Source organism: Streptomyces sp. NPDC005303 (assembly GCF_040607335.1).
Classification (GTDB): domain Bacteria; phylum Actinomycetota; class Actinomycetes; order Streptomycetales; family Streptomycetaceae; genus Streptomyces.
The window spans coordinates 114,087-171,407 of sequence record NZ_JBEXGM010000013.1 but is presented as its reverse complement, the minus strand read 5'-3'; the positions used below and the strand labels follow the sequence as shown (position 1 = coordinate 171,407).

General features: G+C 70.9%; 47 protein-coding genes and 1 pseudogene (2 of these 48 running past the window's edge). 25 read left to right on the top strand and 23 right to left on the bottom strand.

What is annotated here, in order from left to right; all coding sequences use genetic code 11:
- Both ABZT93_RS20535 and map read right to left on the bottom strand, forming a co-directional pair.
- Positions 1–2,244, bottom strand: the 5' portion of a protein-coding gene (locus ABZT93_RS20535; protein WP_356106290.1) for an ATP-dependent Clp protease ATP-binding subunit. Its footprint begins 285 nt before the window's first position; 2,244 of the gene's 2,529 nt are visible here — the first part of the coding sequence; it begins with the start codon at positions 2,242–2,244; its stop codon lies beyond the left edge, outside the window.
- Between the two features lie 174 nt (positions 2,245–2,418).
- The gene (map, locus tag ABZT93_RS20530; protein ID WP_356106288.1) at positions 2,419–3,186 is read right to left on the bottom strand and encodes a type I methionyl aminopeptidase; all 768 of its coding nucleotides are present in this window, start codon (positions 3,184–3,186) and stop codon (positions 2,419–2,421) included.
- A gap of 33 nt (positions 3,187–3,219) precedes the next feature.
- Here map and ABZT93_RS20525 point away from each other — a divergent pair, with 33 nt between their 5' ends.
- The 9 genes from ABZT93_RS20525 to ABZT93_RS20485 all read left to right on the top strand — a co-directional run bounded on the left by ABZT93_RS20525 (position 3,220) and on the right by ABZT93_RS20485 (position 14,906).
- Positions 3,220–3,471, top strand: a complete 252-nt coding sequence (locus tag ABZT93_RS20525; protein ID WP_356106286.1) for a helix-turn-helix transcriptional regulator — start codon at positions 3,220–3,222, stop codon at positions 3,469–3,471.
- Between the two features lie 133 nt (positions 3,472–3,604).
- The gene (locus tag ABZT93_RS20520; RefSeq protein ID WP_356106284.1) at positions 3,605–5,848 is read left to right on the top strand and encodes a hypothetical protein; all 2,244 of its coding nucleotides are present in this window, start codon (positions 3,605–3,607) and stop codon (positions 5,846–5,848) included.
- A gap of 181 nt (positions 5,849–6,029) precedes the next feature.
- Complete coding sequence (locus ABZT93_RS20515) at positions 6,030–6,872, top strand: nitrilase-related carbon-nitrogen hydrolase (RefSeq protein WP_059209607.1); 843 nt, start codon at positions 6,030–6,032, stop codon at positions 6,870–6,872.
- Positions 6,869–8,158 carry an aspartate aminotransferase family protein gene (locus ABZT93_RS20510; protein ID WP_356106282.1) on the top strand — a complete coding sequence of 430 codons (1,290 nt, stop codon included), beginning with the start codon at positions 6,869–6,871 and terminating at the stop codon, positions 8,156–8,158. Before ABZT93_RS20515 ends, ABZT93_RS20510 begins: the two co-directional genes overlap by 4 nt.
- Positions 8,159–8,181: 23 nt before the next feature.
- Positions 8,182–9,738, top strand: a complete 1,557-nt coding sequence (locus ABZT93_RS20505; protein ID WP_356106280.1) for a PucR family transcriptional regulator — start codon at positions 8,182–8,184, stop codon at positions 9,736–9,738.
- A gap of 155 nt (positions 9,739–9,893) precedes the next feature.
- The gene (locus tag ABZT93_RS20500) at positions 9,894–10,736 is read left to right on the top strand and encodes a nitrilase-related carbon-nitrogen hydrolase (protein WP_028808905.1); all 843 of its coding nucleotides are present in this window, start codon (positions 9,894–9,896) and stop codon (positions 10,734–10,736) included.
- 31 nt (positions 10,737–10,767) lie between these two features.
- Complete coding sequence (hydA, locus tag ABZT93_RS20495) at positions 10,768–12,162, top strand: dihydropyrimidinase (protein WP_356106278.1); 1,395 nt, start codon at positions 10,768–10,770, stop codon at positions 12,160–12,162.
- 11 nt (positions 12,163–12,173) lie between these two features.
- On the top strand, positions 12,174–13,193 hold the full coding sequence (locus ABZT93_RS20490) for a TIGR03842 family LLM class F420-dependent oxidoreductase (protein WP_356106276.1): 1,020 nt from the start codon (positions 12,174–12,176) through the stop codon (positions 13,191–13,193).
- A 162-nt stretch (positions 13,194–13,355) separates the two neighbouring features.
- Positions 13,356–14,906 carry an NCS1 family nucleobase:cation symporter-1 gene (locus ABZT93_RS20485; protein ID WP_356106275.1) on the top strand — a complete coding sequence of 517 codons (1,551 nt, stop codon included), beginning with the start codon at positions 13,356–13,358 and terminating at the stop codon, positions 14,904–14,906.
- 61 nt (positions 14,907–14,967) lie between these two features.
- On the opposite strand, the gene ABZT93_RS20480 is transcribed toward ABZT93_RS20485, so the two are convergent.
- Positions 14,968–15,633 carry a hypothetical protein gene (locus ABZT93_RS20480; protein WP_356106273.1) on the bottom strand — a complete coding sequence of 222 codons (666 nt, stop codon included), beginning with the start codon at positions 15,631–15,633 and terminating at the stop codon, positions 14,968–14,970.
- A gap of 150 nt (positions 15,634–15,783) precedes the next feature.
- Positions 15,784–16,788, bottom strand: a complete 1,005-nt coding sequence (locus tag ABZT93_RS20475) for a carboxymuconolactone decarboxylase family protein (protein ID WP_356106271.1) — start codon at positions 16,786–16,788, stop codon at positions 15,784–15,786.
- 167 nt (positions 16,789–16,955) lie between these two features.
- Between ABZT93_RS20475 and ABZT93_RS20470 the strand changes: the two genes are divergently transcribed.
- The 3 genes from ABZT93_RS20470 to ABZT93_RS20460 all read left to right on the top strand — a co-directional run bounded on the left by ABZT93_RS20470 (position 16,956) and on the right by ABZT93_RS20460 (position 19,829).
- Complete coding sequence (locus tag ABZT93_RS20470; protein WP_356106270.1) at positions 16,956–18,074, top strand: sensor histidine kinase; 1,119 nt, start codon at positions 16,956–16,958, stop codon at positions 18,072–18,074.
- A gap of 230 nt (positions 18,075–18,304) precedes the next feature.
- Positions 18,305–18,967 (top strand): response regulator transcription factor, encoded by a 663-nt coding sequence (locus ABZT93_RS20465; protein ID WP_356106267.1) that lies wholly within the window; start codon positions 18,305–18,307, stop codon positions 18,965–18,967.
- A gap of 43 nt (positions 18,968–19,010) precedes the next feature.
- On the top strand, positions 19,011–19,829 hold the full coding sequence (locus tag ABZT93_RS20460; protein WP_356106265.1) for a class I SAM-dependent methyltransferase: 819 nt from the start codon (positions 19,011–19,013) through the stop codon (positions 19,827–19,829).
- Positions 19,830–19,859: 30 nt separating this feature from the next.
- Here the strand turns inward: ABZT93_RS20460 and ABZT93_RS20455 are convergent, their stop codons facing one another.
- Positions 19,860–20,855 carry a phospholipase D-like domain-containing protein gene (locus ABZT93_RS20455; protein ID WP_356106264.1) on the bottom strand — a complete coding sequence of 332 codons (996 nt, stop codon included), beginning with the start codon at positions 20,853–20,855 and terminating at the stop codon, positions 19,860–19,862.
- Between the two features lie 294 nt (positions 20,856–21,149).
- On the opposite strand from ABZT93_RS20455, the gene ABZT93_RS20450 reads away from it, so the two are divergent.
- The 6 genes from ABZT93_RS20450 (at position 21,150) to ABZT93_RS20425 (ending at position 30,975) form a co-directional block, all read left to right on the top strand.
- Positions 21,150–22,979: a gamma-glutamyltransferase gene (locus ABZT93_RS20450; RefSeq protein WP_356106262.1), complete on the top strand. Its 1,830-nt coding sequence runs from the start codon at positions 21,150–21,152 to the stop codon at positions 22,977–22,979.
- 127 nt (positions 22,980–23,106) lie between these two features.
- Positions 23,107–23,952 (top strand): inositol monophosphatase family protein, encoded by an 846-nt coding sequence (locus tag ABZT93_RS20445; RefSeq protein ID WP_356106260.1) that lies wholly within the window; start codon positions 23,107–23,109, stop codon positions 23,950–23,952.
- Between the two features lie 197 nt (positions 23,953–24,149).
- Complete coding sequence (locus ABZT93_RS20440) at positions 24,150–25,562, top strand: NAD(P)/FAD-dependent oxidoreductase (protein ID WP_356106258.1); 1,413 nt, start codon at positions 24,150–24,152, stop codon at positions 25,560–25,562.
- 53 nt (positions 25,563–25,615) lie between these two features.
- Entirely contained in the window at positions 25,616–26,125 is a 510-nt protein-coding gene (locus tag ABZT93_RS20435; RefSeq protein ID WP_356106256.1) for an O-acetyl-ADP-ribose deacetylase, read from the top strand.
- A gap of 213 nt (positions 26,126–26,338) precedes the next feature.
- Positions 26,339–26,902 carry a hypothetical protein gene (locus ABZT93_RS20430; protein WP_356106254.1) on the top strand — a complete coding sequence of 188 codons (564 nt, stop codon included), beginning with the start codon at positions 26,339–26,341 and terminating at the stop codon, positions 26,900–26,902.
- Positions 26,903–27,117: 215 nt separating this feature from the next.
- Positions 27,118–30,975: a glycoside hydrolase family 2 TIM barrel-domain containing protein gene (locus tag ABZT93_RS20425; RefSeq protein WP_356106252.1), complete on the top strand. Its 3,858-nt coding sequence runs from the start codon at positions 27,118–27,120 to the stop codon at positions 30,973–30,975.
- Positions 30,976–31,066: 91 nt separating this feature from the next.
- Here ABZT93_RS20425 and ABZT93_RS20420 read toward each other — a convergent pair whose 3' ends face one another.
- Both ABZT93_RS20420 and ABZT93_RS20415 read right to left on the bottom strand, forming a co-directional pair.
- Entirely contained in the window at positions 31,067–32,200 is a 1,134-nt protein-coding gene (locus ABZT93_RS20420; protein WP_356106334.1) for an MFS transporter, read from the bottom strand.
- A 16-nt stretch (positions 32,201–32,216) separates the two neighbouring features.
- Positions 32,217–32,579, bottom strand: a complete 363-nt coding sequence (locus ABZT93_RS20415) for a metalloregulator ArsR/SmtB family transcription factor (protein ID WP_356106250.1) — start codon at positions 32,577–32,579, stop codon at positions 32,217–32,219.
- 35 nt (positions 32,580–32,614) lie between these two features.
- On the opposite strand from ABZT93_RS20415, the gene ABZT93_RS20410 reads away from it, so the two are divergent.
- The 3 genes from ABZT93_RS20410 (at position 32,615) to ABZT93_RS20400 (ending at position 36,635) form a co-directional block, all read left to right on the top strand.
- Positions 32,615–34,612, top strand: coding sequence for a heavy metal translocating P-type ATPase (locus ABZT93_RS20410; RefSeq protein WP_356106248.1), 1,998 nt, complete (start codon positions 32,615–32,617; stop codon positions 34,610–34,612).
- A 61-nt stretch (positions 34,613–34,673) separates the two neighbouring features.
- Positions 34,674–36,143 carry an AlkA N-terminal domain-containing protein gene (locus ABZT93_RS20405; RefSeq protein ID WP_356106333.1) on the top strand — a complete coding sequence of 490 codons (1,470 nt, stop codon included), beginning with the start codon at positions 34,674–34,676 and terminating at the stop codon, positions 36,141–36,143.
- Between the two features lie 9 nt (positions 36,144–36,152).
- Positions 36,153–36,635: a methylated-DNA--[protein]-cysteine S-methyltransferase gene (locus ABZT93_RS20400; protein ID WP_356106246.1), complete on the top strand. Its 483-nt coding sequence runs from the start codon at positions 36,153–36,155 to the stop codon at positions 36,633–36,635.
- An 8-nt stretch (positions 36,636–36,643) separates the two neighbouring features.
- Here ABZT93_RS20400 and ABZT93_RS20395 read toward each other — a convergent pair whose 3' ends face one another.
- Entirely contained in the window at positions 36,644–37,141 is a 498-nt protein-coding gene (locus ABZT93_RS20395; RefSeq protein WP_356106244.1) for a GNAT family N-acetyltransferase, read from the bottom strand.
- A 116-nt stretch (positions 37,142–37,257) separates the two neighbouring features.
- Here ABZT93_RS20395 and ABZT93_RS20390 point away from each other — a divergent pair.
- The 3 genes and pseudogenes from ABZT93_RS20390 to ABZT93_RS20380 form a co-directional block, all read left to right on the top strand.
- Positions 37,258–37,545 (top strand): annotated as a pseudogene (locus tag ABZT93_RS20390) (FHA domain-containing protein); the annotation flags it as partial.
- A 3-nt stretch (positions 37,546–37,548) separates the two neighbouring features.
- Positions 37,549–38,046, top strand: coding sequence for a hypothetical protein (locus ABZT93_RS20385; RefSeq protein WP_356106337.1), 498 nt, complete (start codon positions 37,549–37,551; stop codon positions 38,044–38,046).
- Between the two features lie 20 nt (positions 38,047–38,066).
- Positions 38,067–38,453, top strand: coding sequence for a hypothetical protein (locus tag ABZT93_RS20380; protein ID WP_356106243.1), 387 nt, complete (start codon positions 38,067–38,069; stop codon positions 38,451–38,453).
- Between the two features lie 58 nt (positions 38,454–38,511).
- On the opposite strand, the gene ABZT93_RS20375 is transcribed toward ABZT93_RS20380, so the two are convergent.
- The 3 genes from ABZT93_RS20375 to ABZT93_RS20365 form a co-directional block, all read right to left on the bottom strand.
- Complete coding sequence (locus ABZT93_RS20375; RefSeq protein ID WP_356106241.1) at positions 38,512–39,249, bottom strand: Sir2 family NAD-dependent protein deacetylase; 738 nt, start codon at positions 39,247–39,249, stop codon at positions 38,512–38,514.
- A gap of 91 nt (positions 39,250–39,340) precedes the next feature.
- Complete coding sequence (locus ABZT93_RS20370; RefSeq protein WP_356106239.1) at positions 39,341–39,835, bottom strand: NUDIX hydrolase; 495 nt, start codon at positions 39,833–39,835, stop codon at positions 39,341–39,343.
- Between the two features lie 109 nt (positions 39,836–39,944).
- On the bottom strand, positions 39,945–41,018 hold the full coding sequence (locus ABZT93_RS20365; protein WP_356106237.1) for an ADP-ribosylglycohydrolase family protein: 1,074 nt from the start codon (positions 41,016–41,018) through the stop codon (positions 39,945–39,947).
- A gap of 167 nt (positions 41,019–41,185) precedes the next feature.
- On the opposite strand from ABZT93_RS20365, the gene ABZT93_RS20360 reads away from it, so the two are divergent.
- Positions 41,186–42,304 carry a glycerate kinase gene (locus ABZT93_RS20360; protein WP_356106331.1) on the top strand — a complete coding sequence of 373 codons (1,119 nt, stop codon included), beginning with the start codon at positions 41,186–41,188 and terminating at the stop codon, positions 42,302–42,304.
- Positions 42,305–42,413: 109 nt separating this feature from the next.
- On the opposite strand, the gene pssA is transcribed toward ABZT93_RS20360, so the two are convergent.
- The 12 genes from pssA to ABZT93_RS20300 all read right to left on the bottom strand — a co-directional run.
- On the bottom strand, positions 42,414–43,232 hold the full coding sequence (pssA, locus tag ABZT93_RS20355) for a CDP-diacylglycerol--serine O-phosphatidyltransferase (RefSeq protein WP_355746684.1): 819 nt from the start codon (positions 43,230–43,232) through the stop codon (positions 42,414–42,416).
- Positions 43,233–43,254: 22 nt separating this feature from the next.
- Positions 43,255–43,911 (bottom strand): phosphatidylserine decarboxylase, encoded by a 657-nt coding sequence (locus ABZT93_RS20350; RefSeq protein WP_007385822.1) that lies wholly within the window; start codon positions 43,909–43,911, stop codon positions 43,255–43,257.
- Positions 43,912–44,081: 170 nt separating this feature from the next.
- Entirely contained in the window at positions 44,082–45,296 is a 1,215-nt protein-coding gene (locus ABZT93_RS20345) for an acyl-CoA dehydrogenase family protein (RefSeq protein ID WP_356106234.1), read from the bottom strand.
- A gap of 5 nt (positions 45,297–45,301) precedes the next feature.
- On the bottom strand, positions 45,302–45,808 hold the full coding sequence (locus tag ABZT93_RS20340; RefSeq protein ID WP_007385824.1) for a MaoC family dehydratase: 507 nt from the start codon (positions 45,806–45,808) through the stop codon (positions 45,302–45,304).
- A 5-nt stretch (positions 45,809–45,813) separates the two neighbouring features.
- The gene (locus tag ABZT93_RS20335; protein WP_007385825.1) at positions 45,814–46,779 is read right to left on the bottom strand and encodes a CoA ester lyase; all 966 of its coding nucleotides are present in this window, start codon (positions 46,777–46,779) and stop codon (positions 45,814–45,816) included.
- The gene (locus ABZT93_RS20330) at positions 46,776–48,824 is read right to left on the bottom strand and encodes a protein meaA (RefSeq protein WP_356106232.1); all 2,049 of its coding nucleotides are present in this window, start codon (positions 48,822–48,824) and stop codon (positions 46,776–46,778) included. The genes ABZT93_RS20335 and ABZT93_RS20330 overlap by 4 nt, the downstream gene beginning before the upstream one ends.
- Before the next feature lie 10 nt (positions 48,825–48,834).
- The gene (ccrA, locus tag ABZT93_RS20325; RefSeq protein WP_185806113.1) at positions 48,835–50,172 is read right to left on the bottom strand and encodes a crotonyl-CoA carboxylase/reductase; all 1,338 of its coding nucleotides are present in this window, start codon (positions 50,170–50,172) and stop codon (positions 48,835–48,837) included.
- Positions 50,173–50,513: 341 nt separating this feature from the next.
- A complete protein-coding gene (locus ABZT93_RS20320; RefSeq protein ID WP_356106230.1) occupies positions 50,514–51,314 on the bottom strand; it encodes a hypothetical protein in 801 nt (266 codons plus the stop codon).
- Positions 51,311–53,380, bottom strand: coding sequence for a polysaccharide deacetylase family protein (locus ABZT93_RS20315; protein ID WP_356106228.1), 2,070 nt, complete (start codon positions 53,378–53,380; stop codon positions 51,311–51,313). The genes ABZT93_RS20320 and ABZT93_RS20315 overlap by 4 nt, the downstream gene beginning before the upstream one ends.
- 100 nt (positions 53,381–53,480) lie before the next feature.
- Positions 53,481–54,974, bottom strand: a complete 1,494-nt coding sequence (locus ABZT93_RS20310) for a glycosyltransferase (protein WP_356106226.1) — start codon at positions 54,972–54,974, stop codon at positions 53,481–53,483.
- Positions 54,971–56,248, bottom strand: a complete 1,278-nt coding sequence (locus ABZT93_RS20305) for a nucleotide sugar dehydrogenase (protein ID WP_356106224.1) — start codon at positions 56,246–56,248, stop codon at positions 54,971–54,973. The genes ABZT93_RS20310 and ABZT93_RS20305 overlap by 4 nt, the downstream gene beginning before the upstream one ends.
- A 313-nt stretch (positions 56,249–56,561) precedes the next feature.
- Positions 56,562–57,321: the 3' portion of a TetR family transcriptional regulator gene (locus ABZT93_RS20300; protein WP_356106222.1), read on the bottom strand. Its footprint extends 74 nt past the window's final position; 760 of the gene's 834 nt are visible here — the last part of the coding sequence; its start codon lies beyond the right edge, outside the window; the stop codon is at positions 56,562–56,564.

Genomic DNA, 57,321 nt, shown 5'->3' with positions numbered 1-57,321 from the left:
GGTGAGCTGGCGGAAGACGACGATCTCGTCGATGCGGTTCAGGAACTCCGGGCGGAAGTGGTCGCGCAGGGGGCGCAGGATCCGTTCCCGACGGGCCTCCTCGTCCGAGTCGCCGCCGGGCCCGAAACCGATGCCCGCGCCCCGCCGCGTGATCGCCTCGGAGCCCAGGTTGCTCGTCATCACGATCACCGTGTTGGTGAAGTCGACCGTGCGGCCCTGGGAGTCGGTGAGCCGTCCGTCGTCGAGGACCTGGAGGAGGATGTTGAAGACGTCCGGGTGGGCCTTCTCCACCTCGTCCAGGAGGAGCAGCGAGTACGGGTGCCTGCGGACCACCTCGGTCAGCTGGCCCGCCTCCTCGTGGCCGACGTATCCGGGCGGGGCGCCGACCAGTCGGCTGACCGTGTGGCGCTCCTGGTACTCGCTCATGTCCAGACGGACCATGCGCTCCTCGCTGCCGAACAGGGCCTCGGCGAGGGCGCGGGCCAGTTCGGTCTTGCCGACGCCGGTCGGGCCGAGGAAGAGGAAGCTGCCGATCGGCCGGTTCGGGCTCGCGAGGCCGGCACGGGAGCGCAGGACGGCGTCCGAGACGACCCGTACGGCCTCGTCCTGGCCGACGACCCGTTCGTGCAGGTGGTTCTCCAGTCCGAGCAGCCGGTCCTTTTCCTCCTCGGTGAGACTGCTGACCGGGATGCCGGTCAGCCGGGACACCACCTGGGCGATGGCCTCCGCGGTGACCTCCAGGTGCTGGCCCTCGTCGGCCGCGTCGTGGTCCCCTGAGACCTCGGCGATCCGCTGCTTCAACTCGGCGATACGGTCCCGCAGTTGCGTGGCCTGTTCGTACTGTTCGTCGGCGACCGCCTGATCCTTGTCCAGGGTCAGCCGCTCGACCTCGCGCTCCAGGGCCCGTACGTCCGTACCCTTGGTGCGCGCCCGCAGTCGTACGCGCGCTCCCGCCTGGTCGATGAGGTCGATCGCCTTGTCCGGCAGGCGGCGTTCGGTGAGATAGCGGTCGGAGAGGTCCACGGCGGCCACCAGGGCCTCATCCGTGTAGCGGACCTGGTGGTGGGCCTCGTAGCGGTCGCGCAGCCCGCGCAGGATCTCGATCGCGTCCGCCGGGGTGGGCTCCGGGACCAGGATCGGCTGGAAGCGGCGGGCCAGGGCCGCGTCCTTCTCGATCCGGCGGAACTCCTCCAGGGTGGTCGCGCCCACGATGTGCAGTTCACCGCGGGCCAGGGCGGGCTTGAGGATGTTGCCGGCGTCCAGAGAGCCGCCCTCGCCGCCCCCGCCCGCGCCGACGACCGTGTGCAGCTCGTCGATGAAGACGATCAGCCGGTCGGAGTTGTCGCGGATCTCGCCCACGATGTTCGTCAGGCGTTCCTCGAAGTCGCCCCGGTAGCGGGTGCCCGCGACCACCCCGGTCAGGTCGAGGGCGAAGACCCGACGCCCGATCAGCACGTCGGGCACGTCCCCGTCGACGATCCGCTGGGCCAGGCCCTCCACTATGGCGGTCTTGCCGACGCCCGCGTCACCGATGAGCACCGGGTTGTTCTTGCCGCGGCGGGACAGCACCTCGATGGTCTGCTCGATCTCCTCGTCCCGGCCGATCACCGGGTCGATACGGCCCTGGCGGGCCAGGTCGGTGAGATCGCGGCCGTATTTGTCGAGGGTGGGCGTGCCCGTGCTGCGCGGTGCCTCACCGCGCGGCTGCCCGGAATCCGGGGCCGCCTCGGGAGGCAGACCGGTGGGGGCGAAGCGGGCCGAGTTCAGGATGTGCCCGGCGGCCGAGTCGGGGTTCGCGGCCAGGGCGCTGAGGACGTGCTCAGGGCCGATGTAACCGGCGCCCCGGGCCCGGGCCAGCTCGTGCGCGTCGAGCAGGGCGCGCTTGGCGGCCGGGGTGAGGGACAACGACGTGGGAGGAGGGGCTTCCTCCGGCTGGTGCTGGACGGGGCCGGAGCGTTCGTCGATCTCCGTGGCGAGCGAGTCGGGATCGGTGCCCGCCCGGCTCAGCAGGGTCCGGGTCGGCTCGGCGGCGACCGCGGCCCGCAGCAGGTGCTGGGTGTCCAGATCCCGGCTCCCGTGCTCGGCGGCGTACTGCGCGGCGCCCCGCACCAGCTCCCTGGCCGGCTGGCTCAGCAGCTGGCCGATGTTGATCTGGCGGGGGCCGGGACGTGGCCCGCCGAAGAAACGGGCGAGGAACTCTCCGAAGGCGTCGTAGCCTTCCTGTCCGCTGAATCCGCTGGTCATGGGCGTTCCCATCCGGCATCCCCGCGCGGGCCGGGGACACCCTCGCTGATCGACGTGCCGGGGCCGGGTAACCCGGGTGTCAGCCGGTTACACCTTCGCACGGATGGGGGAGTGGGGCACATTCAGCGGTGGGCCGGGAACGCGGGTCCACCGAGTCCCTCGCCGAGAGGCGGCTCAGCGTGCCGTCAGGACGCGCGGTCCGTCGTCGGTGATGGCCACGGTGTGCTCGGTGTGCGCGGCGCGCGTGCCGTCGTTGGTCTTCAGCGTCCACCCGTCCGGAGCCGTGTGGTACTCGTCCGTGCCGCCGGCGATGAGCATCGGCTCGATCGCGAGCACCATGCCGTGCCGCAGTGCGAGTCCCCGCCCCGGGCGCCCCTCGTTCGGCACCGGCGGGTCCTCGTGCATACGGCGGCCGATGCCGTGGCCGCCGAAGTCGTCCATGATGCCGTAGCCGCCGTCCCGGCACACCGTGCCGATCGCGTGCGCGATGTCGCCGATGCGGTTGCCCACGAACGCCGCGCCGATCCCGGCCGCCAGCGCCCGCTCCGCGGTCTCGATCAGCCGTACATCGTCGGCACGCGGCCTGCCCACCGTGAAGCTGATCGCCGAGTCCCCTGCCCAGCCGTCGAGTTGGGCACCGCAGTCGATCGAGACCAGGTCACCGTCGCGCAGCCGGTAACCGGTCGGGATGCCGTGCACGATCGCGTCGTTCACGGAGGCGCAGATGACGGCGGGGAAGGGCGTGGAGGCGAAGGAGGGGCGATAGCCGAGAAAGGGCGACGACGCCCCCGCCTCCCGCAACACTGCACGTGCCACCTCGTCCAGCTCCAGCAGGGAAACACCCACGTCAGCGGCCTCTTGTACGGCGGTCAGGGCGCGCCCGACCACCTGTCCCGCCTCGTACATGGCATCGATCGATGTGTTCGTCTTCAGCTCCACCATGCCAATTACTATACCGGTATTAGAATGGGGTTCATGGTGCGCACCCCTCTCACTCCCGAAGAACACGAACGCGGCGAGCGGCTCGGCCGGCTGCTGCGCGAGGCCCGTGGCGGCCGCAGCATGGCGGAGGTCGCGGCGAGTGCCGGGATCTCCGCGGAGACCCTCCGGAAGATCGAGACGGGGCGTGCTCCCACCCCGGCGTTCTTCACGGTGGCCGCGCTCGCCCGGGCGCTCGGACTGTCCATGGACGAGCTGGCCGGACTGTGCGAGCCGGCGGGCGTGTGACGGGAGTTCGCTCGGTTGCCGGGGCGTGACATGAGGCTCCTGCTGCGCCTTTGAAAACTGGCTGTAGCCCGTTCGTAACACTGCTGGTGTTGCCTTACGGACCGGAGTGCTCCGGTCTAACGGGAGTTGAGCGATGGCAGTGGATCAACTCCCGGGTCGGATGCGGGAGTTCGTGGCCTACCTGGACGGTGTGCTGGCGCGCCTGGACCAGGGTGCCGGTTGGTGCGCGGTGTTCTGGCAGCGCGACCCGGACGGTATGCAGGCCTGCCTCGACGGCCGCGAAGTGCCGCCCTGGGACGTGGTCGAGGCGCTGCTGCAGGACCTCGCCGCGACGTACGGCCCCGAGGTGGCCCACGCCGAGGCGGAGCGCGCCCGTCCCCTGCACGCCGCTGCCCAGGCCGCACACGACGCCCGGCCCGGCGGCCGGGACGCCCTCGGCGACCGTTTCGACGTCATGCTCCGCGAACAGCGCTACGCGGCGGAACGGCAGGCGGAACTGGGCCGCCGGCTCGCCACCGCGAACACCCAGGAGGAGGCCGACGCCATCCGCCTGGACCTCGCCTGGGCCCGCGACGACCACGAACGGGCTGTCCGGCGTTGCGCCGAACTCCAGTCCCGGATGGCCGAGTTGGACCACCGCGCGATGAACGACCAGGCCCGGGCGATCCGACGGGGGCGGGTCGCGGAGGGCGGGACGTTCGGGGGCGGCGAGGGGGGTGGCGGGCGCGGGCTTGGTGGCGGCCACGGGGACGGTTTTGCCACGGGCGGTGAGAACGCAGCGGGCGGCAGGAGTTCCGGCAGCTACGGGAACGGCGGCCCTGGTGGGGGTGACGGGCAGGTAGCCGATGGCAGTGGGGGCGCCGGGTGGGAACCCGGCCGCTACGAGGGTGCCGCTGCCGGGGGCGGTGGCCTGGAGGCGACACCGCACGTACGCGGCGGCCACGAGTCCGGCGACCACTACCGAGCCGACGGTCGAAGCGTCGAGTTCCCGGACATGCCGAGGCAGCGCGACGCCACGTCGGCTCGGGACGCCGAAGCGCCCCACGCCGGACAGACAGCGCAGTGGTCCACCCCGACCGGCGCGGCCCTCTCGGGACAGGCGCCGCACCCCTCGGCAACCGCTTGGACGGACGCCCACGGACACCCGCCGCAGCGCCCCGGTGCTGAAGCAGCCGGCCTCGCTGAAGGGGGCCGTCCGGGACACGCCCCGCGGCCGACGACTCCCGCCTGGGTCGACGACCCCGCGCACGCACCGCGACGCCCGGGTCCTGGTGAAGCGGCTCATCAGGGACGCGCTCCGCAGCCCCCGGCTCCCGCCTGGGCTGACACCCCCGGATACGCCCCGCAGCGCCCCGGCCCCGGTGCAGCGGCCCCTCTTGGACGCGCCCCGCAATCAGCGACTCCCGCCGATGCCGCCACCCCCGGGCGCGCAACGCACTATCCGGGCCACGCCGCAGCGGCCCGCTCCGGACACGCCCCGCACCCCTCGGCGGCCGCCGACACAACCCACCCCGGACCTCTCCCGCAGCAGCACCGCGAGTCCGGCACCTCCCACACCCCGTATCCGCGGGCCCCGGCCCCAGTCACCCGCCCCGACATCGAGCCCCCGCAACAGCCCAGCCCCACCGCCCCAGCGCCGGAGGCGAAGCGCAAGCGTCGGCGCGGCGGTGCGCGTTTCGCCGGTGCGGCCGAGGACGGCGGCGCCCCCGTCGTCGTACCCCCGGCTGCCGTGCCCGATCTGCCCACCGCACCCGTGGCGAAGGGCCGGACCCCGCGCGGGGCTCGCTTCGCGGGGGCCGCGCAGGCGCCGGAGGCGAGTCCGCGGCCGGGGGCCGAGCCTTCCGACGTGGCGGCGCGGCGGGAGACCGCCGAGACCGTCGCGGCGCTGGCGCGGCTGCGCTCGGAGGGGCGTACCGGCGAGGCGCACGCCCTGCTCGCCGAGGTCGCCCACTGGCCCGCCGACCGTTTCCCGCTGCTCGCCGCGGAGCTGCAGCACGCCGGACTCGGAGCCGACTGGGCGAGCCTGCTGTGGGAGGCCGCCTCGCTGCCCGCCGACCGGCTGGTGGCCGCCGCGGACGCGCTGGTCGCGGCCGGGCGGAGTACGGACGGGGAGCAGGTGCTCAGGCAGGGGGTCGCTCGGCCGGCCGGTGAGATCGGCGCGGCCGTGCTGGCGCTGGTCGCCGAGGGCCGGCGCCGTGAGGTCACCGCGCTCCTCGACGCCTACGTCCGCGTTCGCACCCCCGAGGAGGCCGCCCGCAGCGCCGAGCCCGGCCCGGCGACCCTCGTACCGCTCCTCCTGGCCGCCGCGCGAGGCGTCTCGGACGAGCGGCACTGGGACCTGGTGCACGCCCTGCGGGTCGCCGGATTCTCCGCCTGACAGGTCCTCCACAACCCCGCTGACCGGGCATGTCACTCCTCCACTGGAGTGTGAAACGTGATCGACTTCGCCGGTTAACGACGATGGTCTTGGCAAGCCTCTCCAGGAGGCTTACGTTCGTCCCTCTACGGCCCCTTCTACGGGCGTAGAGGCTCTGACGTCCCCGCCGAAGGAGCAGCTCATGGCCAACGTCGTACGTGCCGCTCTGGTCCAGGCCACCTGGACCGGCGACACCGAGTCCATGGTGGCGAAACACGAGGAGCACGCCCGCGAGGCGGCCCGACAGGGCGCGAAGATCATCGGGTTCCAGGAAGTGTTCAACGCGCCTTACTTCTGCCAGGTCCAGGAACCCGAGCACTACCGCTGGGCCGAGCCGGTGCCCGACGGCCCCACCACGAGTCGTATGCAGGAACTCGCCCGCGAGACCGGCATGGTGATCGTCGTGCCGGTCTTCGAGGTCGAGCAGTCCGGCTTCTACTACAACACCGCGGTCGTGATCGACGCCGACGGCAGCGTCCTCGGCAAGTACCGCAAGCACCACATCCCGCAGGTCAAGGGCTTCTGGGAGAAGTACTACTTCAAGCCCGGCAACCTCGGCTGGCCGGTCTTCGACACCGCCGTGGGCAAGGTCGGCGTCTACATCTGCTACGACCGCCACTTCCCGGAGGGCTGGCGGCAGTTGGGCCTGAACGGCGCGCAGCTCGTCTACAACCCGTCCGCCACGCACCGGGGGCTCTCCTCCCACCTGTGGCGCCTGGAGCAGCCCGCGGCCGCCGTCGCCAACGAGTACTTCGTCGCCGCGATCAACCGGGTCGGCGTCGAGGAGTACGGCGACAACGACTTCTACGGGACGTCGTACTTCGTCGACCCGCGCGGTCAGTTCGTCGGGGACACGGCCAGCGACAAGGAGGAGGAACTGGTCGTCCGCGACCTGGACTTCGACCTCGTCGACGAAGTGCGGCAGCAGTGGGCCTTCTACCGCGACCGCCGCCCCGACGCCTACGAAGGGCTGGTGCAGCCGTGACCAAGGACCTGCTGGGACGTCACCGTGCCGTCCTGCCCGACTGGCTCGCCCTCTACTACGAGGACCCGCTGGAGATCACACACGGCGAGGGCCGGTACGTGTGGGACGCCGAGGGCAACAAGTACCTCGACTTCTTCGGCGGCATCCTCACGACGATGACCGCGCACGCCCTGCCCGAGATCACCAAGGCGGTGAGCGAACAGGCCGGGCGGATCATCCACTCCTCGACCCTGTACCTGAACCGGCCGATGGTCGAACTCGCCGAGCGGGTCGCCCAGTTGTCCGGCATCCCGGACGCCCGGGTGTTCTTCACCACCTCCGGCACCGAGGCCAACGACACCGCCCTGCTGCTCGCCACCACCTACCGTCGCAGCAACACGATCCTGGCGATGCGCAACAGCTACCACGGCCGCTCCTTCAGCGCCGTCGGCATCACCGGCAACCGCGGCTGGTCCCCCACCTCGCTGTCCCCGCTCCAGACGCTGTACGTCCACGGAGGCGTGCGCACCCGGGGCCCGTACGCCTCCCTCGGCGACGACGACTTCATCGCGGCCTGCGTCGACGACCTCAGGGACCTCCTCGGCCACACCCGCCCGCCCGCCGCCCTGATCGCCGAGCCGATCCAGGGCGTCGGTGGCTTCACCTCCCCGCCCGACGGCCTCTACGCGGCCTTCCGCGAGGTGCTCGACGAGCACGGCGTCCTGTGGATCGCCGACGAGGTGCAGACCGGCTGGGGTCGCACCGGCGACCACTTCTGGGGCTGGCAGGCGCACGACCGCAACGGCCCGCCGGACATCCTCACCTTCGCCAAGGGCATCGGCAACGGCATGTCCATCGGCGGGGTGGTGGCCCGCGCCGAGATCATGAACTGCCTGGACTCCAACAGCATTTCGACGTTCGGCGGCACCCAGATCACCATGGCGGCCGGCCTCGCGAACCTCACGTACCTCCTGGAACACGACCTCCAGGGCAACGCCCGGCGCGTCGGCGGACTGCTCATCGAGCGGCTGCGGACGGTCGCCGCGCAGATCCCTGGCGTACGGGAGGTGCGCGGGCGTGGGCTCATGCTCGGCGTCGAACTGGTGAAACCCGGCACCGACGAGGCCGACCCGCAGGCCGCGTCCGCCGTGCTGGAGGCGGCCCGTGCCGAGGGGCTGCTGCTCGGCAAGGGCGGCGGACACAACACCAGCGCCCTCAGGATCGCCCCGCCCCTGTCCCTGACCGTCGCGGAGGCCGAAGAGGGCGCCGCGATCCTCGAACACGCTCTGAGGAGCACCATCCAGTAGGCCCACAGCAAGGGAACACCGTCATGAGCACCACCTTGGAGCCCCTGGAGTCCTTGGCGCCGACCCTGTCGGTCCGTCAGGTCCTCATGCTGGAACGGGTCCTCGCCGGGGAGCCCGAGGTGGTGGCCGGTGCCAGCCAGCTCGACCGGGCCGTGCGCTGGGTGCACGTGGCCGAGGCAGCCGACGTCGGTGTGATGCTCAGCGGCGGCGAGATGGTCCTCACCACCGGTGTGCTGCTCGCCGGCGACGACGACAAGCAGGTCGAGTACATCCGGTCCCTGCACCGCGCGGAGGCCGCGGCCGTGGTCCTCGGACTCGGCCGCGCCTTCCCCGCCCCGCCGGACGTGATGCGCCGGGCCGCCGAGCGGTGCGGGCTGCCCATGGTCGTCCTGCACCGGCCCTTCCCCTTCGCCGAGTTGACGGAGGAAGTCCAAGCCCGGCTGGTACGGCGGAAGTTCGCCGCCGTCAGCATGTCAGAGGCCGTCCGCACCGCCCTCACCGGACTCATCACCGCGGGCGCCCCGCTGCAGCACCTGCTGGACGAGATCGTCCACCACAGCGGCTGTCCCGTCGTCGTCACCAACCTCGCCCACCGGGTCCTCGCCACCGCGGGCGAGCGGTCCGCCGTCGACGACGTCCTGCGCGACTGGGAGCGCATCGCCCGCCAGGCCGGCGGCAGCGAGGGCGACGGCTGGATCCGTGCCGAACTGGCCGGGCGCGGGGAACGCTGGGGCCAGATCATGCTGTGCGGCTACCGCGGCGACACCGCCACCGGACGCCTGCTCGCCGACCGCGCCGCCGAGTCCCTCGTCCTGCACCGCATGCTCGGCGGCACCTCCGCCCACACCTGGGAGGAGCAGTCCGCGCAGAGCCTGCTCACCGACCTGGTCAGCGGGGTCGTACCGGCACGGCAGCTGTTGCCCCGCGCGCGGGCGGCCGGACTGCCCGTGAACCGGCGCACCTTCGTCCCGCTCGTCGTACGGGACGGCGATCCCGCCGAACTCGACCGGGTGCTACGGCTTTTGGGGCTGCCCGGCATCGTCGCCGAACTCGCCGACGGGGCCACCGCCGTCCTGCTGAGCCTGGCCCGTGACCAGGACGCCGCCGTGCTCACGGCCAACTTCGCGGCGCGCCTGCCGGGAACGGTGGTGGCCGCCGCCGATCCCAGGAGCGCCTGGGACGATGTCCCCGCCGGTATGCGTGAGGCCCGGCATGTCGCGGACGCCATCGCCTCGGGAGTCCTCGACCTCCCGGCCGTCGTCCGCCTCAAGGACGTCCACCTGCGCGGACTGATCCGGCTGCTGCGCGACGACCCGCACGTCCAGTCCTTCGCCGAGCGCGAGCTGGACGGGCTGCTGTGCGACACGGGCTCGGGGGAGGGCCTGCTGGCTGTCCTGCGCACCTACCTCGCCACCGGCCGCAACAAGTCCCGCACCGCCCAGCTCCACCACGTCTCCCGGCCCGCCCTCTATCGCCGGCTGGAGGCGATACAGGGCCGGCTGGGCGTCGACCTGGACGATTTCGAGCAGGCGGCCTCGGTGCACATCGCGCTTCTCGCGCACGACGCGCAACAGGGCTGAAACATGCTACGACCTGGGAAAACGGCGGTGAAACATGGGCTCACGAAAGGGTGACACCGTGACACGCCGCACGCCCGCAGACGTGACACCGTGCAACTCAGAGCAGCTTTTCGGACTTCCTAGTCTTCTCGCACACCGAGTGACCGGAGGTCCCGATGAGCAGAGTGATTCGTGCCGCCCTCTTCCAGACCGCGTGGACGGGCGACAAGGAGTCGATGATCCAGGTACACGAGCAGGCGGCCCGGGACGCGGCCGCGCAGGGTGCTCAGGTCCTGTGCTTCCAGGAGCTGTTCTACGGACCGTACTTCTGCCAGGTCCAGGACAAGGCGTTCTACGAGTACGCCGAGCAGATCCCGGACGGCCCCATCGTCAAGCGATTCCAGGCGCTGGCCAAGGAGTTGGGCATCGTCCTCATCCTGCCGATGTACGAGGAGGAGCAGCCCGGCGTCCTCTACAACACCGCCGCCGTGATCGACGCGGACGGCTCGTACCTCGGCAAGTACCGCAAGCACCACATCCCCCAAGTGCCCGGATTCTGGGAGAAGTTCTACTTCCGCCCCGGCAATCTGGGGTGGCCGATCTTCGACACCAAGGTCGGGAAGATCGGTGTCTACATCTGCTACGACCGCCACTTCCCGGAGGGCTGGCGGGCGCTCGGCCTCGCGGGCGCCGAGATCGTCTTCAACCCCTCGGCCACCTCGCGCGGGCTCTCCGCCTACCTGTGGCAGCTGGAGCAGCCCGCCGCGGCCGTCGCCAACGAGTACTTCGTCGGCGCGATCAACCGGGTGGGTGTGGAGGAGCTGGGCGACAACGACTTCTACGGGACGACGTACTTCGTCGACCCGGAGGCCCAGTTCGTCGGCGAGGTCGCTTCGGACAAGGAGACCGAACTCGTCGTCCGCGACCTGGACATGGCCAAGCTGCGGGAGGTCCGCGACCGCTGGCAGTTCTACCGCGACCGCCGTCCGGACGCCTACCCCCCGCTGACCGCACCCTGACCGAACCGACCACCCTGGCAGGAGAGGGAACATGAGCAGCCGTACCGTCATCAGCGGCGGTCTCGTCATCACCGCGTCCGACGAGATCCACGCCGACGTCCTGATCGAGGACGGCCGCATCGCCGCCCTCGCCGTGCCCGGTACCCAGAACTGGACCGCGGACCGCACGATCGACGCCACCGGGAAGTACGTCATCCCCGGTGGCGTCGACGCCCACACCCACATGGAGCTGCCGTTCGGCGGCACCTTCGCCTCCGACACCTTCGAGACCGGCACCCGGGCCGCCGCCTGGGGCGGTACGACCACGATCGTCGACTTCGCGGTGCAGAGCGTCGGACACTCCCTGCGCGAGGGCCTGGACGCCTGGCACGCCAAGGCCGAGGGCAACTGCGCCATCGACTACGGCTTCCACATGATCGTCTCCGATGTGAACCAGGAGACGCTCAAGGAGATGGACCTGCTGGTGGAGGAGGGGGTCACCTCCTTCAAGCAGTTCATGGCCTACCCCGGCGTCTTCTACTCCGACGACGGCCAGATCCTGCGCGCCATGCAGCGCTCCGCCGAGAACGGCGGCCTGATCATGATGCACGCCGAGAACGGCATCGCGATCGACGTGCTGGTCGAGCAGGCGTTGGCCCGCGGCGAGACCGACCCCCGCTATCACGGCGAGGTCCGCAAGGCGCTCCTGGAGGCCGAGGCCACCCACCGTGCCATCAAGCTCGCGCAGGTCGCCGGCGCGCCCCTGTACGTCGTGCACGTCTCGGCCATGGAGGCGGTGGCGGAGCTGGCGCGGGCGCGCGACGAAGGGCTCAACGTCTTCGGCGAGACCTGCCCGCAGTATCTGTTCCTGTCCACGGACAACCTCGCGGAACCGGACTTCGAAGGCTCGAAGTACGTGTGCAGCACGCCGCTTCGTCCGAAGGAACACCAGGCCAAGCTGTGGCAGGGCCTGCGGACCAACGACCTCCAGGTCGTCTCCACCGACCACTGCCCCTTCTGCTTCGTGGGCCAGAAGGAACTCGGCCGCGGCGACTTCTCGAAGATCCCCAACGGTCTCCCCGGCGTCGAGAACCGCATGGACCTGCTCCACCAGGCCGTCGTCGACGGGCACATCTCGCGCCGCCGCTGGATCGAGATCGCCTGCGCCACCCCGGCCCGGATGTTCGGCATGTACCCGAAGAAGGGCACCATCGCCCCGGGCGCCGACGCGGACGTCGTCATCTACGACCCGCACGCCGAGCAGATCGTCTCCGCCGAGACCCACCACATGAACGTCGACTACTCGGCCTACGAGGGCAAGCGCCTCACCGGCCGGGTCGAGACGGTCCTCTCGCGCGGCGAACTCGTCATCACCGAGCGGGAGTACACCGGGCACGCCGGACACGGCACCTACACCCCGCGCTCCACCTGTCAGTACCTCAACTAGGAGTGGCGCACATGGACTTCGGACTCGTCCTGCAGACGGATCCGCCCGCTTCCAAGGTCATCAGCCTGATGAAGCGGGCCGAACGCAACGGCTTCACCTACGGGTGGACGTTCGACTCCGCCGTGCTCTGGCAGGAGCCGTTCGTGATCTACAGTCAGATCCTCTCCAACACCTCGAAGTTGAAGGTCGGCCCGATGGTCACCAACCCGGGCACCCGCACCTGGGAGGTCACCGCCTCCACCTTCGCCACCCTCAACGACATGTTCGGCAACCGCACGGTGTGCGGCATCGGCCGCGGTGACTCCGCGATGCGCGTCGCGGGCCGTACGCCCAACACGCTGGCGCGGATCAGCGAGGCCATGAAGGTCATCCGGGCGCTCGGCTCGGGCCAGGAGGCCGACCTCGGCGGCACGGTGATCAGGTTCCCGTGGATCAAGGAGGACGCCGAACTCCCCGTATGGATGGCGGCGTACGGCCCGAAGGCGCTGAAGATGACGGGCGAGGAGGCCGACGGGTTCATTCTCCAGCTGGCCGACCTGTATCTCACCGAGTACATGGTGAAGGCCGTCAAGGACGCGGCCGTCGCCGCGGGGCGCGACCCGTCCGAGGTCAAGATCTGTGTCGCCGCCCCCGCCTACGTCACCGCGGACGACTCACCCGAGGCGCTCGCCCACGCGCGTGAGCAGTGCCGGTGGTTCGGCGGGATGGTCGGCAACCACGTCGCCGACCTGGTCTCCAAGTACGGCGAGCACTCGGCCGCCGTCCCCGACGAACTGACGGACTACATCAAGGCGCGCGAGGGGTACGACTACTCGCACCACGGGCGTGCCGACAATCCGGACACCGCGTTCGTGCCCGACGAGATCGTCGACCGGTTCTGTGTCATCGGACCGGTCGAGAAGCACATCGAGAAGCTGAACGCGCTGCGCGAGCTGGGCGTCGACCAGTTCGCCGTCTACGACATGCACGACGCCCAGGAAGCCACCATCGACGCCTACGGCTCCAAGGTCATCCCCGCCCTCAACTCCTGACCCGGATCGCACACCGCTCGACCGACCCCCCACTCCTTGTCCCCCCTTCCCGCCGTCCCGGGGAGGGGTGGCGGGGCCGGGAAAGGCCTCCCCGCCCGTCCCGGTCCCGCCCGAGGCCCCCGCACGGCCTATCCCGTCCCGTTCTGATCGATTGGCCTGCCCATGACCGAAACAGTCCCCACGGGGTCGCCGATACCGCACTCCACCGGCGGTCGCGTCGAGCTCGCCCCCGAGGCCTTCCCCGCCGACAGCCCCTTCGCCAACGAGGACCTGCGTCCCGTACCGGTCTCCGAGCGCAAGTGGACGACGTACAACTTCGCGGCCCTGTGGATCTCCATGGCGCACTGCATCCCCAGCTGGACCCTGGCCTCCGGCCTGGTCGCGCTCGGCATGGACTGGAAGCAGGCCGTGTTCACCATCGCCCTGGCCAACATCATCGTGCTGCTGCCGATGCTGGCCACCGGGCACGCGGGGCCCAAGTACGGCATCCCCTTCCCGGTGCTCGCCCGCGCCTCCTTCGGACTGCGCGGCGCCAACATCCCGGCGCTGATCCGGGCGGCCGTGGCCTGCGGCTGGTTCGGCATCCAGACCTGGATCGGCGGCAGCGGCATCTTCGCACTGGGCTCCAAGCTCACCGGCGGCCACTGGGAGAACGCGGCCGAGATCGCGGGCAACCCCTGGCCCCTGTGGCTGTGCTTCCTGCTGTTCTGGGCACTCCAGATCGCGATCATCTACCGCGGCATGGACTTTTTGCGGCACTTCGAGAACTGGGCCGCGCCCTTCGTGATCGCCGGCGCGCTCGTGCTGCTGATCTGGATCGCGGTCAAGGCCGACGGCTTCGGCGCGCTGCTCGACCAGCCCTCGAAGCTGGGCTGGGGCGCCGACTTCTGGCCGGTCTTCTTCCCCTCGCTCATGGGCATGATCGGCTTCTGGGCGACTCTGTCGCTGAACATCCCCGACTTCACCCGCTTCGGTGCCAGTCAGAAGGCGCAGACCTGGGGCCAGGCGCTGGGCCTGCCCACCACCATGACCCTCTTCGCGATCCTCGCCGTGCTCGTCACCTCGGGCTCCGAGGCCGTCTACGGCGAGGCCATCTGGGACCCGGTCGCGTTGGCCGCCAAGACGGACAACGGCTTCGGGCTGCTTTTCGCGCTCATCATCGTGCTGGTCGCCACGGTCTCCGTGAACATCGCGGCGAACGTGGTCTCACCGGCGTACGACCTGGCCAACCTGGCCCCGAAGCTCATCAACTTCCGTACCGGCGCGCTGATCACGGGCGTCGTCGGCATCCTGATCTTCCCGTGGAAGCTGATCTCCACGCCCGAGTTCTACATCTTCACCTGGCTCGGGGTGGTCGGCGGCCTGCTCGGCACGGTCGCGGGCATCCTCATCGCCGACTACTGGATCGTCCGGCGTACGGTCCTGCACCTCGTGGACCTGTACACGCCCGGCGGCCGCTACTGGTACACCAACGGCTGGAACTGGCGGGCCATCGTCGCCTTCGTGGTGGGCGGTCTGCTCGCGGTCGGCGGCTCGTACTCGGCCGTGGGCGCGGACGGCAAGAAGACCGGGCCGTTCCCCACCGACGGTCTGATCCCGTTCCTCAAGCCGCTGGCCGACTACGGCTGGGCGGTGGGCCTCGGCACCTCCCTGCTGCTGTACATCGCGCTGATGCTGCCGAAGGGCAGGGAACAGGAGGGCATCGCGGCCTGAGGGTTCGCCACGCGCGCGTGGAGGGCGGTCGGGCCCGGCCCGGCGTCCGTCGCCGGCCGGCTCAGGCCTTCCGGCCGCCCTCCAGTGCCGCCACCGCCTCCTTGGCGGCCTTGATGGCACCCTTGTTGATCTCGTCCGTGCTGGGCGCCTTCTTCGACTCGAAGTCGCTGCCGTTGTACGTCACGGTCACCAGTGCGTTGGACGCCTGGATCATGACCACGCCCTCACGGGTCTGCTGCTTGTTCTCGGTCGTGAGGTTCACCACCGAGTACCCGGCGTCGCCGACCCCGGGCACGCTCCCGCCGCCGCTCTTCTCCGCGACGTTGTCCTTGTACGACTTGGCGGCCGCCTCGTCGGACTCCGTGATCTCGAAGGACACGTCGAGCCAGCGGTAGTCGTACCCCTTGAGCGCGTTCCAGGAGCAGGTGCGGCGCAGTGCCGTGTCCGTCGAGGGGATCTCCTTGCCCGCGGTCTTGGCGCCCGGCACCAGCGACTTGATCGTCGCCGCGCCGATACTGCCGCAGGGGGCGGGCGCGGCGGCGTACTGCTTCGTGGCGGCCGCCGTGGACGAGCCCGACGGGGACTCGGCGGCGGACTGCGGCGCCGACTCCTTCTGGGTGGCCGGCGTCGTGGCCGGGCCCGACGTCAGCGACCAGCCCGCCGCGGCGAGCACGACGACGGGCGAGATGCGCGCGGTGAGCGCGAGCGGCAGGGAAAGAGTTCGCACGGCGCACTTTTCGTGGGGGACGGACGGTGCGGAGGGGTCCGCACTGCGGACGGACGCCAGTTTCACATGTCTGCCTGTGAGGCGGAAGTGTGAACTCGCTCCGTACCTGTGCCGTCACTGTGCCCCGCCGTCGATGCGTCATGTGTCCGTTTATGTCCGGGCGATGGGCCGGTGCAGGGCCGATTCGATGCGGTCCACGGCCAGGAACGCCCCGTAGGCCACGAGGTGCACCAGACAGCGGTCGGTGTGCTCCGGCCGCCGCCAGGCCGCCACGTCCTCGTCGGTGATCCGGTACGGCGCGAGCGCGGCCAGCAGCACCAGCCGCGCCCCGGGACGCTCCCGCCGGCCCGGAAAACCGCTCAGGTCGAGCGGCGGGTGCGACCCGTCCCAGTCCAGCAGTACCTCCTCCACGAGGTCCTGGTCGTCGGTGCCGAGGAGACCGGCACCCGCCATGGCGGCTCGGAGCAGCGCCGCGTACGCGAGCCCGACGGGCGTACCGTCCGCCCACGCGGGGGCTTCTCCGGGGTCGGGCAGGTCGAGCAGCGGGAGGGACGCGCCGGGCCGGGCAGGTCGGCGTACGGTCCGGGCGAGCGTGCGGCCCGCGAGACTGCGCACGGCCCGAAAGCGCTGGGCGTTGCCCGGCAGCAGGTTCTCGGTGAGCAGGGCGGACACGATCCGGTTGATGAAGTGGAAGGCGAACGCGGTACCGAGGTAACCCGGAGCGTGCTCGCGCGGGAAGGGGTACGGCGCCCCGCCGAGACCGCCCGGCACGCGCGTGTGCCTGCCCCACTCCAGCACGCGCGTGTGCTCCTCGTTCACCGGTCGCTCTCCTCGGGCGACGCGTTCGGCGAGGGCGTGGTCGCCGGTGGCGTGCAGCAGCATGGTGTGCGCGTCCACGCAGAACGGGCACCGGTTGGCCAGGGACACCCCGAGCGCCGCCAGCTCCTTGCCGGTGCGGGTGCCGGGGCCGGCGATCAGGGACTCGCGCATCAGCGCCCACGCCGGGGCGAGGAGCTCCGGCGCGGAGGAGAGCACCACGAAGGTGACGGGTTCGTCGATGCCGAAGTCACGGGACATCTGCTCGTATACCTCGGCGACGCGGCCGGTGGCGGACCTGGGCGGCAGGGGCCGGGTGTAGCGGAAGGGTGTGGACATGCACGGCAGCGTGCGCCCGGACCCCGGGCGCGGTCGTCCTACGGCCGAAGGGAGTTGGCGCTGCGTCCGGGAGCGCGGGCCGGGCCGGGTACTACTACCGGGGGAGTAGCGCAGGAGTTGTCCACAGGGCTGACGCCGGTGTCGGTACGGCGGTCTAGCGTGTGGGCATGAGCGGGCACCCGGTCGACTCGGCCATCTCCCAGCGGCTCGCCGATCTGGCCCTGGCGGTCGTGGTCGGTGCCCTCGTCGTGACCGTGGCGGCTCTCGACCCGGACACGACCGCCCTCGACTACGGGCTCCTCGTGGTGAGTTCGGCGGCTCTCGCGTTCCACCGGGCGATCCCGCTGGTGGTGCTGGCCGTGGCCACGGCGAGCGGGGCCGCCTACGTCCTGCACGCGCATCCGGGCCCCCTCGGCGCCCTGTCCGTCTTCGCCGCCGTGCACCTAACGTCCCAGTCGGGACAGCGGGGCTGGGCAGCGGGGGCGGGTGCGGTCTTCCTCGCGGCGTACGCGACCACGGGCCCGACGGTCCAGGCGGCGGTCGAGAAGACGGGGCTGCTCGCGGGCTGGTTCGTGTGCGCGGTGGTGACGGGCCTCGCGGGCCGCAACTGGCAGGCGTATCTGCGCCAGACCGAACAGCGCGCGCTGGAGGCCGAACGCACCCGGGAGGAGGCCGCCCTGCGCCGCGCCGGGGAGGAACGGCTGCGGATCGCCCGGGAGTTGCACGACTCGCTCACCCACAGCATCTCCATCGTCAAGCTCCAGGCGGGCGTGGCCGTGCACCTGGCACGCAAGCGGGGTGAGGAGGTACCGCCCGCCCTCCTCGCCATCCAGGAGGCGGGCGGCGAGGCCATGCGTGAGCTGCGCGCCACGCTGGAGATCCTGCGCACCGACGAGCCGACCGGCAGCCCGGCGCTGCTGGTGGAGCGGGCTCGGGCGGCGGGTCTCGCCGTCGAACTGAACGTGACGGGCGAGGAGTGCGCCCTGCCGGCCCCCCTCGACCGGGCCGTGTACCGGATCGTCCAGGAGTCCCTGACGAACGCGGCCCGGCACGCGGGACCGGCGAAGGTTCAGGTCGAACTGGTCTACAACAAGGACGACTTGTCGATACGCGTCGATGACGACGGGGCTGCCCGTCCCGACTGCCCGCCGCAGCCCGGCCACGGCCTCACCGGCATGCGCGAACGCGTCGCGGCACTGGGCGGAACACTGCAGACCGGGCCGCGGGAGGAGGGCGGCTTCTCGGTACGGGCGGAACTGCCGTTGGGGGCAGGGGAGTCGGCGTGATCGGGGGCGGGATGGCTTCGCGTTGGGCGGGGATGGAAGTCGAGGGCGGGGAGGGGCGGCTCCCGGGGGGGGGCGGGGGAGGGGCGGTCGCGACGGTGGGGGCGTCCTCGGTGTGTGCGTAATCGGGCACCCGGCCGCGGGAGAGCTTCCCGCTGGGCCCTGTGTCGGTTCCGCGGGGTCGGCGTGATCGGGGCGAAGGGCGGCTTCGTCCGGCGTGGGGAGGTGTCGGGGTGATCCGGGTGGCGCTCGTCGATGACCAGGCGTTGATGCGGGCCGGGTTCCGGGCCCTGCTCGATGCCGAGGACGGTATCGAGGTGGTCGGGGAGGCGGCGGACGGGGAGCGGGGTGTGGAGCTGGTGCGGGCGCAGGTGCCCGACATCGCGCTGATCGACGTGCAGATGCCGGTGATGACGGGCATCGAGGCGACCCGGCGGATCGCCGCGGACCCGGAGCTGGCGGGGGTCCGCGTGGTGATCCTCACCAACTACGGCGTCGACGAGTACGTCTTCGAGGCGCTGCGGGCCGGCGCGAGCGGCTTCCTGCTGAAGGACACCGAGCCCGCCGACCTCCTCCAGGCCATCGAGGTGGTGGCCCGGGGCGAGGCGCTGCTGTCCCCCGCGGTCACCCGCACCCTGATCGGCGAGTTCGTCGCACGCCCCCCGGACCGCTCCACCGCCCCCGGCCTGGAGTGCCTCACCCGCCGCGAACGCGAGGTCACCGCCCTGGCCGCCCGCGGCCTGAGCAACGAGGAGATCGCCGAGCACATGGTGATCAGCCCCCTCACCGCCAAGACGCACATCAGCCGCGCGATGACGAAGCTGGGAGCCCGGGACCGGGCCCAACTGGTCGTCTTCGCCTACGAGTCGGGGCTGGTGACGGCACGCGGGACCTGAAAACCCGTTGCCCTGCCGGGGCAGGGATCAGCACCCTGAGGCGATGACCGGGACGGCACCGCGGGTGCATGCAGAGATCCTCGCCTACTACGCCCAGGGCAAGGAGGACGCCCGTCTCAGAGACGGTGGTGCCCCTGCCGGGCGGCTGGAGTTCTGGCGCACCCAGGACGTGCTGCGTCGGTCGCTGCCCGCCGCGCCCGCGCGGGTGCTGGACGTCGGAGGCGGCAGCGGGGTGCACGCGGAGTGGCTCGCCCGGGACGGACACCAGGTCGTGCTCGTCGATCCGGTACCGCTCCACGTGGAGCAGGCCGCACGGCTGGCCGGGGTGACCGCCCGCCACGGGGACGCCCGTGAACTGGCCGACACCGACGCCTCGTACGACGTGGTGCTCCTGCTCGGTCCGCTCTACCACCTGACCGAACGGGCCGACCGCGTCAAGGCGCTGGCCGAGGCGGGGCGGGTGGTCCGGCCCGGCGGTCTGGTGGTCGCCGCCACCATCAACCGGTACGCCCAACTGCACGACCTGCTGCGCGAGGAGCGCTACTTCACCCCGTCGGTCCGGGCGCACACCGACGCCGTCCTCGCGGACGGCAGGCATCCCTACCAGGAGGGCGGCTTTTTCACCGTCGCGCACTTCGCCCAACCGGCCGAGGTGACCGCGGAGTTCGCCGAGGCGGGGCTGTCCGTCGGGGGCCAGTACGGCGTGGAGGGCCTCGCCTGGCTGATGGGCGGGGTCGAGGACTGGCTGGACGACCCCGAGCGGCGTGAGGCGGTCCTCGCGGCGTGCCGGCACACCGAGTCCGAGCCGACTCTGCTGGGGGCGAGCGGGCATCTGCTCACGGTGGGCGGACGGCCGGAGTGACGCGAGCGCCGGCCGTCCGCCCGGCAGGGCCTACGCGGCCGTACCGCCCGAGTAGTCGCTGTTGAAGGTGGTCTCGACGGTGGTGGCCACGGACTGGGCGACCCCGGTGCCAGTGAGGATGATGCCCAACTCGCGGTTGTTGGTCAGCGAGTTGCTGCTGAGGTTCATGGAACCCGCCTCGACCTCCTGGGTGGCGAGGCCGTAGTCGGCGACCATGGCCTTGGCATGTATGTAGAAGCCGTTGGGATCGGAGTACCCGACGACCGTGCCGCCGGCCGCCTCGACCTCGGAGACCTCGCTCGCGTAGTCGCCCGGGGTCTCCAGCACCACCCGCACCTTCACCCCCGCCTTCGCGCGGGCGGCGATGGCGTCGACCACCGCGCTGTCGCTGAACTCCAGTTCCTCGACGTCCAGCGTCTTCGTGGCCGCGTTCACCACGGAGAGCAGCCGGTTGCGGGAGTCCGTGGGCGACCAGAGCAGGTGGTCGCCGTCGGTGGGGGTGACCGAGGTGCCGGCGTAGTCCGCGGCGAACACCTTCTCGATCGCGGCGACATCGCGGCTGTCGTCGGTGAACACCCCGTAGTCCCGGCCCGTCGCGTAGTACTGCGAGGTCAGATTGCCGGTCAGGACAAGGGACTTGGTGCCGTCCACCGTGATCGTCTTCTGGTGCGTGTACACGAAGCTCGCCGGTGACCACACCACGCCCACGCCCGCGTTCGTCAGTGCCGTGTAGGCCGAGCTGTTGGCGCTCTGGTGCGCGCGGTCCAGGACGACCCGGACGGTGACGCCCTTGTTCTTCATCGCTATGAGGTCGTTGACGGCGGTCGTGTCCTCCAGCTCGTACATCGTCATGTCGAGGGAGGTGGTGGCCGAGTCGATGAAGTCGTAGACGGTGGGCTGGGTGGTGCCGCTCCGCGAGAAGGCGAAGGCGGTGTAGGTCGCGGCGTTGGCGGGGACGGAGGCGGCGAGCACGGCGGCGCCGGCGGCGAGCGTGACACCCGTGCGGGCGAGGACCTTCGACAACATGCCTGACTCCTGGTTAAGTTGGGGCCCACGTGGGGGGCGCGGGCATGCGCATGGCACCACGCGCGTAGAACGCGGAGGAAGAGAAGTCCGGTGAACTCGGGGTTACCGAGGGTCCGGGCAACCGGGCAAAAGGGACTCTGTGCAGGTGGGGGGTGGTTCATGGGGTTCTCGTGCGATCGCAAAGACTTCGTAGGCCGCCCGGTGTGGAATGAAAGGATCCACAGAGATGCACAGGGATCCGCAGAGGCGACCGCTTCGGACCGGCCGAGGCGCGCCCGACCAGTGAGGTGACAGATGTCGTTCACCACCCGGCCGACCCTCCAGGGCACCTTCGGCATGGTGTCCTCCACTCACTGGCTGGCCTCGCAGTCGGCGATGGCGGTCCTGGAGGACGGCGGCAACGCGTACGACGCGGCGGTGGCCGGCGCGTTCGTGCTGCATGTCGTCGAGCCGCACCTCAACGGACCCGCGGGCGAGGTGCCGATCCTGCTCGCGCCCGCCGGAGGAGAGGTACGGGTGCTGTGCGGACAGGGCGTCGCACCGGCCGGGGCGACCGTGGCCCACTACAAGGGGCTGGGCCTGGAGCTCGTCCCCGGCACCGGCCCCCTCGCCGCCGCGGTTCCCGGCGCCTTCGACGCCTGGATGCTGCTGCTCCGCGACCACGGCACCAAGTCCCTCGCCGACGTCCTCAAGTACGCCGTCGGATACGCCGAGGACGGGCACGCCCCCGTGGAGAACCTCGGCGCGACCGTCGAGAGCGTACGGGAGCTGTTCGAGACGGAGTGGACCTCGTCGGCGGAGGTCTATCTGCCGGGAGGACAGGCCCCCCGTCCGGGCGCGCTGTTCCGCAACCCCGCCCTCGCCGCCACCTGGAAGCGGCTCATCGCCGAGGTGTCCGGAGCGGGAGACCGGATCGCGCAGATCGACGCGGCGCGCGAGGTGTGGCGTACCGGATTCATCGCCGAGGCACTCGTACGGCAGGCGCGGCGACCCACCATGGACACGAGCGGTACGCGGCACACCGGCACGCTCACGGCCGCCGATCTCGCCGGGTGGTCCGCGACCTACGAGACTCCGGCGACGTACGACTGGAACGGCTGGACCCTGTGCAAGGCCGGCCCCTGGAGCCAGGGCCCGGTCCTGCTCCAGCAACTCGCGCTGCTGCCGCCCGAGCTGCCGCGGTACGGGTCCGCCGAGTACGTCCATCTGCTGGTCGAGGGCTGCAAGCTGGCGATGGCCGACCGGGAGGCCTGGTACGGGGACGCGGCCGAGGTGCCGCTCGGTGAGCTGCTGTCGGACCGGTACAACGCGGAGCGGCGTGAACTCGTCGGCGACAAGGCCTCGTACGAGCTGCGACCGGGCAGTCCCGGCGGGCGCGACCCGCGGCTCAGTGCGCACGCGCGCGTGGTCGTCACCGACGAGCCCGGGTTCAACCCGATGGGGGTCGGGGAGCCGACGGTCGCGAAGAGCCCCGTGTCACCTGTGCCGGGCGAACCCCAGACCGGTCCCGACGGCACCACCCGGGGCGACACCTGCCACCTCGACGTCGTCGACCGCTGGGGCAACATGGTCGCCGCCACGCCCAGCGGCGGATGGCTCCAGTCCAACCCGGTCGTGCCCGAACTGGGTTTCCCGCTCGGCACCCGGCTCCAGATGACCTGGCTGGAGGAGGGCCTGCCGAACTCCCTCACGCCCGGCCGCCGCCCCCGCACCACTCTCACGCCCACCATCGCCCTGCGCGCCGGGGTGCCCGTCCTGGCCTTCGGTACGCCCGGCGGGGACCAGCAGGACCAGTGGCAGCTGCACTTCTTCCTGGCCGTCGCTCTGCGCTCACCGGTCCGCGGCGGCCTCGACCTCCAGGGCGCGATCGACGCCCCGAACTGGCACAACGACAGCTTCCCGGGCTCCTTCTATCCGCGCGGGATGCGTCCGGGGAGCGTCACGGTGGAGTCCCGGACGGATCCCGATGTGGTCGAGGAGCTTCGGCGGCGAGGACATGACGTGACGGTGGGGGAGGCGTGGTCGGAGGGACGGTTGTGCGCGGTGGCGCGGGATCCGGAGTCGGGGGTGCTGTCGGCGGGGGCCAATCCTCGAGGGATGCAGGGGTATGCGGTGGGGCGATGACGGCCCGTATTGCGCGATTGACCTTAAATAGGCACTGGTTGTCTCCGGATCCCCGTGTTCACGGCGATTCCACCCGCTCTCCACCGGACGGGAGGGGATTGTCAGACCCGCGTGCTCTCATGGAGTCATGATCGAAGACACGGAAACCATCGACGAGTTTCTCGACCGGCACACGGACGACGTGGAAGAGGCGGTGCGCAAGGCCGCCGCGGCCGAGGTCATGCCGCGCTTCCGGCGGCTCGCCGCGCACGAGGTCGACCAGAAGGCCGGGCCGCACGACCTGGTCACGGACGCCGACCGGCTGGCCGAGCAGTACCTCACCGAGGTGCTCGGCGCCCTGCTGCCCGGCTCCGTCGTGGTCGGTGAGGAGGCGGTCCACGCCGACCCGGCGTCGTACGAGGCGCTGCAGGGTGACACCCCGGTCTGGATAGTCGACCCCGTCGACGGCACCCGGCAGTTCGTGCACGGCGATGCCGGCTTCTGCATGCTGGTCGCGCTCGCGAGGAGCGGCGTCCTGCTCGCCTCCTGGACGTACGCCCCGGCCCGGGACCAGCTGGCCACGGCGATACGCGGCCGGGGCGCGTTCCTCGACGGCGAGCGGCTGCACTCGGGCGCCCCCGACCCGGGACGCGATCTCCAAGTGGCCACCTCCCACCCGGACTACACGACGGAGGAGCAGAAGCGCAGCCTGCTGGGGCTGTGGACGGACGGCGTCGCACCGCGCCCGTGCGGTTCGGCGGGCCTGGAGTATCTCGCCGTCGCCCGGGGCGAGGCGGACGCCGTGGCGTTCAACTGGGAGGCGGCCTGGGATCACGCGGCAGGCCTGCTGCTGGTCGAGGAGGCGGGCGGCACCCATCTGACCCTCACCGGCGAACCGTTCAGCATCAGGGGCGGCAACTCCCTCCCCTTCACCGCGGCCCGCGACGCGGCGACGGCCCGGAGGGTGAGAGGGCTGCTGGCGGGCGAGGGCTGACGCGACGGCCGGAGCGTGGCCGGGGGGCCGGGGGGCCGGGGGAAACCGGGGCCGGAGGTCGGACATGGCAGGTCTCCGGCCCTCGCCCCTCGAGCTCCGGCTCCCCCGACTTACCCCCGAGCCCCGGGACTGTCGGTCCCCCGGCATATCCTGATCCTCTGGCCATCGGCTGACGAAGGGGTCCGAAGGTGCCGTCGATGCTCGATGCGGTCGTGGTGGGTGCGGGGCCGAACGGACTGACGGCTGCCGTGGAGCTGGCCCGGCGCGGCTTCTCCGTGGCCGTCTTCGAGGCGCGAGGCACCGTGGGCGGGGGTGCCCGCACCGAGGAGCTGACCCTCCCCGGCTTCCTGCACGACCCGTGCTCCGCGGCCCACCCCCTCGGAATCAACTCCCCGGCGTTCCGCGCCCTGCCCCTGGAGCGCTACGGACTGGAGTGGCTGCACGCCGAGCTGCCCATGGCGCACCCCTTCACCGACGGCACCGCCGCCGTGCTGTCGAGGTCGGTCGCCGAGACGGCCGCCTCGTTCGGGGCGCGCGACGCAGGGACGTACCGAAGGCTCGTCGAACCGTTCCTGCCCAGGTGGGACACCCTGGCCCGAGACTTCATGTCCCTGCCCGCGACCGCGCTGCCCCGCGACCCGGTCACCCTGGCCCGCTTCGGTCTCGTCGGCCTGCCCCCGTCGACCTGGCTGATGCGCCGTTTCCGCGACGAGCGCGCGAAGACCCTGTTCGCCGGACTCGTCGCGCACGTCATGGCCCCGCTCGGCGGCCTGGCCACCGGAGCCATCGGCCTGGTCTTCGCCCTCGCGGCGCACGCCCGCGGCTGGCCCGTGGCACGCGGCGGCTCCCAGTCCATCTCCGACGCTCTCACCGCCTACCTCAAGGATCTGGGCGGCACCGTCCACACCGACTACGAGGTCAAGCGGCTCGACGACCTGCCGCCCGCCCGCGCGTACGTCTTCGACACCTCGCCGACCGCCCTGGCCCGCATCGCCGGCTTCGGCAACTACTACGAGGGCTACCGCTACGGCCCGGGCGTCTTCAAGGTCGACTACGCCCTCGACGGCCCCGTGCCGTGGACCGCGAAGGAGGCGCGCGGCGCGGGCACCGTGCAGATCGGCGCCGACAGCGCGGAGATCGGTACCGCGCTGCGCGCCGCGTCCCGGGAGGGCCGTGCCCCCGACAGGCCGTTCATGATCACCGTGCAGCCCAGTGTCGTGGACCCGGGCCGGGCTCCCGCCGGAAAGCACGTCTTCTGGGCCTACGGCCATGTCCCGAGCGGCTGGACCGGCAACCTCACCGACGCCATGGAGCGCCAACTGGAGCGCTTCGCCCCGGGGTTCCGGGATCGTGTCCTCGCCCGTGCCACCGCGGGCCCACCCGAACTGGCCGCCCGCAACGCCAACTACGTCGGCGGCGACATCGCCTCCGGCGCGGTCAGCGGACTCCAGATCATGCTGCGCCCCAAGCTCTCCCTGTTCCCGTACGGCACCCCGCACCCGGCCGTCTTCATCTGCTCGTCGGCGACCCCACCGGGACCGGGCGTGCACGGCATGTCGGGACACAATGCCGCGAAGGCCGTATGGCGAAGGCTGCGACAGCAGCCCTGAGGGGGATCGATACCGGGCTGCCCTCGGCGGGGCAGGCTGGAAGAGTGGCGGCCATGACCACCATCAGGCTCGTCCAGGGCGACATCACCCGGGAGAGCGCCGACGCGATCGTCAACGCCGCGAACTCCTCCCTCCTCGGCGGAGGCGGAGTCGACGGGGCCATCCACCGCCGTGGCGGCCCCGCGATCCTGGCGGACTGCCGAAAGCTGCGCGCCTCTCACTACGGCAAGGGGCTGCCCACCGGAAAGGCGGTCGCCACCACCGCGGGCGCGCTGGACGCGCGCTGGGTGATCCACACCATCGGCCCCCGCTACAGCCACGAGGAGGACCGTTCGGAGTTGCTGGCCTCCTGCTACCGCGAGTCCCTGCGCGTCGCCGACGAACTGGGCGCCCGGACCGTCGCCTTCCCGGCCATCTCCGCCGGTATCTACGGCTGGCCGGTCGACGACGCCGCCCGGATCGCGGTGGAGACCGTACGGGAGACGAAGACCGCGGTCGAGGAGGTCCGGTTCGTGCTGTTCGACGAGCAGGCGTACCGGGCGTTCGCGCGGCAGGCCGGCTGAACTCGCGGGGCCCGTGGCTCGACGGCCGAACGTCCCCCACCCTGACGGCCGAACGCCCCCGGGCGCCGGCAACGGGGGAGCGGACGGGGAAAAGTGCCTGCTCAGAGCCGTACAGAGGCGGCGATCGCCGGGTCACCCGGCCCCGCGACCGGTTGCGGGACTCCCGTCCGGTTCCCACGGTGGGCCCTACGAAGCCCTTCGAAAGGACCCCGCATGCGCTCCCTCGTCTCCCGCGGCCTCCTCCTGCCGTCTCTGGTCTGTGCCGCGCTGATCCTCGGCCCGGTCGGCTCCGCGGCCGCCGCCGTCGACGCAGGCCGCGGCGTGTCGGACCGCGGTGTGGTCCGGACGGCCACCGAGTACGGCACCGCCGACGCGGCCACCCTGAAGGACCGCCTCGACGCACTGGACCGGGCCGAGCACGGCAGCGTCCTCCAGCCCCTCCTGGACGCCGTCACCGGCATCCCCGCCCTGGACGGCGACCGGCTCGACGCGAGCGAGGCGTCCGCCCACGCGAAGGCCGTGGCGGCGGCGAACACCGAGGTCCAGAAGAAGCTGCGGCAGCTGAGCGGCCGCGGCACGGACCGGGCCGTGGCGGCCGACCCGGTCTCCGACCTCCTGGACTCGCTCCAGTCCACGATCGACGACCTGCTCAAGTCGCTGACCTCACTGGATCTGACCGGTGTGGTGGGCGCGGTCACCGGCCTCCTGGACACCGTGGTCGGGACCATCACCGGACTCCTCGGCGGCGCACTGCCCACACTCCCGACCACCAGCTGACCGACGGCACCTCGGCACCCCCGCGTGAGCGCACGCGGGGGTGCCGCATGTCGTCATGTCCCCAGGACCACACAGAGTCCGACAAGGTCATTGCCTCGGCCGTCTTCGGGATCTAGGTTGAGTCGCATCCTGTGCCTCAAAGTCACCAATAGCGCACAGGAATTGACGCTCCCTCAGTACGTACACCGCACTGTCGTCCCGAGGAAGGCTCCCCGATGTCCCACCCGTATCTGCCTGCCCCCATCAGCCGCAGGCGTCTGCTGGAGTCGGGGGCCGCCGTCCTCGGCGCCCTCGCCCTCTCCTCAGGACCCCTGGCCGGCCGCGGACACGCGGCGGAGGCCGCCCCGGAGTGGAACGGCGCCATCGATCTCTTCCGGGTGGGCACCCAGCCCCCGCACACCACCCTCATGCCGTACGCCGACGTCGGGCAGGCGCTCGCCGCCGACCGCACCCGCTCGCCGTACCGGCTGAGCCTCGACGGCAAGTGGAAGTTCGCCTACGCCGACCGCCCCGCCGACCGCGACACCGACTTCTACCGCACCGACGTGGACGACACGGACTGGGACACCATTCCCGTCCCCTCGGTATGGCAGGTGCATGGCTACGACTTCCCGATCTACATCAACATCACCTACCCGTGGTGGGGCCCCAACGGCCTCGGCGAGGAGGCCCAGCCGCCCGCCGCCCCGACCCGCTACAACCCCGTCGGCCAGTACCGGCGCACCTTCACCGTCCCGAAGGACTGGTCGGGGCGGCGGACCTTCCTGCACTTCGAGGGCGTCAAGTCCGCCCACTACGTGTGGATCAACGGGGAACTCGTCGGCTACCACGAGGACTCCTACACCCCTGCCGAGTACGACATCACCCCGCACCTCAAGCCGGGCACCAACCAGATCGCGGTCGAGGTCTACCGCTACTCCGACGGGGACTGGCTGGAGGACCAGGACATGATCCGGCTGAGCGGCATCTTCCGCTCGGTCCACCTCTACTCCACACCGGCCGTCCACCTGCGCGACTTCAAGCTGGACACCCCGCTCGGCGACGACTACACGTCCGCCCAGCTCTCGGTCACCGCGAGCGTGCGCGACTACGGCGGCGGCAACCAGGGCCGCTACACGGTCGAGACCCAGCTGTACGACTCGGGCGGTCACCCGGTCTGGTCCCGCCCGCTCCAGCAGGCCGTGGCCCTCGACGCAGGCGACGAGACGACCGTACAGGCGGCGAAGGCCGTGCCCGCGCCGAAGCTGTGGTCGGCCGAGCAGCCGAACCTCTACACCGCCGTCCTGCGGTTGCGCGACCCCGCCGGCAAGGTGATCGAGACCCTCTCGCACCGTGTCGGCCTGCGTGAGTTCGCCCTGAAGGACGGGCTGATGCGCATCAACGGCAAGCCGGTCTCCTTCCGCGGCACCAACCGCCACGAGATGCACCCCGACCGCGGTACCGCGCTCACCCGCGCGGACCTCGTGAAGGACATCACGATCATCAAGCGGATGAACATCAACTCCGTGCGCACCTCGCACTACCCCAACAACCCGCTGTGGCTCGAACTCGCCGACGAGTACGGCCTGTACCTCGTCGACGAGACCAACCTGGAGACCCACGGCATCCGCGGCGAGTACCCCGGCAACCACCCCGACTGGAGCGCGGCCTGTGTGGCGCGCGCCCAGAACATGGTCCACCGCGACAAGAACCACGCCTCGGTGGTGATCTGGTCCCTCGGCAACGAGGCGGGCGGCGGCAGCACCTTCGTCAACATGCGGGACTGGATCAAGTCGTACGACACCACCCGCGTCGTCCAGTACGAGGGCGACGACCGGCCCACCATCAGCGACATCCGCTCGGCCATGTACGAGAGCCCCGCACGCGTGGAGCAGCGCGCCAAGGACACCGCCGACACCCGGCCGTACGTGATGATCGAGTACTGCCACGCGATGGGGAACTCCAACGGCAACTTCAAGAAGTACTGGGACATCGTCCGCCGCTACCCCGTTCTCCAGGGCGGCTGGATCTGGGACTTCGTCGACCAGTCCCTCAGCGAGCCCGTACCGGTACGCCAGTTGCTGACCGAGAGCGGGCCCGGCGCGCTGAAGGGCGAAGTCCTGCCCGCCAGGGCCAGGTTCGACCGTGCCAAGGGTGTCTCCGGGGGCACGGTCTTCGCGCGGGACGCCCGCCTCGACCTCACCGGCTCACTGACCCTGGAGGCCTGGTTCACCCCGAAGGTGACCGGCTATCACCAGCCGATCATCGCCAAGGGTGACACCCACTACGCCCTCAAACAGTCCGGAAAGACGCTGGAGTTCTTCATCTACGGCGGCGGCCAGTGGATCACCGCCACCTGGGCGCTCCCGGACGACTGGACGGGCAGTGAGCATCATGTCGCCGGTGTCTTCGACGCGGCCGCGGGCACGCTGACCCTCCACGTGGACGGTCAGGTCAGGGCGACCAGGACCACGGCACAGCGGCCGAGCGGCAACACCGCGCCGCTCACGCTGGCCGTCGACGTCGACAACCCGACCAGGGAGTTCAGCGGAACGATCAGGAAGGCGCGGGTGTACGGCCGTGCCCTGAGCGCCGCCGAACTGGCCTCCGACAGCCGGGGTCCCGGTGACGAGGGCGCGCGGTTCTGGTTCGACGCGGCGACCGTCGGGCTCAGCGAGAAGCGGCCCGCACAGAAGACCTTCTTCGCCTTCGGAGGCGACTGGGGCGACAACCCCAATGACGGTGCCTTCGTCGCGGACGGCATCGTCACCGCCGACCGCGGCCACACCGGCAAGGCAGCCGAGGTCAAGCAGATCTACCAGGCGGTCCACGCGTCCTGGGCGGCGGACGGTTCGGTGACCCTGACCAACGAGAACCTGTTCACCGACCTACGTCCGTATGACGGCAGTTGGACCCTCTCCGCCGACGGGAAGGTCGTGCAGCGAGGGAGGCTGACCCGGGACCAGCTGAACCTGGCACCGCTGTCGAGCAAGAACATCACCGTCCCGTACAGGCTCCCGAGCACCCCCGCGCCCGGCACCGAGTACTTCCTCCAACTCTCCTTCACCACAAGGGAGTCCACCCCCTGGGCGAAGGCCGGCTTCGAGGTGGCCAAGCAGCAGCTCGCCGTCGAGGCGGACAGTCCGGCGGTGACGCCGCTGCCGCTCGCGAAGGTCCCGGCACTGACGTACCAGGACGCCACCGGCCAAGTCACCGTCAACGGACAGGACTTCTCTGTCACCGTCGACAAGGGCAGCGGGACCATCACGTCGTACCGGGCCCACGGCACCCGTCTGATCACCTCGGGTCCCGTCCCGAACTTCTGGCGGGCGCCAACCGACAACGACCACGGCAACGGGCAGCACACCCGCAACCAGACCTGGCGCGACGCCGGTGCGCGCCGCGAGGTGACCGGCGTGAGCGTGCGGGCGCTGCGGGACCGGGCCGTCGAGATCAAGGTGAGCGGCACCCTGCCGACGACGACCGAGTCGGCGTACACCACGACCTACACGGTCTTCGGCAACGGCGAGATCAAGGTCGACAACACCCTGCATCCAGGGGCGGGTTCACTGCCGTACATCCCGGAGGTCGGCACGCTCCTGTTCCTGCCGCGTCGCCTGGACCGGCTGCACTACTACGGGCGCGGCCCCGAGGAGAACCACTGGGACCGCAACGACGGTACGGACGTGGGTCGTTACTCGGGGACCGTCGCCGAGCAGTGGACCTCCTACATCCGGCCGCAGGAGAACGGCAACAAGACGGATGTGCGCTGGGCGGCCCTGACCGGCCGCGACGGCGCAGGACTGCTCGTCTCCGGTGAGCCGCTCCTGGAGGTCAACGCCTCGCACTTCACGCCGGAGGACCTGTCCAACGGGGTGCGCCACGACTACCAGCTCACCCCGCGCGACGCGGTCGTCCTCAGGGTCAACCACCGGCAGATGGGCGTCGGCGGTGACAACAGCTGGGGTGCGCACACCCACGACGAGTACAAGCTGTTCACCGACCGGGACTACGCGTACACGTACCGGCTGCGGCCGCTGACGGATGTGGGCGAGGCGACGGCGGCTTCGCGGCGGCCGACGGGCACGGCATAAGCGTTGCGGGGCCGGCCGTCGGGCATTCTGACGGCCTCGTCGTGGCCGGTCGCGCGGTTCCCCGCGCCCCTTCGGGCGTGGGGAACGTGTCTCATCTGCGGCTGCGAAGGAGCCCCACGGCCAGCACCGGCCCGCACGCCAGCAGCACCGCCAGTACCCCGTAGCCATACGTCAGGGTCGCCGCCGCGGCCACTCCCGCGACCAGCAACGGCCCACCCGCGTCCCCGAGTTCACGCCCGAGCTCTGCCGCCCCCATGGTCTGCCCCAGCCGCTCCCGCGGAGTCGAGGCCGCAAGCGCCGCGAACCCGAGGGGGGTGATCAGCCCCGTCCCGACGCCGATCAGCGCGGCCCCCAGCAGGACGCCCGCGAGCCCCGGCAGCATCGCGCAGCCCAGGCCGGCCGCAGCCAGCAGCAGCCCGGCACTCAGCCCGCCCCGTACCGTGATCCGCCCCGCGTCCAACGCCCGCCCGGCGCGCGGCTGTACGACCGCCGCGCAGGCGGCGAGCACCGACACCGCGGCCCCCGTCGCCACCGTGCCGAGTCCCGCCACCTTGCCCGACACGGGCAGGAAGCCCACGCCCACCGAGAGCGCGGCCGTCGCCCCGGCGAGCGCGGCCGTCGGGACCAGGAACACCGGGTCGGCCAGCCGCCGGGCCAGGTCGAGCAGCGTCTGCCGGGCCCGGGGGAGAGGCGGCACGACGGGTACGGCGATCAGGGCCCACACCGCCACGGCCGCGCCCAGCACCGCAAGCACCGTGAACAGCAGCCGGAGCCCACCCGCCCACACCAGCACCCCGCCGAGCAGCGGGCCCAGGGTGTAGCCGACGGACTTGTAGAAGCCGTAGCTCCCGAAGGCCCGCCCCTGTTTGGCGGCCGGATTGAGCCGGGCCACCAGCGCCGACGCGGCGGGGGAGAAGGCGGAGGCCGCCGCGCCCTGCCCGAGGCGCGCGGCCCACAGCCGGCCGGGGCTGTCGGCGAGAGCGTAGAGCGCGGACGCGACGGCGAAGGCCACCAGTCCGCCGAGGAGTACGGGACGCGCCCCGATCCGGTCGGCGATCGTGCCGAACAGTGGCTTGAGCACGACCTCCGCGCCGTCGTACAGGGCCAGCAGGCCGCCCAGCACGAGCAGTGAGGTGACCGCGTCCGCCGAGCCCGCACCCAGGTTCGCGGCAATGCCGTGCGCACCGAATGCGGTGGTGAAACCGGCCGCGTACAGCGGCCACATCTGCCGCCGGGGCGGCTCACTCGGCGGCGTCACTGAGCCCCAGCCGCAGATGTTCCACGTGGAAGACGGCCTGGTCGAGCAGCTCGGCGACATGGTGGTCGTGCAGTGCGTACACCACCGACCGGCCGCGGCGCTCGCCCACGACCAGGCCCAGGTTGCGCAGCAGCCGCAGCTGGTGCGAGCACGCCGACTGCTCCATGCCCACCTCGGCGGCCAACTCCGTGGCCGGCAGCGGACCTTCGCGCAGCCTCGCGAGGATCAGCAGGCGGGAGGGGGTGGAGAGGGCCTGGAGGGTGGTGGCCACCTTGGCCACGTTCGCCGCGTCCAGACGTACCCGCTCGGCGGTTTCCTGCGCGGTGGTGACGGCTCCATGACCCATGCGCGGTATCTTACCCATCGCGCATGAACAGATGAATGAGTCTTCATGTGTTCCTGTATGGTGCCCGGGTGTCCACGACTCTCACTCCTGTCCGTGTCCCCTCGCCCGCGCAGTCGGCACCCAGCCGCCGCACCCGGGTGCTCGCCCTCCCCGAGGCCCGCTGGGCGCTGGCGTCGACCGTCGCGTTCCTGCTCGCGTTCGCGCTGGACCTCGGCGGCCTGCCGTGGTGGCTGTACGGCCCGCTCTACGCGCTCGCCTACGCCACCGGCGGCTGGGAACCGGCCCTCGAAGGGCTCAGGGCGCTGCGCGAGAGGACCCTGGACGTCGACCTGCTGATGATCGGCGCGGCACTCGGCGCGGCCGCGATCGGCCAGGTCCTGGACGGCGCCCTGCTGATCGTCATCTTCGCCACGTCCGGCGCCCTGGAGGCCCTGGCCACCGCCCGCACCGCCGACTCGGTACGCGGCCTGCTCGACCTCGCGCCCACGACGGCGACGCGGGTCACGGAGAACGGCGAGGAGACGGTCCCGACGGGTGAACTCGTCGTAGGGGACATCCTGTTGATCCGTCCCGGTGAGCGCATCGGCGCCGATGGCCGGGTCCTGGACGGCGCGAGCGAGGCCGACCAGGCCACCATCACCGGTGAACCCCTCCCGGTGACCAAACGCCCCGGTGACGAGGTCTTCGCCGGCACCCTCAACGGCACCGGCGCGCTGCGCGTCCGCGTCGAGCGCGACCCCGCCGACTCCGTGATCGCCCGCATCGTGACCCTGGTCGAGGAGGCGTCCCGGACCAAGGCGCCGACGCAGCTGTTCATCGAGAAGGTCGAGCAGCGGTACGCGGTGGGCATCGTGATCGCCACGCTCGCCGTGTTCGGGGTGCCCCTGGCGTTCGGCGCCGAGCTCACGGACGCGCTGCTGCGCGCGATGACCTTCATGATCGTCGCCTCGCCGTGCGCGGTCGTCCTCGCGACCATGCCACCGCTGCTGTCCGCCATCGCCAACGCCGGGCGGCACGGCGTCCTGGTGAAGTCGGCGGTCGCGATGGAGCGGCTCGGCGAGGTGGACGCCGTGGCCCTCGACAAGACGGGGACGCTGACGGAGGGCGCCCCGGAGGTCTCGGCCGTACGGCCGCTGCCGGGCTCCGGGCTGACTCCGGACGACCTTCTCGCGCTGGCCGCCGCCGCCGAGCACCCCAGCGAGCATCCGCTGGGGCGCGCGGTGGTGAGGGCGGCGAAGGAGCGGGGGCTGCGGATCGCGGACGCGCGGGACTTCACCGCCGTGCCCGGGAGCGGGGTGACGGCGATGGTCGGGAGGCGAGTGATCGGGGTCGGGCGGCCGGGTGACCCGTCGGGACTCCTCCCTCGCGATACAGGACCGGGTCGCCCCGAGGACGGCGCCACCGTCGTCCTGGTGACCGGCGACGGCGTCCCCCTCGGCACCCTCGCTCTCACCGACCGCCTCCGCCCGCAGGCCCCCGCCGCCACCGCCGAGCTCACCACCCTGACCGGCACCGCCCCCGTCCTGCTCACCGGCGACAACGCGCGGGCCGCCGCGCGGGTCGCCGAGGCCACCGGCCTGGTGGACGTCCGCGCCGACCTGCTGCCCGAGGGCAAGGTGGACGCCGTACGCGAGCTCCAGGACGCCGGACGCAAGGTGCTGTTCGTCGGGGACGGCGTCAACGACGCACCCGCGCTCGCCGCCGCCCACTCCGGCATCGCGATGGGCCGTGCGGGCGCCGACCTCGCGCTGGAGACGGCGGACGCGGTCGTCGTACGGGACGAGCTCGCGACCGTCCCGGCGGTCGTACGGCTGTCCCGGGCCGCCCGCCGACTCGTCCTCCAGAACCTGGTGATCGCGGGTGCCTTCATCACCGGGCTCGTCCTGTGGGACCTCCTCGGCCACCTCCCGCTGCCGCTCGGCGTCGCCGGGCACGAGGGCTCGACGGTCCTGGTCGGCCTCAACGGACTGCGGCTGCTGCGCGCGTCCGCGTGGCGGCAGGGGCAGGTCCCGTTCCGGGGCACGCGAGGTTGATGTCGGATTCTCGCCAGCCCGGGTGCGACGGGTGGCCGATGCTGGACGCATGCAGACGGGGATGTACACCGAGACCGAGCGCTGTGTGCGCGCCGTGCAGTCCAAGGACGCGCGGTTCGACGGATGGTTCTTCACCGCCGTCCTGACGACCCGCATCTACTGCCGGCCGAGCTGCCCGGTCGTACCGCCCAAGCCCGAGAACATGACCTTCTACCCGAGCGCGGCGGCCTGTCAGCAGGCGGGCTTCCGCGCTTGCAAGCGGTGCCGCCCCGACACCAGCCCGGGCTCGCCGGAGTGGAACCAGCGCGCCGACCTCGTGGCCCGCACGATGCGGCTGATCGCCGACGGTGTGGTCGACCGCGAGGGCGTGCCCGGCCTCGCCGCCCGCCTCGGCTACAGCACCCGGCAGATCGAACGCCAGCTCCTCGCCGAACTCGGCGCCGGCCCGCTCGCCCTGGCCCGGGCCCAGCGCGCCCAGACGGCGAGGATCCTCATCGAGACGACCGCGCTCCCGATGGCGGACATCGCCTTCGCGGCCGGATTCTCCGCGATCCGCACCTTCAACGACACCGTGCGCGAGGTCTTCGCGCTCGCGCCGAGCGAACTGCGCACCCGGGCCGCGAAGAGGTCCACGCCGGACACCCCCGGCTTCCTCTCCCTGCGCCTGCCGTTCCGCGCCCCCCTCAACCCCGACAACCTCTTCGGCCACCTGGCGGCCACCGCGGTCCCGGGCGTGGAGGAGTGGCGGGACGGCGCGTACCGGCGCACGCTGCGACTGCCGTACGGACACGGTGTCGTGGCCCTCACGCCCCAACCCGACCACATTGCCTGCCGGTTGACGCTGAGCGACCTGCGCGATCTGACCGTCGCCATCAGCCGCTGCCGCCGGATGCTCGACCTGGACGCCGACCCGGTCGCGATCGACGACCAGCTGCGCACGGACCCGCTGCTGGCGCCCCTCGTGGACAAGGCGCCCGGCCGCCGCGTGCCGCGCACGGTCGACGAGGCGGAGTTCGCCGTACGGGCCGTGCTGGGCCAGCAGGTCTCCACGGCGGTGGCCCGTACCCACGCGGCCCGTCTGGTCACGGCCCACGGCGAGGCGGTCGACGACCCCGAGGGCGGCCTGACCCACCTCTTCCCGTCCCCCGAGGCACTGGCCGCGGTGGATCCCACCTCGCTCGCGATGCCCCGCACCCGCCGGACGACCTTCACCACCCTGGTGAACCAACTGGCCGACGGAAGCCTACAGTTGGGCGTCGAGCACGACTGGTTCGAGACCCGCTCCCGCCTTCTGGACCTCCCCGGCTTCGGTCCCTGGACGGTCGACGTCATCGCTATGCGCGCCCTCGGCGACCCGGACGCCTTCCTCCCGACCGACCTCGGAATCCGCCGCGCTGCCCAGGAGTTGGGCCTGCCCTCGACCCCGGCCGCGCTGACGGCCCGCGCCGCGGCCTGGCGGCCCTGGCGGGCCTACGCGGTCCAGTACCTCTGGGCGACCGACAGCCACCCGATCAACTTCCTTCCCGTATAAGGACATCCAGTGAAACAGCACACCGTGATCGACAGTCCCTACGGCCCGCTGACTCTCGTCGCCGACGACGGCGTCCTGTGCGGCCTCTACATGACCGACCAGCGCCACCGCCCGTCCGAGGAGACCTTCGGCGAGCCGGACAACGGCTGGTCCAAGGAGGCCGAGGACCAGCTGGAGGCCTATTTCAAGGGCGAGTTGAAGGCGTTCACCTTGGAACTACGCCTGCACGGAACACCGTTCCAGCGCACGGTCTGGGAGCAGCTCCGCAGGATCCCGCACGGCGAGACCCGTACCTACGGCGAACTCGCCGACGCCCTCGGCAACCCCAAGGCCTCCCGAGCGGTCGGCCTCGCCAACGGCAGGAACCCGATCGGCATCGTCGTCCCCTGCCACCGCGTGGTGGGGGCGGACGGCAGCCTCACGGGCTACGGCGGCGGACTGGAACGCAAGCAGCGGTTGCTGGACTTCGAGCGGGGGACGGCGCTGTTCTGAGCGGCGCTTCACGGCGCCACCAGATCGCGTCGGTACCAGCTGCCGTGCTTGCCGCCGATGTCGGCCGGATCCGCCGGGCCGACCGCGACGAAGCCCGCCTTGATGAGGACCTTCCGGGACGCGATGTTCTCGTGGGCGGCGGCCGCTCGGAGGGTGCGCAGGTCGTAGCGGGTCACCGCCAGCCGGCACAGTTTCCGGACGGTCGCCGTCGCCACGCCCCGGCCGGCGGCGTGCTCGGCGACCCGGTAGCCGAGGTCCGCGGTGCCGTCCTCGATGTCGACCAGGTTGAACCGGCCGAGCACCGAGCCGTCCTCGGCGAGCAGCACATGAAAGGCGCAGAGACCGGTCTCCTGTTCGGCCAGCAAGGCGTCGAACCCCTCGGCGAACCGGTCGAAGTAGGCATCGCCGCGGTCGGTGACGGACGCGGCGAAAAAGGCGCGGTTGGCCAGCTCGAAGGCCAGGACCGCCGGGGCGTGTTCAGCGCGCAGCCGCTTCAGCTCGGGCATCGGTGTCGACTCACTCCGCAGTGTATTATGATAGGGAATAGCAGCTTCTGTGCGGGTTGTGAATAACCGCCGCGGATTACACGATTCCTCCGTCCAGTTCTCACGGGGGTGGGATTATGGCGAGTTATCCAGATCGCTCCGATCCCCAGCTCACGTTCATTCAGCCGTCGCACCTGTACGGGTCTCCTCTCCGTCTGGCCGCCGCCAGATCGGTCCTCGGCCGGGATCCCGGCTGTGACATTCGGATAGACGATCCGTATGTGAGCGGCAGGCACGCGATCCTGAGTCGTTCCGGAGCGAACGTGGTCTTGGAAGACCTCGGGTCCGCGAACGGCACTTCGGTGAACGATCAACCTCTCGCCGCCCCCCAGACACTCCACGACGGTGATGTGCTCACTTTGGGGAGCGTGAGCATCCGCTACGAATGGCCCGGCAGTGCTCCGCGAGAGCGTGAGACCGCGCAGGGCACCGTCCTCATGCCGGCAGTGAGCAGCGCTCCGCGATTCGATGTGGGTCAGCAGTACGGCGCCAACATCAACAATGTGGGTGGGCATCAGTATGTCGATCAAAGGCAGGAGAGCTTTCTCCGGCAGATCGCGGCAGCTCGCACGAGAGCCCGAAGAATCATCCTTCTCGGTTTCGTTTTCTTCCTGAGCGGCTTCGCTGTCTTCGCCTTTGGAATACTGCGATTCATGGGCCGTATAGGGGACCCCGTATCCGAGGACCCCAATCAATGGCCGGACCCGGGAGACATGTTCGGCACGGAGATCGGTGGCGTTCCGGTGTTCCTGCTCGGCTGGGCGGTCGCCGGCATCGGCACGGTCCTGATGATGACCGGGCTGGTGATGCACATCATCGCCGCATCCCGTCAACGCTCGTTCGACGCGGCCGTGCGCCGCCGGTGACTCATGCGAGGGGACATCCAGTGACCTTCCATATCGGCAGCCAGCAGGGCAACATCAACAACGTCGCTGGTGACCAGACCATTCACGGCGGCCAGCACGGACAGTTCGCTACAACCACGGATCCGCGTGCCATGCTCGGGCTGCTGCGCTCGGAGCTCGACCACCTGGCCCTCCCGCCCGAGGTCGCGAGCCAGGTGAACACCGAAGTGGAGTCCCTCGACGCCGAACTCGCTTCCTCTTCTCCGGATCGCACCACCATGGCCCAGCGTCTGGTGCGCATCACCAGGCTGGTCACCGCGGCGGGTGCGGCCGTCACCGCCGGCGGGACCCTCGCCGGAGCCCTGTCCTCGCTCGCGGCCTGGCTGGGGCCGATCGGTGACTCCGTCCTCCGTGCCATCGGACAGTGACCCTCGGCGTCGGTCGCAAGAACGGCCCGCAAGCGTGCCGCCGGTTCGGCGCCCTCGATCACGGCCCCCCGACCGACCCGATCCTGCGCATGAGTTCGGGCAGCGCCGTGCCGATCGGTTCGCGGATCACCTCGTCGGCCCGGTCGTCGTACGGAGTCGGATCCGCGTTGACGATGACGAGCCGGGCGCCGTGGTCGACGGCGACACCCGCGAGGTCCGCCGCGGGCTGGACCTGGAGGGTGCTGCCGACGGCGACGAACACCTGGCAGGCCTTGGTGATCGCGACGGCCTCGCCCAGCACCACCGGGTCCAGGCGCTCGCCGAACATCACGGTCGCCGACTTCAGGATGCCGCCGCACTCCAGGCAGGTCGGATCCGCCTCGCCGGCCTCGACCCGGGCGAGCGCGTCCTCCATCGGTCCGCGGGCCTGGCACTTCGTGCACACCACCTGCCGTGCGGTGCCGTGCAGTTCGAGGACCTTGCGGGCGGGCAACCCGGCGAGCTGGTGCAGCCCGTCCACGTTCTGGGTGATCACCCGCACCGGCACCCCCGACCTCTCCAGTTCGGCCACCGCCACATGCGCCGCGTTGGGCTCCGCCTTCAGCGTGTGGGTCGCCCGCCGCATCTGCCACGAGCGGCGGCGGATCTCCGGATCGCTCATGTAGTAGTCGTACGTCACGAGCTTCTCGGCCTCGGGGTCCTTGCGCCACAGCCCGTTCGGACCGCGGTAGTCGGGGATCCCGGAGTCGGTGGAGATACCGGCGCCGCTGAGGAGGGCGACGAGGGGCTTGGTCATGTGCCGAGGGTAGGACGGGTGATCCGGGGGCGGCGAGTGGATATCCCACCGCCTGGGCGCGAGCGACCGTGAACCCCGGCAGCGTGCTGGATCAGCCCACCCGGCGGCCGTTCTCCAGCTCGAGCGTGCCCGAGCCGTCCGCCAGCGCGTCCAGCGCGGCCACGACCCGGCGGCCGAGGGAGCCCGGAAGGTACTCGGCGAGCTCCTCGCGCGGCACGAGCCGCCAGGACAGCAGCTCCTCCTCCTGGAGGCGGATCGCCTTGAAATCGTCATCGGCGAGCACCCCGCCGTCGTACAGGTACGCCACCAGCGGTGGGCGGCCCGTCCCGTGCACCCAGTCCACGGCCAGCAGCCGCCCGAGCTCACGGTCCAGGCCGATCTCCTCGGCGGTCTCACGGCGTGCGCCCTGTCGCGGGGTCTCGCCCTCGTCGGACTCGACCGTGCCGCCCGGAAGCGCCCAGCCCTCACGGTAGTTGGGCTCGACGAGCAGCACCCGGCCCGCCTGGTCACGGAAGAGGGCGGCGGCACCGGCGAGGACACGGGGGAGACCGGCGATGTATGCGGCGAAGTCTTGGGTGGTGGTCATCCTACGAAGGGTAACCAGCCGACGGGGTTCCCTGGGACGGCGCAACAGGTGGTCACGGGCAGGGCGGTGGTCCCGTCCTGCCGCACCGTGTTCCTGACGTCAGGTCTCCTCAGGCCTCGGCTCCCGCCAACCGCACCGTCCGCTCGGCCAGTTCGGTGATGTGGACCCCGTCGAAGCCGAAAACCGCGCTGCGCACCCTGTCCTCCAGCGGCTCCTTCCACTGGTCCGGGATCGCGTCCGCCCCGGTGAGGACGCCGGCCACCGAGCCCGCGGTCGCGCCGTTGGAGTCGGTGTCCAGGCCGCCCCGGACGGTGAGCGTGATGGTGCGGGTGAAGTCGCCGTCGCCGTAGAGCAGTCCGGCGGTCAGGACCGCCGCGTTCGGAACGGTGTGGATCCAGCCGAGCCCGGCGGTCTCCTCCGCGACCGTGGTCAGCGTGTCCTCCCAGGTCATCCGGGTGTCGTGCAGGGACGTCACCCGGCGTACCGTGCGGGCGAGGCGACTGCTCGCGGGGATCACCGCGAGCGCCTGGTCCACCGCCTGCCGCACGGTGTCGACGGTGAACGCGGCCGAGATCAGCGCCGCCGCCCACATCGCCCCGTACACGCCGTTCCCGGTGTGCGAGAGGACCGCGTCCCGGCGGGCCAGCGAGGCGGCGCGGCGCGGGGCGCCGGGGCAGGTCCAGCCGTAGATGTCGGCGCGGATGAGCGCCCCGATCCACTCCTGGCAGGGGTTGTCGTACGTCGCCGTCAGCGGCGGTTTCAGCCCGTTGGCGAGGTTGCGATAGGCGGCCCGCTCCGCGGTGAACGTCTGCAGATACGGCAGCCTCAGCAGCCACAGGTCGCCCACCTGCTCGGTGCTGAAGCCGAAGCCGTGGGTCTCCAGGAGGTCGAGGCCGAGGATGGCGTAGTCGACGTCGTCGTCGCGGCAGCTGCCGTGGATGCGGCCGCGCACGCACTCGCGCCACTCGGGGCGCAGCTCGAAGCCGTCGCTCTCGCCGACGGGCTCGGGAAGGTAGTCGGTCAGCGGCAGCGCGGCGGCCTGCCGCAGATAGCGGTCGATCCGGTCCCGTGTCCACAGGTCGCCCTGCTCGACCGGCTTGCCGAGCATGTTGCCCGAGATCCGGCCGAGCCAGCCCCCGAGGATGCGGTCGGCCAGCTCTGGCTCAGTGCCCACAAGGGTCATAGCACCGGTTTACCCCATTCCGGAGCATTGCACAGAGGGTTGGCCACGCCTGTCAGGGGCTGGTCGGTGCATGACGGCGGGGGCGTCTCCGGTTAAGGTCGCAGCGGCGCGACTGGCCTTGACGTGCGCGAGGCCCGGAAGAGCAAGGGGAAGACGTGACACAGCGCGTGCTCATCGCCGCGGACAAGTTCAAGGGCTCGCTCACGGCCGTGCAGGTCGCCGAGCGGGTGGAGGCCGGGCTGCGCCGGGTCGTACCGGGCCTGGAGGTGGAGTCGCTGCCCGTCGCCGACGGTGGTGACGGCACTGTCGCCGCGGCCGTCGCGGCCGGTTTCGAGCGCCGGGAGGTGGCGGTCGCCGGTCCGCTGGGCCAGGAGATCACGGCCGCCTTCGCGGTACGCGGGGACACCGCGGTCGTGGAGATGGCCGAGGCCAGTGGACTCCAGCGGCTGCCGGCCGGTGTCTTCGCGCCGCTCACCGCATCGACGTACGGCTCCGGAGAGCTCCTGCGCGCCGCGCTGGACGCCGGCGCCCGCACGATCGTGTTCGGGGTCGGCGGCAGCGCCACCACGGACGGTGGCGCCGGAATGCTGTCCGCGCTCGGCGCCCGCTTCCTGGACGCCGACGGCGAGCCCGTGGCCCCCGGCGGCGGCGGCCTCGCCCACCTGGCCTCGGCCGACCTGTCGGGCCTGGACCCACGGTTCGCCTCCGTCGAGTTCATCCTGGCCAGCGACGTCGACAACCCGCTGACCGGCCCCAAGGGTGCCCCCGCGGTCTACGGCCCGCAGAAGGGCGCCTCCCCGGACGACGTGGAAGCCCTGGACACCGCGCTGGCCCACTACGCGAAGGTGCTGGAGGAGGCCGTCGGCGCGAAGGCCGCCGAGTATGCTGCCTCGCCGGGTGCGGGCGCGGCCGGTGGTATCGGCTACGGCGCCCTCCTCCTCGGCGCCGCGTTCCGCCCCGGCATAGAGGTCATGCTCGACGTCCTGGGTTTCGCGCCCGCGCTGGAATGGGCGGACCTGGTGATCACCGGCGAGGGCTCGCTCGACGAGCAGACCCTGCACGGCAAGGCCCCGGCGGGTGTCGCCGCGGCCGCCCGCGCGAAGGACAAGGAGGTCGTCGCCGTCTGCGGCCGCCTCGCCCTGCCCCCGGAGGCCCTCGGCCGGGCGGGCATCCGCCGTGTCTACCCGCTCACCGACGCCGAGCCCGACATCCAGAAGTGCATCTCCGAGGCGGGCCCGATCCTGGAGGACGTGGCGGAACGGATCGGCCGGGACTTCCTGATCTGAACGGTCTGCTGAGCAGCACGGGCGCCAAGAACGTCGTACGGGCCGCTGACATGACGAAGGGCCCGAACCGTCTTGGGTTCGGGCCCTTCGTGAGCACTGCGGCGGAGCACTACGGCAGCTGAGCCGCCCGCGCCTCGCGCCGGTTGCCGCGGAAGTTGTTCACCCGGCGCGCCGTGGCGAACAGCGGGATCACCGCGCCCGTCACGAGCTGCAGGGCGCAGCCGGTCTGGAGGAGGAGCTGGCCGCTGGGGGCGCCGAAGGCCCACGCCGCGAGCAGACCCATCGCCAGCACGATCCAGGCGAGCATCGCCCCCGCGAGCCGCCCCCGCGGCTTCGGGTACTCCACCCGGCTCACCATCAGCCACGCGGTGCCCAGGATCGCGAGGAGCGTCGCCACGAAGGGCAGCTCCAGCAGCACGATCGCGACCACCGTGAGCGCGCCGAAGGGGGACGGCATGCCCTGGAACATGCCGTTCGCGGGCGTGACACAGGAGAATCTCGCCAGCCTCAGCACCACGGCCAGCAGCACCACCACGGCCCCCACCGCCGCCACCCGCTGCGACGCGTCGTCGGCGACCATGCCGTAGACGAGCACGAAGTACGCCGGCGCGAGGCCGAAGCTGATCAGGTCGGAGAGGTTGTCCAGCTCCGCGCCCATCGGCGAGGAGCGCAGCTTGCGCGCCACCAGGCCGTCGAAGAGGTCGAAGACCGCCGCGCACAGCATCAGGATGACCGCCGTGGCCGCGCTGTTGCGCGCCATGCCGGACTCCTGGCTGTCGGTCAGGTGCGGGATCAGGATGCCGGTGGTGGTGAAGTACACCGCCATGAAGCCGCATGTCGCGTTGCCGAGGGTGAGGGTGTCCGCTATCGAGAGGCGGAGAGAAAGAGGCATCTCCTCCTCGTCGTCGACCTCGTCGGCCCCGGGCACCCAGCCCGCCTGGGTCTCAGGATCAATCACGGTCAATGCGAGTCACCCCAGCCGTCGTCTTCTGGCCGACCTCGACCGCGACCTCCACGCCCTCGGGCAGGTAGATGTCGACGCGCGAGCCGAAGCGGATCAGACCGATGCGGTCACCCTGCTCGACCTTCGTGCCCTGCGGGATGTAGGGGACGATGCGGCGGGCCACCGCGCCGGCGATCTGGATCATCTCGATGTCACCGAGCTCGGTGTCGAAGTGCCAGACGACGCGCTCGTTGTTCTCGCTCTCCTTGTTGAACGCCGGCACGAACCCGCCGGGGATGTGCTCGACCGAGGTCACCGTGCCGGAGAGCGGCGCGCGGTTGACGTGGACGTTGAGCGGGCTCATGAAGATCGCGACGCGGGTGCGACCGTCCTTCCACGGCATGATGCTCTGCACCACACCGTCGGCGGGCGAGATGACCCGGCCCGGGGCGATCTCGCGCTCGGGGTCGCGGAAGAACCACAGCATGCCCGCCGCCAGCGCGGTGGCGGGCACGGCGACGGCCTTGGCGGCGCCGGACCTGCGCGCGCGTACCAGGCTCAGTGCTGCGGTGGCGACGGTCGGGAGGAGCCACGGCGATGCTCCGCGCGCGAGGCGTACGCCTGCCAGGCTGTCGCGATGTGCAGAGGTTTGGCTGTGGGGCATGGATGACCTTCGTAGCGGATGATGCCGCGCACTAGACGGGGGACGGCGGCTTTCCGGGATCGTACCGGTCGCGGGCCACAACTGGGCAAGCCAGGAAGCCGAGTCGGCGGCTGAACCGTGTTGACGGGGTGTGATCTTCTTCTCCAAGAAAACACCCCGTATCCGGACATCTAGCCCTGGAACCGATACTCTTCGAGCAGCCTGCGACCGATGATCATTTTCTGGATCTCGGCGGTACCTTCACCGATCAGCAGCATCGGAGCCTCACGGTAGAGGCGCTCGATCTCGTACTCCTTGGAGAAGCCGTAGCCGCCGTGGATCCGGAAGGCGTCTTCCACGACCTCTTTGCAGTATTCGGAGGCGAGGTACTTCGCCATCCCTGCCTCAAGGTCGTTTCGCTCACCGGAGTCCTTTTTGCGTGCCGCGTTGACCATCATCGCATGCGCGGCCTCGACCTTGGTAGCCATCTCGGCCAGCTTGAACTGAATTGCCTGGTGCTGAGCGATCGCCTTGCCGAAAGTGTGACGCTGCTGGGCGTACCGGACGCCCAGTTCGAAGGCACGCTGAGCGACACCGCAGCCACGTGCCGCCACATTGACGCGGCCCACTTCCACGCCGTCCATCATTTGGTAAAAACCTCGGCCGGTGACTCCGCCGAGCACACGATTGGCCGGAAGTCGCAGGCCATCCATGATCATCTCGGTGGTGTCGACACCCTTGTAGCCCATCTTGTCGATCTTCCCGGGGATGGTGAGGCCGGGACGGACCTCTCCGAAGCCGGGTTCCTTCTCGATCAGGAAGGTCGTCATCGACTTGTGGGGTTTGGCGGCCGCCTCCTCGGGGGAGTGTCCTTCGTCACTTCGGACGAGAACGGCGACCAGACTTGACGTTCCGCCGTTCGTGAGCCACATCTTCTGGCCGTTGAGGACGTATTCGTCACCGTCCTTGACCGCCTTGGACGTGATGGCGGACACGTCCGAGCCGAGACCCGGTTCCGACATCGAGAAGGCGCCCCGGACGTCGCCGGCCGCCATGCGCGGCAGGAAGTGGTCCTTCTGCTCCTGCGTGCCGTGCTGCTTGAGCATGTACGCCACGATGAAGTGGGTGTTGATGATGCCGGACACCGACATCCAGCCGCGGGCGATCTCCTCCACGCACAGGGCGTACGTCAGGAGGGACTCGCCCAGACCGCCGTACTCTTCGGGGATCATCAGGCCGAACAGGCCCAACTCCTTGAGCCCGTCGACGATCTGCTGCGGGTACTCGTCGCGGTGCTCCAGCTCGGTCGCGACCGGGATGATCTCCTTGTCCACGAAGTCGCGGACGGTGGAGAGGATCTCCTGCTGGACGTCGGTCAGACCGGCGGTCTGGGCGAGGCGTGCCATCGGGCTCAGCCCTCCTGAAGTTCCGGGCGGCCGGGCTGCTCGCCGCCGCGCTCCTTGATGTAGGTCTCGGTGGGCACCATGACCTTGCGGCGGAACACGCAGACCAGCGTGCCGTCCTGCTTGTAGCCCTTGGTCTCGACGTAGACGATCCCGCGGTCGTTCTTCGACTTGGAGGGCCACTTGTCGAGCACGGTCGTCTGGCCGTAGATCGTGTCGCCGTGGAAGGTCGGCGCCACGTGCTTGAGCGACTCGATCTCCAGGTTGGCGATCGCCTTGCCGGAGACGTCCGGCACCGACATGCCGAGCAGCAGGGAGTAGATGTAGTTCCCGACCACGACGTTCTTGCCGAAGTCCGTCGTCTTCTCGGCGTAGTTGACGTCCATGTGGAGCGGGTGGTGGTTCATGGTGAGGAGACAGAAGAGGTGGTCGTCGTACTCCGTGACCGTCTTCCCGGGCCAGTGCTTGTAGACCGCCCCGACCTCGAACTCCTCGTAGGTGCGTCCGAACTGCATCGCGCTCAGGCCTCCGGGATCTCGAACTTCGACGTGCGCTGCATGCCGGCCGCACGCCCCTTGCCGGAGATCACCAGCGCCATCTTGCGGCTGGCCTCGTCGATCATCTCGTCGCCGAGCATCGCCGAGCCCTTCTTGCCGCCCGCCTCCGACGTGTAGTAGTCGTACGCGTCCAGGATCAGCTCGGCGTGGTCGTAGTCCTCCTGGGAGGGCGAGAAGATCTCGTTGGACGCCTCGACCTGGCCCGGGTGCAGCACCCACTTGCCGTCGAAACCGAGGGCCGCGGCGCGCTGGGCGACCTCGCGGTAACCGTCGATGTTGCGGATCTGGAGGTAGGGGCCGTCGATCGCCTGGAGGTTGTTGGCGCGGGCGGCCATCAGGATCTTCATCAGGATGTAGTGGTAGGCGTCCGCCGGGTAACCGGGCGGCTGCTCGCCCACGACCAGCGACTTCATGTTGATCGACGCCATGAAGTCGGCCGGGCCGAAGATGATCGTCTCGACACGCTGGGAGGCGGTCGCGATCTCGTTGACGTTGTTGAGGCCCTGGGCGTTCTCGATCTGCGCCTCGATGCCGATCTTGCCGACCTCGAAGCCCATCGTCTTCTCGATCTGGGTCAGCAGGAGGTCGAGCGCGACGATCTGCTCGGCCGTCTGCACCTTCGGCAGCATGATGCAGTCGAGGTTCTGGCCGGCCCCCTCGACGACCGTGACGACATCGCGGTACGTCCACTCGGTGGTCCAGTCGTTGACGCGCACGACCCGCGTCTTGCCGGTCCAGTCACCCTCGTTGAGGAACTTGACGATGGTGTGCCGCGCCTCGGGCTTGGCGAGCGGGGCGCACGCGTCCTCCAGGTCGAGGAAGACCTGGTCGGCGGGGAGGCCCTGCGCCTTCTCCAGGAAGCGGGGGTTGCTCCCGGGGACCGCGAGGCAGGAGCGTCGCGGACGCAGACGGTTGACGGGCGTGGTCATGCGGGGACCTCCAGGGGGTCGAGCTTGTTCGCTTTCCGGATCTCGTCGACGATGCGGCCGATGATTCCGGTGATGTCGAAGTCCTTCGGGGTGAAGACCGCGGCCACGCCGGCAGCCCTGAGCTGTTCGGCGTCTCCATTGGGGATGATCCCACCGGCGATGACAGGTACATCTGTGGCGCCTGCCACATGGAGCCTTTCGAGCACGTCCGGCACCAGCTGCGCGTGCGAGCCGGACAGGATGGACAGGCCGACCGCGTGCACGTCCTCGGCCAGGGCCGCGTCCACGATCTGCTCCGGGGTCAGCCGGATGCCCTGGTAGACCACCTCGAAGCCCGCGTCACGCGCGCGTACGGCGATCTGCTCGGCCCCGTTGGAGTGCCCGTCCAGGCCCGGCTTGCCGACCAGGAAGCGCAGCTTGCCCACCCCGAGGTCCTTGGCGGTCACCTCGACCCGGCGGCGTACGTCGGCCATGGCCGAGCCGGCTTCCGCCGGGACCGCCACCGGCGCCGAGGAGACGCCCGTGGGCGCCCGGAACTCGCCGAACACCTCCCGCAGGGCCCCGGCCCACTCGCCGGTCGTGACACCGGCGCGGGCGCACTCCAGGGTGGCCTCCATGAGGTTGGCCGTGCCCTTGGCGGCCTCCTTCAGCTTCTCCAGCGCCTTGCAGGGGCGCGGGTGGTTGAAGGGCGGCTGGTAGCGGGTGTCGCGCCAGTTCTGCAGCCCGGCGATCACGCGGGCCTCGACGGCCGGGTCCACCGTCTGGATCGCGGTGTCCAGGTCGGCCGTCAGCGGGTTCGGCTCGGTCGTCTCGAAGATGTTGACGCCGATGATCTTCTCCTGCCCGGACTCGATCCGGGCGCGGCGCTCGGCGTGCGAGGAGACCAGCTGCGACTTGAGGTAGCCCGACTCGACGGCGGCCATCGCGCCGCCCATCTCCTGGATCCGCTCGATCTCCGCGAGGGACTCCTCGACGAGCTTCGCGACCTTCGCCTCGACGACGTGCGAGCCCTCGAAGATGTCCTCGTACTCCAGCAGGTCGCTCTCGTAGGCCAGCACCTGCTGCATCCGCAGCGACCACTGCTGGTCCCAGGGCCGGGGAAGCCCCAGGGCCTCGTTCCACGCCGGCAGCTGGACGGCACGCGCGCGTGCGTCCTTCGAGAGCGTCACCGCCAGCATCTCCAGCACGATCCGCTGGACGTTGTTCTCCGGCTGCGCCTCGGTCAGCCCGAGGGAGTTGACCTGGACGCCGTACCGGAAGCGCCGGTGCTTGGGGTTCTCGATGCCGTAGCGCTCCCGCGTGACCTGGTCCCAGATGCGGCCGAAGGCGCGCATCTTGCACATCTCCTCGATGAACCGGACGCCCGCGTTCACGAAGAAGGAGATCCGGCCGACGACGTCGCCCATGCGCTCCTGCGGCACCTGGCCGGAGTCCCGGACGGCGTCCAGGACCGCGATCGCCGTCGACATCGCGTACGCGATCTCCTGGACCGGCGTGGCGCCCGCCTCCTGCAGGTGGTAGCTGCAGATGTTGATCGGGTTCCACTTCGGGATGTGGGAGACCGTGTACGCGATCATGTCGGTCGTCAGACGGAGGCTCGGCACCGGAGGGAAGACGTGCGTGCCCCGGGACAGGTACTCCTTGACGATGTCGTTCTGGGTCGTGCCCTGGAGCTGGGTGATGTCCGCGCCCTGCTCCTCGGCGACGACCTGGTAGAGCGCCAGCAGCCACATGGCGGTGGCGTTGATCGTCATCGAGGTGTTCATCTGCTCCAGGGGGATGTCCTGGAACAGCCGGCGCATGTCACCGAGGTGCGCGATCGGCACGCCGACCCGGCCCACCTCGCCGCGGGCGAGGATGTGGTCGGAGTCGTAGCCGGTCTGCGTCGGCAGGTCGAACGCCACCGACAGACCGGTCTGGCCCTTGGCGAGGTTGCGCCGGTACAGCTCGTTGGACGCCTCGGCCGTGGAGTGACCGGCATAGGTCCGCATGAGCCACGGCCGGTCCTTCTCCCGCTTGCCTTCGGCGGGCTGACGCTCAGTCATTCAGCGCTCCTCAGATGTTCCGGAAGCGGTTGATGGCGTCGATGTGCTGGGCGCGCTTCTCCTCGTCGCGCACGCCCAGCCCCTCCTCGGGGGACAGGCACAGCACGCCGACCTTGCCCTGGTGGAGGTTGCGGTGCACGTCGTAGGCCGCCTGGCCGGTCTCCTCCAGGGAGTACACCTTGGAGAGGGTCGGGTGGATCTTGCCCTTCGCGATGAGCCGGTTGGCCTCCCAGGCCTCGCGGTAGTTGGCGAAGTGCGAACCGATGATCCGCTTCAGCGACATCCACAGGTAGCGGTTGTCGTACTCGTGCATGTAGCCCGAGGTCGAGGCACAGGTGGTGATGGTGCCGCCCTTGCGGGTGACGAAGACGGAGGCGCCGAAGGTCTCGCGGCCGGGGTGCTCGAAGACGATGTCGATGTCCTCGCCGCCGGTGAGCTCGCGGATGCGCTTGCCGAAGCGCTTCCACTCCTTGGGGTCCTGGGTCTGCTCGTCCTTCCAGAACTTGTAGCCCTCGGCGTTGCGGTCGATGATCGCCTCGGCGCCCATCGCCCGGCAGATGTCCGCCTTCTGAGGACTGCTCACGACACAGATCGGGTTGGCGCCACCGGCCAGCGCGAACTGCGTGGCGTACGAGCCGAGGCCGCCGCTCGCGCCCCAGATCAGGACGTTGTCGCCCTGCTTCATGCCGGCGCCGTTGCGGGAGACGAGCTGGCGGTAGGCGGTGGAGTTGACGAGCCCGGGGGCGGCCGCCTCCTCCCACGACAGGTGGTCGGGCTTGGGCATCAGCTGGTTGGACTTGACGAGCGCGATCTCGGCGAGGCCGCCGAAGTTGGTCTCGAAGCCCCAGATCCGCTGCTCGGGGTCGAGCATGGTGTCGTTGTGGCCGTCGGAGGACTCCATCTCGACGGACAGGCAGTGCGCGACGACCTCGTCACCGGGCTTCCAGGCGTTCACGCCCGGGCCGGTGCGCAGGACGACGCCCGCGAGGTCGGAGCCGATGATGTGGTACGGCAGGTCGTGCCGCTTGGCCAGCTCGTTGGTGCGGCCGTAGCGCTCCAGGAACCCGAAGGTGGACAGCGGCTCGAAGATCGAGGTCCACACCGAGTTGTAGTTGACACTCGATGCCATGACGGCGACCAGGGCCTCGCCCGGGCCGAGTTCCGGCAGCGGAACGTCGTCGAGGTGGATCGACTTGCGCGGGTCCTTGTCGCGGGTCTCCAGGCCCGCGAACATCTCCGTCTCGTCCTTGTGCACGGTGATAGCGCGGTACGACTCGGGGAGCGGCATGGCGGCGAAATCGGCCGGAGTCGAGTCCGGCGACTGGATCGCGTCCAGGATGTCCTTCACGGTCACGGTGTTGCCTCCGGCGAATGGCGTCTTGAGGGGAGACGCTGAGGGTTACGTCGGTGCCGTCGGTTCGGCGGTCTTGCTGTTCGGCAGCGCTTTGTGGCGCGGGAGGTTGCCTGTGACGCAGGCGTCCGGGCGGGCAGGTCGCTGACTTGCTGGGACAGCCGGCGTACGTATGGTCTCTGCACGCCGGCCGCCCGGACTTCCCTCAACGTAAGACACCGCGTGCCACCGTGCAAGGCACTGAGTGCCAGAACTTGCTCTCAGATGAAATCTTTACGTAACAAATGAGCGATGATCGATCAAAGCTACCGGTGAGTAGAGAGTTCGTCCCGTTTGCGTCATTCCGGCTGGGCCGTGAAGTCACGGAACATGAACTCCGTGTTGTCGCCCCGGATGCCGACACCACCGGGCTCGTACAGACCTCCCGGCGAGGCGTCCGTCACGTCCAGCACCTGGTGACCCGCGAGCTCCAAGGTGATGCGGACCCGGCGGTCCGGAAGGTCGGTGACAGTGGCCACCGCCTCGGTCCAGGCATCCGGCGGGAACGCGGTCGACGCCGTGGCGAGGGTCACATACGTGCCCCCGTTGACCGGGCCGCCGGGCGTCTTGCGCTTCACCACGACCTGCCCGTCCCGCCGCACCACGCTGACCGCGTAGCACTCCTGCTCGCTGTGGAACCGCAGCCACAGATGGACACCGTCGTACGGCTGTGCCGGGGTACGCGGGGTCGTCACCAGGTCCGTCAGACGCAGCCGCAGGGAGAGGCGGGTGTCACCGAAGTCCCGGCGCCGCGAGGCCAGCCGGAAGACCGCCGAGTCCGTCGCCCGGGCGGACTCGGCGTCGGGACGCTCCCCGTCGGGGTGCCCCGACCAGCCCGCACCGTCGAGCCCGAACAGCGAGCCGCTGGTCATGGTCCAGTCGGGGGAGTGGTGCGCGCCCGGGACGTCGGGGTGCCAGTACGCGAACTCGTTGGTGACCAGGCCCCGTTCGGGAAACCCGGGCCGGAACTCCGAGGCCGGGCCGGACCGGCCGACGGCGTGCAGCGTCAGTCCGCCCGCGAACGCCGACGCCAGCAGCACAGCGAGCAGGGCCCCGGTGAGGAGCCCCGCCCGCCGACGCCGTACGAGCCGCCGGATCATGCCGTATGTCCCCCGGTGACCGCGCAGTCCACGAACCCGGGCCACGGCTGGGCCGCCGACCCCCGGTAGACGCCGAGCGCGATGCCACCGGTGCCGCCCGCTGCGGGCACGGACGTGTGCACCAGCCCGGCGCCGACGGTGACTTCGGTGCGTCGCGCCCCGACCCTCACCCGGACGTCCCGCTCCGCGGCTTCCGGCAGCTTGCGGGAGAGCACGGCACGAGGGTGGGCGCCGGGTCCGGACAGGATTGTGATCCAGCCGCGGGAGAGACGGACCGTGAGCTGGTCCGGGGCGCCGCGGCGCACCACGACCGAGCTGTGCAGCCCCTCCTCCGACAGACCCGTCAGCCGGGTGCCGAGCGTGTAGCCGGACCAGTGGGCGGTGCTCCCGGACCGATAGGCGGCGAAGGCCCAGCCGCCCGGGCCGATCGGCTGCACGCCACCGGCCCCGATCACCGCGCGCGCCCGGTGGCCGTCCCCGTCGGTCCAGCCGGCCGGGCCGTCGAAGGGCCGGCCGGCTGCGGGCGGCCCGGGCAGCGGGGCCGTCTCCACATGGCTGAACGCGGGCCAGGACGAATCGGTGGCTCCGCGGGAGAGGGCCAGGGCGATCCCGCCGGTGCCGCGCACCCCGCTGCTGTTCGGCACGGTGAACCGGTGGCGGCCGTCCACCACCGCCTCGGTCCGGGCACCGTCCACCGTCAGCCGGACCTCGTGGGACGGCCCGGGAGTCAGCGCGTGCTCGGCCAGGACACGGCTCCGCGCCGGGCCACCGACCACCTGGGCGGTGCCGCGGGAGACGCGGACCCCGACCGTGGCGTCCCCGCCGACCCGCGCGAACACGGTGGCGCTGCCGCCCCGCGCGGGCAGAGAGCTCAGGCCGGCGGTGACCGAGTAGTGGTCCCAGTCGGCGGCGCCGTACGGGGCGTAGGCGCCGTACACGTAACGTCCGGTGCCCGGGCTCACGCCCTTGCCGGTCAGGACGCCGGTGCCGCCGAGCGGCTTCCAGCTGATCCCCGTCCAGCGCTCCGGGAAGCGCAGCGGGTCGCCCGACGGAGGCACCGGCGTACGGGCCGCCACCTGCGCGAGCAGGGCGTCGGGAGTGGTGTCCGCAAAGACCTCCAGGCGCTGGTACTCCTGGTGGACCGCCGATCTGCGGGCCGCCGGCTCGGGGCTGAACGTCTTGTCCGTCAGGGCCGCGGCGAAGGTCCGCTCGATCAGGTCGCGCACGTACGACGTCTGCTGCGGGTCCGCCGATTCCGAGAAGGGATAGGCGAACAGACTGGGCCGGGGCAGGCCGTGCTGTTCGAAGTCGGCCAGGGAGCTGGTGAAGTCCGCCCTGACCCTGAGCCGGTAGTGGTCCGTGCTCTCCAGGCGGCCGGTGGAGGCGAGGTACCTGCGGTGGGCGAGCAGTGAGCCCAGCTCGCCGTGCGGGCCGATCCGGGTGCGGCTGTGCAGGTCATGGGTGTGGTCCTCGAAGTCCCAGCGGCCCGAGCGGGCCATCCTGGCGATCTCCTGCCAGGACAGGTAGTAGGGGCGGTGCCGGCCGACCCTGCCGGTGATGAGGAACGAGACGGCGTTCATGCGGTGCCGCGCGAGAACGCGGTCCCCGTACGTCCACAGGCCGTGCGTGCCGTCGTCGAAGGTCAGCATCACCGAGCGCGGCGGCACCGGCCCGCCGAGCAGGTAGGCGACGAACTCGTCGGTGGTCAGGGTGTGGTACCCCGCCGTCTGCAGGGCACTGAGCTGTCGCTCGAAGACGGCGGGGTCCACGATGTAGCGGCTGCCGCTGTGCGGCTTGAGGTCGTGGTACGTGAGGATCACCGGCGCCGAGCGCTCCGGAAGACCGGCCCCGACGGCCTTCCAGCGGGCCGTGGTCGCCGCGTCGACGCGAGCGGCCGGCACGCTCACCTGGCGGGTGACGTTGCGTTGGTCGACGTAGACGCGCCAGGCGACCACGAAGGGCACGGCGAGCACCAGGGCGGTCAGGGTGGCCAGGGCGCCGCGCAATGTGCCGCGGCCGAGGCGGGTGGGGAGGCGGGACCGCCTCCCGGTCACAGGACGGTCCACGGCTGCCAGCTCCCCCGGGTCAGCACCAGCAGATACAGGGCGATGACGACGGCCGCCGCCAGCAGCGCCGCCAGACCCCGTCCGACGGTTCGTAGGGCCTTCATGACAGCCTCCTCGACCAGACGCCGCGCCGGATGGTCAGCAGCGAGTACGGCAGCAGCCAGGACAGCACCAGCGACGACAGCAGGCTCATCAGCGGCCGGTACCGCCACCGAGTGGAGCGCGGGTTGTCCGCCTTGAAGGCCAGGCCCCACACGACGCCCTTGAGCAGGACGCCCCCCAGATACAGCCCGGTCAGGAACCACAGCCCGTGGAAGGGGGCCCAGACCAGATGGCGTACGGCCATCAGCGGCGCACACAGGACCCACAGGACGTGCCCGTAGAAGAGCACCGCCGGACCGAGCCCGCGCCGCCACATGAAGGTGCCCGTGAAGAACAGATTGCGGATGAAGCTCTTCTTCCAGCGCACCTGCTGCCGCATGAAGGGCCTGAATCTGGCCGGAACCGTCGTCCAGACCTTCGCGGACTGCACATAGCCGATACGCCACGGCAGTTCCGGGTGATTCCGCTCGGTGACGAAAGGGGAATCGGCGTACTGCGCCTTGAGTTTCCGCCCCTTCCATTTCTGGCCCAGGACGTATCCGGTGAGCTGCCGGTCGGTGGCGAACCGGAATTCACCGCCGAGGAAACGGTCACCGGCCCACGCGGGGAGGTAGTTGACGATCGCGTCCCGGCGGAACACGGCGAGCGGCCCGGACACGCACGAGACGGACCCGAAGGTCGCCTCCGCGGCCTTGGCGACCCGGAACTGGCCCTCGTACCAGACGTCCTGAGCCCTGGACAGCACGCTCTCGTCGGCGTTCAGCGCCCGGGCGTGGCCGCTGACGGCGCCCAGCTCCCGGTGCCGCACCAGCGCGGTCAGGCACCGCCCGAGCGCGTCGGGGGCGAGCACGCAGTCCGAGTCGGTGAAGGCGAGCACGTCCCCGTCCGCGAGCTCGGCGGCCCGGACCAGGGCGTGCTTCTTGCCGACGTTGCGGTCCAGGTAGAGCACCCGCAGCGGCAGTTCGCGCGCCAGGCGGCGCAGCACCGCGCGGGTGCCGTCGGTGGAGGCGTCGTCGACCACCACGATCTGCAGGTTCGGGTAGTCGCTCCCGGCCATCGACCGCACACATGCCTCGATGCCGTCCTCCTCGTCCTTGACGGCCACCAGGAAACTCACTCGTGGTCGCGCGGGCAGTTCGGGGAAGCGGTCCAGGTGACGCGGGCGCCTGCGCAGCGTCCGCCGGGACGGGTCGTCGTAGTGGCTGTAGGCGATGAACAGCATGGAGATGGTCACCGTCAGGACCAGGAAGCCGTATCCGAGCACCAGGGGTGCCTGGACCAGCCGGGGTGCCTCGTGGGCCAGGATCAGCAGCAGCGGGAGCAGCACGATCACCACGAGCAGGCGGCGCCCGGCGTGCCGTACGCCCGGGTCCATGCGGTCGGTCAGCGCCGTGAGGCGGGCCCGGCCGGGACGCGGCTCGCGCTGCCCGGGCACGAACGGGGAGGGCTCGGGCCCGCCGGGTGCGGCGGGCCGCTCGGCCTGGACGCTCATACCACCGCCCGGTGCTTGAAGTCCTGCAGCCGGTAGGTGGTGTCCAGTACCGGCATGTCGTCCCCGATCCACGACAGGTCCTGCCGCGGGTGCACGCCGTGGACCAGCACCAGGTCCCAGTCCCGCTCGCCGGGCTCGGGCTCGGACCGCAGCCGGCGCCCGCCCACCGACACCGACGGGATGAGCGGATCGGTGTACGCCACGTCGGCGCCGGCCTCGCCGAGGGCGGCCATGATCTCCAGGGACGGTGACTCCCGGAGGTCGGCCACCCCTGGTTTGTACGTCACCCCGACCACCAGCACACTGGCCGCGCGCAGCGGCACCCCCCGGTCGGCGAGGACGTCCCGGGCGCGCTGCAGCACCGCGTGCGGCCGGGTGGCGATCGCGGTCATCGCCGTGTCGATCAGCGGCGAGGCGACCCGCTTCTCGCGCAGCTGCCACAGCAGGTAGTGCGGGTCGCAGGGGATGCAGTGCCCGCCCACCCCGGGACCGGGGAAGAACGGCATGAACCCGTACGGCTTGGTGGCCGCCGCCTGGATGACCTCCAGGGCCTCCAGGCCCAACTCCCCGCAGATGGTGGCGAACTCGTTGGCCAGGGCGATGTTGACCGCGCGGAAGGTGTTCTCCAGCAGCTTGGTCATCTCGGCGGCCTCGGGCGAGAGCACCTCGTGCACCTCCGCGCCGGTACGCCGCAGTACGTCGGCGGCGCGCCGGGTGCACTCGGGACTCACTCCTCCGACCACCCGCGGGGTCGTGCTCTGGGTGTGTTCGGTGCTGCCCGGGTCGATGCGCTCCGGGGCGTAGGCCACGCTCAGGTCCTCGGGCACCCGCAGTCCGCGCTCCGCCAGCGGGCCCAGCAGCAGGTCCCGGGTGGTGCCGACGTAGCTGGTCGAGGTCAGCACGATGGTCTGCCCGGGGACGGCCTGGGCCGCGGCGGTGGCACAGGCACCCGACAAAGCCCGCAGGTCGGGTACGAGATGGTCGTCGACGGGAGTCGGGACGCAGATCAGGATCGCCTCGGCGGCACGCAGGGCCGTGGGGTCGGTGGTCAGGACGAACCGGTCGGCGCCCTGGCCGTCACCGGTGTGGACGCGCAGCCGGCGGTGGTCGTCCGGGACCAGATCGACGCGGCGTTCGCGGATGGCGTCCAGCCAGGCGGCGTCCACGTCGAGGCCTATGACCGTGAGCCCCGACTCCAGCAGAGCGAGAGCCGTCGGCAGCCCGACATAGCCGAGTCCGATGATGCCGACGACGGGCGGAGTGGAAAAAGACAAAGTGATCCCCCTGAAAAATGCCGCGAGCAGGCGGCAAAAAGGATTGAGAGGGCGCGCGCCGAGCCTCATTCCCCTGTTCCCCCGAGGCATTTTTCCGGTGTGCGCGCCGAGACCGCCGGCCTCCCCAGGCCTGCGGATTTTTATTCCGACGGTCCGACAGCCTGCCATGCCGTCGGACCGCGAGAGGGATTTTCAGTGAAGATCACGGAGGAGCTGGATCATCCTTGGCGAAGAGTTCGAAGAGAAACATTTCTTCGAACGCGAAAAAGGGCCGGTACCGGGGTTTTCCCGGTACCGGCCCTTGACATGTACGTCAGGAATGCTCCTTGAGTGCCTGCTCGATGGTGCGCATGACCTCGTCCAGCGGGGCGTCGGTGCGGGCGAGCGCGACCAGGACCTCGCCCTGGGTGGAGACCGTCGCGGCGGTCGGCGGCTGGGCGGTCGTGCCGCGGCCCGCCCCGATCCCGGTGCCGAAGGTCTTCTGCACGATCGCGAAGGCGTGGTCCAGCTGCGCCTCCACGTCCCCCTGCCCGCCGGCCCGGAGCCACCGCCGCAGCACATGGTTGTGCGCGGTGACCACGGCCGACGCTGCGACCTCCGCCAGGAGCGGATCGTCGTTCGCGTCGTCGGCGTGCGCGTGCTCGTCGAAGTGCCCGAGCAGATACCGCGTGAACAGCCGCTCATAGCGAGCCACCGAGGCGATCTCCGCCTCCCGCAACGTCGGCACCTCGCGTGTCAGCTTGTAGCGGGCGACCGAGATCTCCGGCCGGGCCGCGTACATCTTCATGACTTCCTTGATGCCGCGGCACACCGTGTCGAGCGGGTGCTCGTGCGCGGGGGCCGCGTTCAGCACGGCCTCCGCCCGGACCAGTGTGTCGTCGTGGTCGGGGAAGATCGCCTCTTCCTTGGAGCGGAAGTGGCGGAAGAAGGTGCGGCGGGCGACGCCGGCCGCGGCCGCGATCTCGTCGACGGTCGTCGCCTCGTACCCCTTGGTGGAGAACAGCTCCATCGCGGCGGCGGCCAGTTCTCGGCGCATCTTGAGCCGCTGGGCCGCGGCGCGACTGACCGCGGCA

What these genes read in the sequence shown, in the direction of transcription:
- ABZT93_RS20395 (WP_356106244.1), bottom strand. Translation starts at nt 37,141, where the DNA reads ATGCCCGAGCTGAAGCGGCTGCGCGCTGAACACGCCCCGGCGGTCCTG.
- ABZT93_RS20515 (WP_059209607.1), top strand. Translation starts at nt 6,030, where the DNA reads ATGGCCAACGTCGTACGTGCCGCTCTGGTCCAGGCCACCTGGACCGGC.
- ABZT93_RS20475 (WP_356106271.1), bottom strand. Translation starts at nt 16,788, where the DNA reads ATGTCCACACCCTTCCGCTACACCCGGCCCCTGCCGCCCAGGTCCGCC.
- ABZT93_RS20445 (WP_356106260.1), top strand. Translation starts at nt 23,107, where the DNA reads ATGATCGAAGACACGGAAACCATCGACGAGTTTCTCGACCGGCACACG.
- ABZT93_RS20520 (WP_356106284.1), top strand. Translation starts at nt 3,605, where the DNA reads ATGGCAGTGGATCAACTCCCGGGTCGGATGCGGGAGTTCGTGGCCTAC.
- ABZT93_RS20500 (WP_028808905.1), top strand. Translation starts at nt 9,894, where the DNA reads ATGAGCAGAGTGATTCGTGCCGCCCTCTTCCAGACCGCGTGGACGGGC.
- map (WP_356106288.1), bottom strand. Translation starts at nt 3,186, where the DNA reads ATGGTGGAGCTGAAGACGAACACATCGATCGATGCCATGTACGAGGCG.
- hydA (WP_356106278.1), top strand. Translation starts at nt 10,768, where the DNA reads ATGAGCAGCCGTACCGTCATCAGCGGCGGTCTCGTCATCACCGCGTCC.
- ABZT93_RS20410 (WP_356106248.1), top strand. Translation starts at nt 32,615, where the DNA reads ATGAGTCTTCATGTGTTCCTGTATGGTGCCCGGGTGTCCACGACTCTC.
- ABZT93_RS20490 (WP_356106276.1), top strand. Translation starts at nt 12,174, where the DNA reads ATGGACTTCGGACTCGTCCTGCAGACGGATCCGCCCGCTTCCAAGGTC.
- ABZT93_RS20450 (WP_356106262.1), top strand. Translation starts at nt 21,150, where the DNA reads ATGTCGTTCACCACCCGGCCGACCCTCCAGGGCACCTTCGGCATGGTG.
- ABZT93_RS20335 (WP_007385825.1), bottom strand. Translation starts at nt 46,779, where the DNA reads ATGACCACGCCCGTCAACCGTCTGCGTCCGCGACGCTCCTGCCTCGCG.
- ABZT93_RS20460 (WP_356106265.1), top strand. Translation starts at nt 19,011, where the DNA reads ATGACCGGGACGGCACCGCGGGTGCATGCAGAGATCCTCGCCTACTAC.
- ABZT93_RS20340 (WP_007385824.1), bottom strand. Translation starts at nt 45,808, where the DNA reads ATGCAGTTCGGACGCACCTACGAGGAGTTCGAGGTCGGGGCGGTCTAC.
- ABZT93_RS20330 (WP_356106232.1), bottom strand. Translation starts at nt 48,824, where the DNA reads ATGACTGAGCGTCAGCCCGCCGAAGGCAAGCGGGAGAAGGACCGGCCG.
- ABZT93_RS20365 (WP_356106237.1), bottom strand. Translation starts at nt 41,018, where the DNA reads ATGACCCTTGTGGGCACTGAGCCAGAGCTGGCCGACCGCATCCTCGGG.
- ABZT93_RS20525 (WP_356106286.1), top strand. Translation starts at nt 3,220, where the DNA reads ATGGTGCGCACCCCTCTCACTCCCGAAGAACACGAACGCGGCGAGCGG.
- ABZT93_RS20320 (WP_356106230.1), bottom strand. Translation starts at nt 51,314, where the DNA reads ATGATCCGGCGGCTCGTACGGCGTCGGCGGGCGGGGCTCCTCACCGGG.
- ABZT93_RS20440 (WP_356106258.1), top strand. Translation starts at nt 24,150, where the DNA reads ATGCTCGATGCGGTCGTGGTGGGTGCGGGGCCGAACGGACTGACGGCT.
- ABZT93_RS20455 (WP_356106264.1), bottom strand. Translation starts at nt 20,855, where the DNA reads ATGTTGTCGAAGGTCCTCGCCCGCACGGGTGTCACGCTCGCCGCCGGC.
- ABZT93_RS20375 (WP_356106241.1), bottom strand. Translation starts at nt 39,249, where the DNA reads ATGACCAAGCCCCTCGTCGCCCTCCTCAGCGGCGCCGGTATCTCCACC.
- ABZT93_RS20370 (WP_356106239.1), bottom strand. Translation starts at nt 39,835, where the DNA reads ATGACCACCACCCAAGACTTCGCCGCATACATCGCCGGTCTCCCCCGT.
- ABZT93_RS20420 (WP_356106334.1), bottom strand. Translation starts at nt 32,200, where the DNA reads ATGTGGCCGCTGTACGCGGCCGGTTTCACCACCGCATTCGGTGCGCAC.
- ABZT93_RS20435 (WP_356106256.1), top strand. Translation starts at nt 25,616, where the DNA reads ATGACCACCATCAGGCTCGTCCAGGGCGACATCACCCGGGAGAGCGCC.
- ABZT93_RS20430 (WP_356106254.1), top strand. Translation starts at nt 26,339, where the DNA reads ATGCGCTCCCTCGTCTCCCGCGGCCTCCTCCTGCCGTCTCTGGTCTGT.
- ABZT93_RS20470 (WP_356106270.1), top strand. Translation starts at nt 16,956, where the DNA reads ATGAGCGGGCACCCGGTCGACTCGGCCATCTCCCAGCGGCTCGCCGAT.
- ABZT93_RS20485 (WP_356106275.1), top strand. Translation starts at nt 13,356, where the DNA reads ATGACCGAAACAGTCCCCACGGGGTCGCCGATACCGCACTCCACCGGC.
- ABZT93_RS20425 (WP_356106252.1), top strand. Translation starts at nt 27,118, where the DNA reads ATGTCCCACCCGTATCTGCCTGCCCCCATCAGCCGCAGGCGTCTGCTG.
- ABZT93_RS20350 (WP_007385822.1), bottom strand. Translation starts at nt 43,911, where the DNA reads ATGCCCCACAGCCAAACCTCTGCACATCGCGACAGCCTGGCAGGCGTA.
- ABZT93_RS20505 (WP_356106280.1), top strand. Translation starts at nt 8,182, where the DNA reads ATGAGCACCACCTTGGAGCCCCTGGAGTCCTTGGCGCCGACCCTGTCG.
- ABZT93_RS20405 (WP_356106333.1), top strand. Translation starts at nt 34,674, where the DNA reads ATGTACACCGAGACCGAGCGCTGTGTGCGCGCCGTGCAGTCCAAGGAC.
- ABZT93_RS20310 (WP_356106226.1), bottom strand. Translation starts at nt 54,974, where the DNA reads ATGAGCGTCCAGGCCGAGCGGCCCGCCGCACCCGGCGGGCCCGAGCCC.
- ABZT93_RS20415 (WP_356106250.1), bottom strand. Translation starts at nt 32,579, where the DNA reads ATGGGTCATGGAGCCGTCACCACCGCGCAGGAAACCGCCGAGCGGGTA.
- ABZT93_RS20345 (WP_356106234.1), bottom strand. Translation starts at nt 45,296, where the DNA reads ATGGCACGCCTCGCCCAGACCGCCGGTCTGACCGACGTCCAGCAGGAG.